The following is a 57,485-nucleotide window of genomic DNA, read 5'->3' on the forward strand; positions in this document are numbered from 1 at the left end:
GGACTATCAGCTGCTGCTGAAGGTCGTCGCACCCGCGCTGCGCGCACTCGAGGAGCAACGACCCGAGAGTCTCGACTTCGCCCTCGATCCCGAGGACACCCGGCAACTGCCCCAGGAGATCCGTGACGAAGCCGCCCTGGTCATCGCCACCGCGGTGACCGGCCGGCTCGACAACCAGCTGGTGGAGATAGACGTCGACGGCACCGGCCCGGTCCGGGTGGTGACCGACGCGGGCACCGCGTCCGACCCCACCCGCCTCGCCGAGATCGCCGGCTGCATCCGACAGCGCCACCAGGACACCGAAGAGCTGCGCGGTATCGCGGCGGCGAGCGACATGTCCACGGACTTCTGACCGTGGCAGGTCCCGCCGTCACTTCGGCGGAGCCACCGGCACGCCGAGCGGCCGGGCCAGGCCGACCACCGCTTCGTCCAGGCGCTGAAGGTGCCGCAGGACACGGTCGGTCACCCGGCCGTAGCGCGGCGTTCCCGGCCCGCCCGGCATCAGCAGCGAGGCGATGCTCGGCCCGGTCAGCACCTCGGCGGTGCTCCGCTCGCCCGCCACGCGCGCGGAGATCGCCCCGATGTTGTGCAGGATGCGCTGCCCGGCGCGCCGCAGCCCCGGGTCCGCCACGATCGATCGCTGCGTCGGCAGCAGCTCGGCCATGGCCGCCAGGGTCCGCGCGTGGTACGCACAGGTCTCCAGCAGCGCGACGACGTACCGGGCCGTGTCCCGCCGGGTCCGCAACGGCGTGACCGGGTGGGTCAGGGGCTGCGTGGCCGCCCGCAGATCGGCCAGCGCCTGGTCCAGCTCACGGGCCTGGTCCAGCAGCTCGGCCGGGAGACCGCCGCTCAGCTGCTCCACGGCCGCCTCGGTGACATCGTTCAGCCGGTCCAGCACGGTCGTCAGCAGCTCGTTCGTCCGCCGGTCGGTGTGCACCGGCAGCACCAGCGCCGCCGCGACGATTCCGCAGGCCGCCCCCAGCGCCGTCTCCTCCACCCGCAGCACCAGCACCGACATGCTGTAGGTGTGCAGCAGCGTGTACAGCACACCCAGCGCGGCCGTCACGAAGAACGACATCAGCGTGTACGACAGCGGCGCCGTGTAGAACATCGCGAACACGCACAGCAGCACCACCGCGAACGCGGTCCACGTGTGGTGACCGACCACCCCCGCCAGCAGGATGCCGGCGACCACCCCGAGCACGGTGCCCAGCAGCCGCCGGTAGCCCTTGACCAGGATCTCCCCGGTGGAGGCGGTGTTGATGAACACGATCCAGCAGGTCAGCACCGCCCAGTACCAGCGGTGCGAGGAGAGCAGCTCGCCGCCGACGATGGCAAGCGACGACCCGACGGCGACCTGCACGGCGGCCCGGGTGGTCGGCCGCCGCAGCCCCGTCTCCTTCCCGGCCGTGTCGGACTCCTCGTCCTCCTCGCCCGCACCGATCGCGGCGTCCTCCGCGTCCAGTTCCTCACGGGAGCGCGCCGTCTCGGGACTGTCCTCGGACTCGTCCTGCGGTCCGTCGAGCGCGATCCGCAGGCCCAGCACCGCGCGCGCCGACTCGCCGACGCCCCGGAAGACGTCCTGGACGGCGGGCGACGCCTTCGGCAGGTTCTCCTCGTCCCGGTAGCCGAGCAGCCGGTTGCGGACGTGCGCCGTGGCCGCGCCCTGCGCGACGGGAATCCGGACCAGTAGCCGCAGGGCACCCAGATCCCGGCGCAGGGCGGCGAGGGACTCGTCCCGGACGGGGAGATGGCCGCCCTCCGGCAGCGGCGCGCCCGGCAGGTGCAGGGTCAGGGTGTCGGCCCGTTCGGCGCTGCGGGCGGTCAGCAGCAGCAGGCCGAGCCGCTCGGCGGCGATCTCGGCGTCGGCGATCCGGCGCTGCACCAGCCGGGCCGTCGCCTGGTCCGGAGTGCCCTCGTCCAGCCGGCCCTGGATCAGCATCGCCGTCTCGTGCAGCCGGGCGGTGCCCTCGCGCACGTGGGCCAGTGCCTTCTCCACGTCGTCCGGACCGGCGTCCAGCAGATCGAGCTGGGCGGCCAGCAACTGCGCGAGCCGCGCCCGGAAGGCCCCGCGCAGCCGCTGGAGGATACCGGTCGGCGTCTGCGGCACCAGCACGAAGCGCGCCACCGCACTGCACCCGAAGGCGACGGCCAGCACCGCGTAGAACCCCGGCAGGCTCGAACCGGTGACCCCGACGAACAGGGACAGGAAGTAGACCTGGAAGCCGACCAGACCGAGCGCCGTGCCCCGGTCACCGAACCGGCGGCCGTAGACGGCGCAGAAGATCAGGGCCACGAAGAAGAGGTCACCGGCCACCGTCCGGGAGCTGAGCAGCGCCGCCAGCGACATCGACGCGAACGCCACCGGCAGGCCCAGCGCCAGCGTGACGGCCTGCCGGTCGCGCTGCTTCTCCCGGATCGCGAACGTGGCGACCATCGCGGCGATGGCCCCCGCCACCAGATGCGAGACGTCCGCGCCCAGCAGCGAGAGCACGGCCAGCGTGAGGGAGATCGCACCGACCGTGCGCAACCCGGCCGCCAGGCGCAGCAGCCCGGGGTCGGATGCCGCGATCCGATCCCGCCACCGTGCACCCGACGACCGTGCCGCCGCCCTCACGCCGCCGTACCCTCTTCCACCCTGCGACCTCAGGCGGTCTCCGACCCGGGCCCCTCGATCTGCGCCCGCACCTGCTCGGGTGTCAGATAGCTGTCCGTGTACTCGAAGTCCTTCAGCTTCGCCGCCCGGCGCGCCTGGAAGCCGGTGCGCACGAAGTCGTCGCCCGCGATCGCGTTGAGCGTCCAGTTCGTCAGCACCCGCGCCTTGGCCACCCCCGTGCGCAGCGCCCCCCAGTGGTAGCCGCGGGCCACCGCCTGCGCGGGCAGCCCGCGCAGCTCGATGCCGAGCGGCTTGGAGACGGCGTCGGTACCGCCGAGGTCGACGACCAGACCGAGGTCCTTGTGCACGTACGGCCGCATCGCCCGGCCCCGCAGCGTCGCGATGACGTTGTCGGCGACGACCTTGCCCTGCCGCATCGCGTGCTGCGCGGTCGGCGGGCAGATCGCGCCTTCCTCGCCCTTGGCCTCGTCGGGTACGGCGGCGGCGTCCCCGAGGGCGAACACCCCGTCGTTCCCGGGCAGGTTCATCTCCGCGGTGACGGCCAGCCGCCCGCGGACCGTCTCCGCGCCGAGGGTCGCGATGAGCGGGCTCGCGACGACGCCCGCCGTCCAGATCAGGGTCCGGGTCGGGACCACCCGCCCGTCGGTGAAGGTGACCTCCTCCGGGCCCGCCTTGGCGATCGACACGCCCAGCGAGATGTCGATGCCCCGCTTGCGCAGCACCTCCTGCGCGCTGCGGCCGAGCTTGTCGCCGAGCTCCGGCATCAGCTTCGGCGCGATGTCGATCAGATGCCACTTGATCAGGCTCGGGTCCAGGTTCGGATAGCGCTTGACCGCGTTGTGGGTGAGGAGCTGCAGACATGCGGCGGTCTCGGTGCCGGCATAGCCGCCGCCGACGACCACGAACTGGAGCCGCGAGGTGCGCTCGGCGGGGTCTTGGCTGGCGTCGGCGAGGTCGAGCTGGCTGATGACGTGGTCGCGGATGTACGCGGCCTCGGCGAGGGTCTTCATCCCGAAGGCGTGCTCGGTCAGCCCCGGGATGTCGAAGGTGCGGGTCACGCTGCCGGGAGCGAGCACGATGTAGTCGTAGGGCTCGTTGACGATCTCGTCGGTGATGGTCCGGATGACGCAGACCTTCGACTCGAGGTCCACGCCGATGGCGCCGCCCGGGATGATCCGGGTGCGGTACTTCTTGCTGCGGCGCAGCGAAACGGCGATCGACTGGGGCGTCAGCACCCCTGAGGCGACCTGTGGCAGCAGCGGCAGATAGAGCTGGTAGGCGAACGGCGTCACCAGAGTGACGTCGGCCTCCGCGGCGGAGAGCGCGCGTTCCAGACGCCGAACGCACCCCACTCCCGCGAAGCCCGCGCCCACCACCAGGATCCTGGGTCGTGTCACGATGTCCATCCCTTTCTGCGGCTCCAGGCGGTCTGCCCCGACGTCATGCGCGTGCCCCGCCCGCGGGCGTCCCGCACCTCATCGATCCCACCGCGCCCGGACTGGTTCCGCCAGCCGGGCGAGGCATGCAGACGAACGTTTCTCCTGAGGTCACCGACGTACCCCCCTCAGGGCCTGTGTACGCCCGTTGCCTTCGGGTAGGCCGTCGTACATGACGATCGCGGAGGCCGGAGGATAGTGGCGGTGTGGTGCGCGGACGGCTCCGACGACGGCCGGTGGGACAGTCGTCGGACACAGGCCGGGCAACTCGCCGAAGCGGTGGAGGGCCTGGTGGCCTGCTGGCTCATGGCCGCGGAGGAGACCAGACCCCGGCTGCCCGCTCGGCAGTTGCTGGCGCTGCGGACGGTGAAGAGCCGTCCGGAACTCAACATGACCGCCCTGGCCGAGCACCTGGGCGTCGGTCTGCCCACCGCGAGCCGCCTCTGCGACCGGCTGGAGGCCGCCGGGCTGCTGGAGCGGACCGTGCAGCCCAGTGACCGGCGCGAGGTACAGCTCGTGGTGACCGTCTACGGACAACGCCTGCTCGCCGATGTCGCCGAGCGCCGCGTACGGAGCCTCGCCTCCGTGTTCGAGGCGATGACCCCGGCCCAGCGCACCGCACTGGAGCACGGTCTCTCCGGCTTCCACCAGGCGCACATGTCGAGCAGGGGATCCGCGGACCCGGCCGACGGCCGACCGCGCTGACCGCTCCTCAGGACCCGGGCCGCGGGCGGCTGCCGAGATGGCCGCCCGCGGCACCGCCCGCGGGAGCGCCCGCGGGAGCGCCCACGTGACACAGCAGCAGGCAGACGTCGTCGTCCCGCTCGGAGTCGCTCAGCATCGGTTCCAGGATGCGCTCCGCCGAACCGTCCAGGTCCGCGTCCAGCTCCTCGGCACGGAACGAGCCGAGCGCCGCCGCCAGCCGCTCGATGCCCGGGTCTATGCCCTGGGCCCGCCGCTCGACCAGCCCGTCGGTGTACAGCGCCAGCGTGGACCCCGGCTCCAACGGCACCGTGTGGTCGGCGATCTCCTGGTGCAGCGGGATGCCGAGCATCGCCCCCGGCTTGGCGTCCAGCGTGCGCACCCGCCCGTCCGGGCCCCGCAGCACGGGCGGCGGATGACCCGCCGCCGCCCACGTCAGCACCGGCTCGCCGGGCTGGAAGCGGGCGATCACGGCCGTCGCGTACAGGTCGGGCTGGAGATGGTGCAGGAACGTGTGCAGCCGGGTCAGCAGCTCGCCCGGGCTGCCGCCGTCCACGGCGTAGGCGCGCAGCGCGGTCCGCAGCTGGCTCATCATCACCGCCGCGTGCAGCCCGTGCCCCGTCACGTCACCGATGACGGTGATCAGGCTGCCGTCGGGCTGCCGGAACGCGTCGTACCAGTCGCCGCCCACGTTCAGCCCGTAGGTGGCCGGCAGATAGCGGGCCGCGAGCCGCAGACCGGGAGTGGTCGGCAGGTCGGTGAGCAGGGCGCGCTGGAGGGTCTCGGCGATGTCGCGGTTGTGCTCGAAACGGCGGGCGTTGTCGAGCGCGCCGCCGGCCCGCCGGGTGAGTTCCACGAGCATGACCGCGTCGTCCGGGCTCCAGCGCTCGCCGGGCGCGGTCAGCGTCACCACGCCCAGGGGCGCGCCGCGGGTCGGCAGCGGCACGCACAGCAGGGACCGGCCGGGATGCAGCGCCGACGGCGGCTGGTCGTCCACCCCGGGCAGACCCCCGGGCTGCGCGGCCGCGTACTGCGGCCGCCCGGTGCGGGCCGCGATCACGGCGGCCGCGGCACGCGGAACGGACGACACCCGCTCGTCCTCGGCGTCGAAGAGCCAGACGTCGGCCGTGCGGGCGTACTCCGGCACCAGCAGCTCGGGCAGCAGACGGGCGATCTCCTCGTGGTTGAGGGAGGCCGTCAGCGTCGCGCTGGCGTCGGCGAGGAACGTCAGCCTGCGCCGGGCGTCCTCCGCCTCCCGGCGCGCCGCGTGCTCCGCCGCGAAGGCCTCGCGCTGCGCCCGTCCGGCGGCGTCCAGCTCGGCGTGCAGCGCCAGCACGCCCTGGTTGGTCTGGTGCAGCTCGTCCCGGTGGAAGGCGACGAGCTCCTCCTGCTCGGCCAGCCGCTCCAGCACCAGGGCGGTGTCCTCGTCGGCGCCCAGCAGGGCCTCCGCGAGGGCGTTCGCGTCACCCGCCGCGGCGTCGCAGACAGGGCCCGCGGCGGGCTCCGGGCAGGACGCCGTGACGCACCACGGCCGCTCGCCGTCGGCGGGGGAGGGGGAGAGCTCCACCCGCAGCGAGCCCCTCGCCACCGTCAGCACGAACCGCCAGCTGCCGCCCTTGGACAGACACTGGCGCAGCCGCGCGCCGAGGGCGGCGGCCATCCGGGTGCGTTCGAGCGGCGGCACACCGCACGCGGCGGCCACCCGCGCGGTGGTGATCCGCGCACGGGCCGCGTCGCTGACGGTGCTGATCGGCCAGGTGTGATTCATGGACCATCCGGCGGCGTCGGGGACAGGACGGCCACGGCGGTGTCGTCACGCACCGGGCGGGCGGAACTACCGGCGTCGCGGACCGTCACGGCGGCGGTGACGGCGGGGTCGCAGGACAGCAGGCGTGGGTCGACGGGCGGCGCCCAGCGGCTGGGCAGCCCGTCGCTGTGCAGGACGAGCAGACGGTCCTGGGCCCAGACCGCCTCGCTCTCGGGCAGGTTCGTGGGCCGATGCGCGCCGACTATCCCGGGCCGGGACAGCAGATGGCGCCAGGAGTCCCCCTCGCGCAGTCGCGCCCCCACATTGCCGACGCCGGCGAACAGCAGCCGTCCGGACCGCAGGTCGAGCTGGGCCACCGCGACCGCGGCGCCCCTCGTACCGCGCAGCGCGGTGTCGAGCCGGCGCAGCAGTTCGGCCGGCGGCAGGTGGGGCGAGCGCTGCACCTCGTGGACCGCCGTGGTCGAGGCGCGGGCCGCCTCGGGGCCGTGGCCCAGCCCGTCGGCCAGCATCAGGGTCAGCCGGTCCCCTTCACGGACGCAGGTCCAGGCGTCCCCGGAACACGCGGCGCCCCGGAAGGGGATGTTGACGCCGCCTACCCGCGCGGAGAACGGGGCGGACGCGGCCGAGGTGTCGCCCGGTGCGGCGGCCCCGGCCTGTCCGGGGGCCGGCTCACGGCGGCCGCGGGCGCGGGCCGGGCCGCCGATCCGGGCCAGCGCGACCGTCCCGCGGCCCGGGACACTGTGCAGGTCGAAGTCGTCGGCGAGCCGCCGGCAGGTGCCCAGGCCGGCGCCCAGCGAGCCCGCCGTGGAGAACCCGTCGCCCAGGGCGGTGCGGACGTCGGCCATGCCCGGCCCGTGGTCGACGGCGGCGACCTGCACGACGAGGCCCCCCGGCCGGCCGCCCGGCGGGGTGACCGGCGGGGTGACCGCCTCCACGAGGAGCTGTCCGCCGCGCGCGTGCTTGAGCAGGTTCGTCGCCAGCTCGGTCGCCACGAGGACGGCGTCGGCGGTGCGCGACGGGTCCAGGCCCGCCAGCGCCGCCGCGCCCTCCGCGGCCACCCGGGCGTCGCGCACCCGCGTCGAGTCGTGCACCGGGACGTCCCACACGTGCGTCATCGTGGCTCCTCACGCTGCCGCGGCGGGCGGGCCGCCCAGGAGGTCACCGTGACGGTGGTGCCGACGCCCGGCGTGCTGTCGAGGGAGAACTCGTGCACGAGACGGCGCGCCCCGCCGAGGCCCAGACCCAGCCCGCCGCCGGAGGTGTAGCCGTCGCTCAGCGCCCGCTCCGGGTCGGCGATGCCCGGCCCGTGGTCCCCGAACGTCAGCCGCAGCCCCTGGGTCCGCCCGTCGCACACGTGCTCCGCGGTCATCTCACCGCCACCGCCGTACACCAGGGTGTTGCGGGCCAGTTCGCTGGCCGCGGTGACCAGCTTGGTCTGGTCCACCAGGCCGAAGCCGAGCGCCGCGGCTGCCTGGCGCACGTGCTGCCGCACCCACACCAGGTCCAGGTCCGAGCGGATCGGCAGGCGGGCGTCGACGCCCGCGACCGTCCCGCTCACCGAGGCTCCCGGCGCGGGCCGCCCGGAGCCGTCATGGCGAGCAGTTCGAGGGCCGTCTCGGTGTTGAGCGCGGTCCGCAGGCCGGGAAGCGAGAGCCCCAGCTCCACCAGCGTGATAGCCACCGCGGGGCGCATGCCGGCCACCACGGTCCGCGCGGCCAGCAGCCGGGAGCTCGCCGCGATCTCGGCCAGGACACGCCCCAGGAACGAGTCGACGATCTCCACTCCGGAGATGTCGATGACCACGCCGGTCACCCGGTTGCGGACGATCTGCTCGGCGATGTCCTGCTGGAGCCGCTCCGCCGTACCGTCGTGCAGGTCGCCCTGGAGGGTGATCAGCAGGACGTCGCCGAGCCGGAGCACCGGCACGTGGGCCGAGCCCGAGAGGGAGAGGTCGTCGTTCACCGGGGACCCGCACCGCCGGGCGTCGCGAGCACGATGTCGGCACCCAGCCGGTTCAGGGCGTACCCGAGGGCGTCGGCGAGGCTCGACCTGGTCACCACCGTGCCCAGGTCGAGGCCGAGGTGCACGATGGTCTGCGCGATGGCGGGCCGGATGCCGGAGACGACGCACTCCGCGCCCATCAGCCGGACGGCCGCGACGGTCTTCATCAGGTGCTGCGCCACCAGCGAGTCGACCATCGGCACCCCGGTGATGTCCAGGATCGCGAAGCGGGCCTGCTGGTCGACGACCGACTCCAGCAGGGTCTCCATCACGACCTGGCTGCGGGCGCTGTCGAGCGTTCCGATGAGCGGCACGGCCACGATGCCGTCCCACAGCCGGATGACGGGGGTGGCGGCCTCGAGCAGTTCCAGGTGCTGCCGGTCGATGAGGGCCTGGCCCTCGCTCAGCGAGGTCTCCAGGACCACCAGCCGCAGGGTGCCCATGAGCACGGTCAGCAGGGTCGTGCACTCCCTGAGATGCTCGGCCGTCGCCTCGGGCAGATCGGCCACCAGCAGGTTCACCGCGGGCGGGCGGAGACCGTCGACCTCCGTGGACACCTGGCCGGAGGTGAGCCCGAAGCGGGCGCGGGAGGCCACCATCGCGGCCAGCTGCTCGCGGACCGGGGTGAATCCGGCCGCGTCCGTGTCGGCCACGCGGCCGGTGTCGGCGACCTGGGCGAGCGCGTCGACGACGACCCGACCCGCCTCCACCGCCTCGTCCCGCGAGACGGTGAACACCGTGCGGAACAGGGGTTCGTCGGCCCAGCGCTGGGCGATCTGCTCACGGCGGCGGTGCAGGAACTTCCCGACATCGCTCGCCGGCGTGGTGTGCTCTGCGGCCGTTTCGTGCTCCGGCACGTGGTTCTCTCCTCAAGTCTTGGTCGGCTTCTGTGTCGCCCCCGCGGGCCCGCCGGAGGCGGACGGTGGGCGGCGGGCTACGACGCGGGCCGTCTCCCGAACCAGTCGAGACACACGACCAGTGCGTCGTCGTCCGGCTCGGGCCTTCCCCGGTGTCCGGTCAGCCCGCGCAGCACCGCGGCCGGGACGTCCGCCGCCGGCAGCAGGGAGGCGTTGCCGAGCGCACGCGCCAGGGCCTGCTCGCCGTACGACTCGCCGCTCGGCGCCACGACCCCGTGGACGCCGTCGCTGACGAAGAGCAGCCGGTCGCCGGGCAGCAGGGTCAGCTCCTGGGCGACGTAGTCGGTCTCCTCGAACATGCCCAGCGGCAGTTGCGCGTCGAGGTCCACGAGGGACAGCTCCCGGTCGCGCAGGAGCAGCAGTTGCGGCGAGCCCGCGTCGACGATCCGCATCCGCCCCGTGGACAGCTCGATGTCCACCAGCAGGACCGACAGGTGCGCCTCGCCCCGGTAGTGGCCGTAGAGCGCCTGGTCGAGATGGCGTAGGCGGGCTCGAGCTGGGCACCCAGGGCGTACTCCTCCCGGGCGCACGAGCGGGCCGGGAGCAGCTGCCACTGCATCTCCGCCGCCAGCGTCAGCCGTTCCCTGCGGCGGGCCCGCGCGTACAGGTCGGTGTCGCGTTGGGCGACCACCAGCTCGTGCCCCAGGAGCTCGGCCAGCTCGGTGAGTTCGGCGAGCGACTCCCGGCCGTGCGCGGGCAGCGTCAGGGACAGCACGCCCAGCCGGTCGCCGCGCACGGTCACGGGCAGGTGCGCCCGCAGCCGGCCGTCGGCCGGCTCCTCGACGTACGGCTGCTGCGACCCGAAGGCCCGCCCCGGCGCACTGCCCTGCGCGGGCGCCGACTTCGTGCCGCTGGGCGCGGGCGGCACGGGCAGCAGTACCGTCAGCCCGTAGTCGGCCAGTCGCAGTTCCACGGCCTCCGCCGCGTACCGGGTGCGCAGCACCTGGCTCAGGGCGTCGGCAAGCTGGTGCGGGGCCGCGGAGCGCAGGGCGCGCCCGGCGGCGACGAGTCGGTTCACCTGGTCGGTCACGGCGCTCCCCGGAAGGTCGTGGCGGCGAGCCCGTGACGCCCCTGGAGGCGGGGGTGGGCTGACAGCGGTCGAGAAGCCTGCGAGAGTGTGACCGTGATGTCCCCCTCCTCGCGTCCGCAGCCGCTCCAGGTGGCGCGTGTGACCTCAGAGGCGGCGGAGCTGTTGGAAGTCCTCTGGGGCCGTGCCTCGACGGCACCGGTCTCCGCCTCCCAGTTGCGCGTGCTGTTCATCCTGGAGCACCACGAGGGCATCAACCTGCGCACGCTCGCCGAGTTCCTCGGGTCCACACCGCCGTCCACCAGCCGCCTGTGCGACCGCCTGCAGGCCGTCGGCTTCGTCGAGCGAAGGGTCGCCGCCGAGAGCCGCCGGGAGCTGGAGCTCTTCCTGAGCCGCCGGGGGAGTGCCTTCCTCGCCGACCTCAGATCACGCCGTGAGGCCGCGCTGGAAAGCGTGCTGGAACAGATGCCCGCCGCGCAGCGCGCCGCGTTGCTGAGAGGGCTGGAGGCCTTCTGTGCGGCCGCGGCCGAGCAGATCCACGACTCCGACGCCACTGACGCCCGTACCGCCTGACGGTTTCCCCGGGTGATCGGGTTCGCCCACAGGCACATCCGTCTTCCCCTCCGCATCGCTGTCCCGCTCACTCTGTTGCCTTACGTACACAGTTGTCAAATGACAAGTATTGGACCGTAGTCGGCCGTTCCTGCGCGTTTTCCGCGTCCGCCGGACGGCCGCTGCCAGGTCCCGGTCAGTCCTGCGGGCCGTCCGGGAGCCGCTGCCGGTCGACGAGCTCCAGAGCCTCGTCGACCTTCTCGGATATGGGCACCGTGAGGCTGACCCCGGTGAGGTCCAGGACCCGGCGCACGGCCGGGGTGGGAGCGATCACGTGCACGCTGCCCGGCAGCCCCCGGGCCTCCTGGTACACCCGCAGGATGATGTTCATGCCGGACGAGTCCATGAACGGAACCGCCGAGAGGTCGAGGAGGAAATGTCGTCGGCCGTGGTGCAGCTGATTGGCCAGATGGGCCTGCAGATCGGTCGCCGTGTCGAGGTCGAGATGGCCTTCGACCGTGACCAGGGCGACGTCCTCGCGAGGCAGGGTGACCTCGACGGACAGGGGGTTCTGGGCGATGGACACACGTACCTCCGAAAGCTGACGGTCGGGAGCGTCTACCCCGGTGGGCGACTTCGATGCACGGCGACGGCCGGCGAGGACGCGCGGGAGGCCGCACGGGACGGTCGTCATCTTCCGTGTGTCCCGCCCTTCCGTCTGCGCAACCCCGACCTGGTGTCGCGCACAGGCGAATACCCCCGAACCTCCCCACCATGCACACACGACGCAAGACCGTCACAGGGACGGCCGCCTGGGGCGCTTCCTTCGGATCAGCCCCGGTCCGCGGCACCCGGCACGGCACCTCGCGGCGTTGCCGCACGACCCGCGCACACCCCGTACGCGGATCATGCTCCGCCTCGCGATGCACCGCACCGGACACCGCTGCCACACCGCCCTCGGAGGCCGGCCACCGATCAGCCGAGTCGACGACCCTGCGGGTCAATACACCTAGCGCAGCCGGATGCCCACGATGCAGGTGTCGTCGTCCGTGTCGGACCTGCTGTAGGTGAGCAGCCGGTCCAGCTGCTGGTCCAGCGTCGGCGGCACCGTGCGGGCCTGCACCAGCAACTGGGTCAGCGACTCCTCCACGGACCGGTCGCGCCGCTCGATCAGGCCGTCGGTGTACATCAGCAGGGTGTCGTCGGCCGCCAGCTGGACCTCCTCCTCCTCGTACACCGTCTCCGGTACGGCGCCCAGCAGCATCCCCTGCAGCAGGGGCAGCGGCGCCGCCTGGGCGTCCCGCACCAGCACCGGCGGCAGATGGCCCGCCCTCGCCCAGCGCAGGGTGTGCCGGGAGGGGTCGTACAGGCCGCACACGGCCGTGGCCGTGATCGAACCGGTCAGATGGTGGGCGACGATGTTGAGCCAGGACAGCAGCTGACCGGGCCCCGCCCCGGTCACCGCCAGTCCGCGCAGCGCGTTGCGCAGCACCACCATGCTGGTCGCCGCCTCGATGCCGTGCCCGGCCACGTCGCCCACGCACAGCATCACGAGACCTGAGGGCAGCACGACGGCGTCGTACCAGTCGCCGCCCACCAGGTGCTCCTCCTCGGCAGGCCGGTAGCGGACCGCCACCTGGAGCCCGGGGGCCTCCAGAGGCGCGCGGGTGGGCGGCATGATGGCGTGCTGGAGCTGGAGGGCCAGCCGGCTGCGCTCGCTGGCGTGCTGCTCGCTCTGCGCGAGCTGGTCGCGGGTGGCGGCGAGCGCCACCTCCGTCCAGTGCTGCGAGGAGATGTCCTGGTACGCGCCGCGCACGGCGACCAGCCGTTCGTCGGTGTCGAGCACCGGCTCGGCGACGATCCGCATGTGCCGGGTCACCCCGTCCGGCCGCTGGAGCCGGAAGGCGGCGGAGGCCGGACGTCGGCGGTGCAGCAGTGTGCGCAGCAGCCGGCCGACGACGACCGCGTCATCGGGATGGGTGTGTGCGGCCAGGTCCTCCAGCGGCACCGGCGGGCTCGACTCGGGGCGCCCGTACAGGGTGAACAGCTGTCCGTTCCAGGTGGTCTCGCCGGTGAGCAGGTCCTCCTCGAAGCCGCCGATGCGGCCGAGGCGCTGGGCGTTCTGCAGGAGGCTGGCCAGGCGCGCCGTCTCGTCCTCGATCCGCCAGATCAGCAGCACGCTGTTGCCGTGCCGGCTGATGCTGACGTCCGCGACGGCGGCCAGCGGCACCTCGCCGACCAGCGCGGTCAGACTCATCCGGCGCGCGCGGAAAGGCTCGCCGGTGGCGTGCACGCGCTCGATCCGCTGGAAGAGGTCACCGCCTCCGGCGGCCATCGGATAGGCCTCGAGCAGCAGGGCTCCGTTGATCACGGCACGTGGCCGGCCCGCCGGGTCGAGAAACCGGTCGTTGACGTGCTGGATGCGGAAATCCGCCAGCTTTCCCGCCGAGTCGACGTGCGGCACCAGAACGAGGGCCGGGTCGTGCAGCCCGTCCGTGAGGTCCATCAGCTCCAGCGCGTCCGGCAGCACGAGGGGCTCCTGTCCGGGGCCCCGGACATGCGCGTACGCCTGGAGCGTGTGGGCGCACAGGTCGGCCAGGGCCTCCACCTGACGCACCACCGCGGGCGGCTGCCGTTCCAGCGGGGCGGGCCAGGCGATCTCCAGGATCCCGTCCACCCGTCCGGCGGTTCCGGCGGGCACGGCCGCCCGGCCCCCGTCCGGGTGCAGATGCCGCCCGATGGTGGGCAGCCCGGTCCCGGCCAGCGAGTCGATCCACTGGGTCGTCCCCTCGGTGTGGGCGCTGCGCGCCACCGTGGCCACCTCCGGCGGCACGTACCGCCAGCGCTCGGCCTCGCCGGAAGGGAACCCCGCGCTGCCGGCGAGGGTCAGCGAACCGTCCGAGCCCGCCGCCCAGATCGCCACGGCCACCGCGCCCAGCGGGCCCAGCGCGTGCTGGAGCAGCGAGTCGGCGACGGCCTGGGTGTCGTGCGCCGCCGCCAGCGCTCCGCTCTCGGCGGCCCGCAACCGCACGGCCGCCGACTGCTCCGCGGGATCGTCCGGCCGTCCGACGGCCGCCAGGAACGCCTCCGTCACCTCCGACACGCGGTCCTTGGCGGCCTGGTTGATGACGTCCACCGCGAACTCCAGCGGACTCAGGCCGGACTGCCCGGCCAGCACGGACAGCTGCTGTGCCGCCTCGCTCGGGCCGCAGCCGAGGCGCTCCACCAGGATGCCCTTGGCGAGTTCGACCAGGGCGCGCCCGTCGGCCTCCGCCTGGGCCTCCATGACCTCCCGGCGCAGCCGGTCCACGGTGGCGGCGAGCCGGCCCACGGGTGAGGGTGTGGCGGTGCCTTCCTGCTCCGGCGGGCTCACGCCCTCCTCGAGGGCGGACTGCTCTGCGGTGGGGACGGCCAGGGCCCGGCCCTCGCCGGGTTTGGTGGGCTGTGCGGGAATGCTCACGGTGTGCGGACTCCTCGGCTGGGACGCCTGGTGGCTCGGGCGGGGCGAACGTCGTCAGACGGTCAGCCAGCGTCGGACGCAGGTCATGAGGTCATGGGTGTCGACGGGCTTGGTGACGTAGTCGCTGGCCCCCGAGTCGAGGCTCTTCTCCCGGTCTCCGGGCATGGCCTTCGCGGTCACCGCCACGATGGGCAGGTCGGCGTACTCGGGCATGCGGCGGATCTCGGCCGTGGCGGTGTACCCGTCCATCTCGGGCATCATCACGTCCATCAGCACCAGCGCGATGTCCGGGTTCTTGCGCAGCGTGTCGATCCCCTCCCGCCCGTTCTCCGCGTGCAGGACGCGGATGCCGTGCAGTTCCAGGATCCCGCTGAGGGCGAACAGGTTGCGCGCGTCGTCGTCGACGACCAGGACCGTCCGGCCCACGACGGCGTCGTCCGGGAGGTGCGGCGCCACGTGCTGGGGCTCGTCCGGGCGGACCAGGGCGAGCACGTCGCCCGGCTGTTCGGCGGAGAGGTGCAAAGTGATGCGCTCGCGCAGCTCGTCCAGGCTGGACAGGAACTCCATCGGCTTGCCGGCCGCCCGGGACTGGAGGCTCTGCTCCTGGGCGAGGTCCGCGCGGTGCCCGCTGTGCACGAGCACCGGCACGCCCGTCAGCACCGAGTCGTCGTGGAGGGCCTCGAGGAACCGGGAGGCCTCCGCGTCGGGCATGCCCAGTTCCAGGACGACGCAGTGGCACGGCTCGGCGGCCAGCGCGCCCGCGGCCTCGTGCGCCCCGACGGCGGTGACGATGTCGACCGGCGCCGCCGACGTGCCGTCCTCCCGGCCGCGTGCCATGTCCGCCACGACGCTCTCGGCGACCAGGGTCAGCAGACCGCGGGGCCGCTCCTCCACCACCAGCAGCCGACGCGGCCGCCGGGCCGCTCCGGTGGCCGTGGGCGTACCGGGGGAGCCGAGGGGGATCGCCGCGGGCGGTCCGTCGAGGGCGCGCTCCACCGGCCGGACGCCTTCGACGACCTCCTGGAAGTCCCGCCGCGCGACCGGCAGATAGAGCGTGAAGATGCTGCCCCGGCCCGGTGTGCTGTCCACGGTGACCGCGCCGCCGAGCAGATGCGCGATCTCCCGGGTGATGGACAGCCCCAGGCCCGTGCCGCCGTACTTGCGGCTGGTGGTGCCGTCCGCCTGCTGGAAGGCGCCGAAGATGGTCTCCAGCTGCTGCTCCGGGATGCCGATGCCGGTGTCCTTCACCCGGAACGCCACCACGGTGCTGCCGCGGACCACGCTGCTCGGAACCTCCTCGTCGGAGGCCGGTTCGATGCGCAGCTCGACACTGCCCTGCTCCGTGAACTTCACCGCGTTGGACAGCAGGTTGCGCAGCACCTGGCGCAGCCGGGAGTCGTCGGTGAGCAGGTCGGCGGGGGCGCCGGTGGCCGTGCTCACGGTGAACTCGAGACTCTTCTGCGTCGTCATGGGACGGAAGGTCGCCTCGACGTACTCGATGAGCTGCCGCAGCGACACCTGCTCCGGCGACACGTCCATCTTGCCGGCCTCGACCTTCGACAGGTCCAGGATGTCGTTGATCAGCTGGAGCAGGTCCGAGCCGGCCGAGTGGATGATGCCCGCGTACTCGACCTGCTTCGGAGTGAGGTTGCGCGAGGGGTTCTGGGCCAGCAACTGGGCCAGGATGAGCAGGCTGTTGAGCGGGGTGCGCAGCTCGTGGCTCATGTTCGCCAGGAACTCCGACTTGTACTTCGACGCCAGGGACAGCTGCTGGGCCCGCGCCTCCAGCTCCTGCCGGGCCTGCTCGATCTGGAGGTTCTTCGCCTCGATGTCGCGGTTCTGCGCCACCAACAGGGAGGCCTTCTCCTCCAGTTCGGCGTTGGAGTGCTGGAGCTCCTCCTGCTGGGACTGCAACTCCGCCGACCGGGCCTGGAGTTCGGCGGTCAGTCGCTGGGACTCGTCGAGCAGCTCGTCCGTGCGGGCGTTCGCCACGATGGTGTTGACGTTGACGCCGATGGTCACCCTCAGCTGTTCCAGGAAGTCCCGGTGGATCTGCGTGAACGCGCCGACCGACGCCAGTTCGATGACGCCGAGCACCGAGCCCTCGAAGACGATGGGCAGCAGCACCAGGGCGCTGGGCTCCACCTGGCCGAGACCCGAGGAGATGGTGACGTAACCCGCCGGCAGTTCGTCGACGATGATCGTCCGGCGGCTGCGCGCGGCCTGGCCGACCAGCGAGCGGCCGAACGGGATACGGGTGGGACGGTCGTCGTCGGCGGGGTAGCCGTAGGCGCCCACCAGCCGCAGCTCCGGGCCGTGCTCGCCGTCCTCGGCGAGATGGAAGGCGCCGAACTGGGCCGACACCAGCGGCACCAGCTCGTCCATGATCAGCTCGGCGACCACGGGCAGGTCACGGTGGCCCTGCATGAGACCGGAGATACGTGCCAGGTTGGTCTTGAGCCAGTCCTGCTCCTGGTTGGCCCGGGTGGTCTCGCGCAGGGACTCCACCATCGAGTTGATGTTGTCCTTGAGCTCGGCGACCTCGCCGGAGGCGACCACGGTGATCGACCGGGTCAGATCACCTTCCGCGACGGCGCTCGTGACCCCCGCGATCGCGCGCACCTGCCGGGTCAGGTTCCCGGCCAGCTCGTTGACGTTCTCCGTGAGGCGCTTCCAGGTGCCCGAGACGCCCTCCACCTCGGCCTGGCCGCCGAGCCGGCCCTCGGTGCCGACCTCGCGGGCGACGCGGGTGACCTCGTCGGCGAAGGCGGAGAGCTGGTCGACCATCGTGTTGATCGTCGTCTTGAGCTCGAGGATCTCGCCCCGGGCGTCCACGTCGATCTTCTTCGACAGGTCGCCGCGGGCCACCGCCGTGGTCACCAGCGCGATGTTGCGGACCTGGCCGGTCAGGTTGTTGGCCATCGAGTTGACGTTGTCGGTGAGGTCCTTCCAGGTGCCGGCCACGTTCGGCACCTGCGCCTGGCCGCCGAGCCGGCCCTCGGTGCCGACCTCGCGGGCCACCCGGGTCACCTCGTCGGCGAACGCGGACAGGGTGTCCACCATCGTGTTGATGACGTCCGCCAGCGCGGCGACCTCGCCCTTGGCCTCCACGGTGATCTTCTGCGAGAGGTCGCCGCGGGCCACGGCCGTGGCGACCTGGGCGATGGAGCGCACCTGGCCCGTCAGGTTCGACGCCATGACGTTGACGTTGTCGGTGAGGTCCTTCCAGGTGCCCGACACCCCGCGGACCGTGGCCTGGCCGCCCAGGTTGCCCGCCGTGCCGACCTCGCGGGCGACGCGGGTGACCTCGTCGGCGAAGGCGGAGAGCTGGTCGACCATCGTGTTGATGGTGTTCTTGAGTTCGAGGATCTCGCCGCGGGCGTCGACGGTGATCTTCTGGGAGAGGTCGCCCTTGGCCACCGCGGTCGCCACCTGGGCGACGTTGCGGACCTGGTTGGTGAGGTTGCCGGCCATGAAGTTCACCGAATCGGTGAGGTCCCGCCACACCCCGGCGACCCCGGGCACCTGTGCCTGGCCGCCGAGCCGGCCCTCGGTGCCGACCTCGCGGGCGACGCGGGTGACCTCGTCGGCGAAGGCGGAGAGCTGGTCGACCATCGTGTTGACGGTCTCCTTCAGCTGAAGGATCTCGCCCCGGGCCGGCACGTCGATCTTCTGCGACAGGTCGCCCTTGGCGACCGCCGTCGCCACCTGGGCGATGTCCCGCACCTGGGTCGTCAGGTTGCCCGCCATGGCGTTCACGGAGTCCGTCAGGTCGGCCCAGGTCCCGGAGACCCCGGGCACCTCCGCCTGGCCGCCCAGGGTTCCCTCGGTGCCCACCTCCCGGGCCACCCGGGTGACCTCGGAGGTGAAGACGGACAGCTGGTCGACCATGCCGTTGAAAACGGTGGCGATGTCACCCAGCAGACCGTCCCCGTCGGTGGGCAGCCGGGTGCCGAAGTCCCCGTCCCGTACGGCCGTCAGGCCCGCCAGGAGCTGCCTGAGCTCGTGGTCGCCGGGAACCGCGTCCAAGGACTCGGTCGCGTTGCTGGTCATGCCTACCCTCGTTCCGCTCCCCAGGAGCCCCCGGGCGGGGACTCGGAACCGGGCCGCCCTGGTGGACGGCCCCGCTTGTCGTACGTGGATTTCCGCAGTTCACGGATGTGCGCGATGAGAGAAATCCGCCGCAGGCTAACCCACCGGAGCGCGGCGGAACAAAGCATCGCCCACTTTGCGCACACAGGAAATCCAGATGACGGGCACCGTGCATACACGAACGGAAGCGGGGTACTCGCACAGCTTTGCCCGGGACGGCTCGAAGCCGTCCCGGGCAATGTCATGACCAGGTTTTCGGGTCAGGCGATCTCGGTCCCGAGCAGGCCGGTCCGCAGCCGCTGCACCATGCGGCTGATCAGTCGCGACACATGCATCTGGGAGATGCCGAGCTCCCTGCCGATCTCCGCCTGCGTCCGCTCCTCGACGAACCGCATGTGGATGATCCGTCGCTCCCGCTCGCCGAGTTCGGCGATCAGCGGCGCCAGCGAGTGGAAGTCCTCCACCAGTTCCAGCGCCGGCTCCTCGGCGCCGAGGAAGTCGGCCAGCACGGACTCGCCGTCCGCGCCGCCGTCGGAGGTGAGGGCCGCGTCGAGGGAGGCGGAGGTGTAGCCGTTGGACGCCTTGCGCGCCTCGATGACCTCCTCCTCCGACAGTGACATCAGCTGCGAGAGCTCACGGGTGGTGGGCATCCGGCCGAGCCGCGTCTGGAGCTCCTCGGTGGCCTTGGCCAGTTCGACCCGTGCCTCCTGGAGCCTGCGCGGCACGTGCACGGCCCAGCTCGTGTCCCGGAAGAACCGCTTGATCTCGCCGACGATGTACGGAATGGCGAACGAGGTGAACTCGACCTCGCGGGTCAGCTCGAACCGGTCGATGGCCTTGATCAGCCCGATCGTGCCGACCTGGACGATGTCCTCCATGGAGTCGCCCCGGCCGCGGAAGCGGGAGGCCGCGTACCGCACCAGGGACAGGTTCATCTCGATCAGGGTGTTGCGCACGTACTGGTACTCGTGGGTGCCCTCCTCCACGACGGCCAGCCGGTCGAAGAAGCGGCGCGAGAGCTCCCGCGCGTCCTTCGGGCTCACCTGGGTGGGCATCTCGATGAGCGGAACCCCTCCCAGCGGGCTCTCCGTGCCTGCCCGCGCTGCCGTGGCCGTCGTTGCGTGTGCCGTCACGGCATTCATGCCGCTCACTCCGTTCGTCGCGCCGGTCGATGACGGAGTCCGTTTGCCCCGGGTTCCGGATCTCATGCTCGTGGTTGCGCACAAATTTTTTCAACGGGTGCTGATACCCCCTCTCTTCGGTCAGGAACGGACAGACATGCCCCGAATGCGGGCGCCACGGGCGGGTAAAGGCAGCTGTGGAGCGCGAGAAGGGAGCAGTGTGACCATCGACGGAATCTGGTCGTACACACCGGACAGTGGACATGCCGAAGGACAGGATCTGACCGAATACGCCGTCATGACGGCCGACGGCACCCTCGGCCATGTGGAACGCGAGGCCGACCCGCTCGGAATGCGGCATCTGGTCGTCGACACGGGCGTGTGGCTGTTCGGCAGGAGCGCCGTCGTCCCGGTGGGCGTCGTGACGGGCGTCGACCACACGGAACGCAAGGTGACCCTGGGCTGCACCGGGGACGAGGTCAAGGACGCGCCTCGCTTCCGCACCGACAGCGAGACGACGGACCCGGCGTACCTCACCGCCGTCGGTGACCACTATCGCCGGCTGACACCGCGGGGAACGCCATCGGTATGAGGGAAGAGGGACTCGCGCCCGCCCGCTCGGCGCCCGCCCGGGGAACGGCCGGGACATCGGTGAAGACCGCCGCCGCGGCCCGGGCCCACGCCCGCGCGGTGGTGGACACCCGGTGGAACCCGTCCACCCGGCCGGCGCGCGAGGAGGACGTCGTCGACCTGCTCCTGGTCGTGTCGGAGCTGGTCGCCAACGCCCTGCGGCACGGCGGCGGACTGGCCGGGTTCGAGATGACGCCGGTGCGGGACGGGGTCCGGCTGGCCGTGCGCGATCACAGCGACGCGGTGCCCGCCGCGGTGGGCGGACCGGGCTTCGGCGCGGCCGGCCACCGGGTGGGCGGGTACGGCTGGCCGCTGGTCGTCCGCCTGGCCCGGGACATCGTGATCGAAAAGCAGAACAACGGCGGCGGGAAGACGATCAGCGTGTTCGTGCCGGTCCGGACCGCCGAGGGGCCCTCCTGACCCGACGCGCGGCCTCTTCCCTCCTGAATATCCACTCCGACCCTGCCACTCCCGCCCTGCCGCGTTATTCACCACGGCAGGAAGACGTGCACGTCCTTCCCCTCGCCCTGGCCGGCCTCGTTCGGCACCACGCTGACCTGACTGCACAGCGTGTGCACCAGATACCAGCCGATACCCCCGCCCCCGCTGTCGGGATGGAACGGACGGGGGGACGGCGGAGCGCTGTTGGTGTCGCGCAGCGTCACGTGCACGCCGTCGAAGGTGGGGCGCAGGCACAGCTCGAAGGGGCCCGGCGCGTACTGGACGGCGTTCGCCGCCAGCTCCGTCACGATCAGCACGATGTCGTGCCAGCACTCCGGTGCCGCGGGCGGCACGGTGCCGGCCAGCTCATGGAGGAACTCCTCCGTGGCCAGCCGTGCACCCGTCACGTCCTGGGGTTCGCCCTCGAAGCGGGCTGTACGGCTGGGAATCGCCCAGGAGGACAGTGCGTCGTTTCCACGCGGCTCGGTTGCCATGTCGTCAGTGCGGTCCCTGAGTCTCCGGGACCGTCGTCCTTTCTCGTACGGCTCTCTGGCGTCGCCCCTACAGGGTTCCCGAGGGCTCCCAGGCTACGCGTCCGTCATCCGACGGCATATGGTCACGGCGGAACACGACCGTCCGCTCCCCGGCCACGCAGCGTGTGCGGACCAGGGCCCACCGGCGGTCCGGATCACCGGAACACGTCGTCGGCGTCGTCCCAGCCCAGCACCTCCTCCGGGGAGGTCTGCCGGGGCAGCCGCGCCCGTGCCTGGTACATCGCCTCGATCTCCGCCGCGTAGTGCGACACGATCGAGTCGCGGCGCAGCTTCATCGAGGGTGTCAGCAGGCCGTTGGTCTGGTCGAACGCCTGCGGCAGGATGCGGAAGGCGCGGATCGACTCCGAGCGGGACACCGTGCTGTTCGCGGCGGCCACCGCCCGCCCGACCTCCTCCCGCAGGGCGTTCTCCTCGCGCGCCTCCCGGCTCTGGGTGTCGCCGTGCAGCATCAGGTTCCCGCGCCAGTGCGCCAGGAAGTCGGGGTCCAGGGTGATCAGCGCGCCCACACAGGGCCGGTTGTCACCCACGACCACGGCCTGGTGGACGAGCGGATGCATCCGCAACCGCTGCTCCAGCGAGGCCGGCGCCACACTCTTGCCGCTGCTGGTGATGATGACGTCCTTCTTGCGGCCGGTGATCGTGAGGTAGCCGTCGGAGTCCAGGAACCCGAGGTCACCCGTGGCCAGCCAGCCACCCCACAGCGCGGCCCGCGTCGCGGCCTCGTCGTTGACATAGCCCTGGAACACCGACGGGCCGCGCACCAGGATCTCCCCGTCGTCGGCCACCCGGATGTCCACGCCCGGCAGGGCCTGTCCGACGGTGCCCGACTTCTCCCGGCCGAGCGGCTGCATCGTGATCCCGCCGCTCGTCTCGGTCAGACCGTACCCGTCGTGCACATAGATGCCGATGCCCTCGAAGAAGAGGGACAGATCGCGGTGGAGCGGGGAGCCGCCCGAGGTGGCGCGGTGGACGCGGCCGCCGAGCGCCGCCCGGAGTCTGCGGTACACCGTCCGTTCGAACAGGGCGTGCTGGAGCCGCAGGTCGAAACCGGGCCCCGAACCGCGGCCCAGCCGCTGCCGTTCGACGGCGGCCGCGAAGTCCCGGGCCGTCTCCGCCGCGCGCTCGAACAGGGCGCCACGGCCGGCCTCCTGGGCCGCCCGCAGGAAGTTCTTGTAGATCTTCTCGAACACCGACGGCACCGCGTACAGATACGTCGGACGGAAGGTGCGCAGCGACTCGGCGAGCGCTTCCGCGCCGATATCGGGTTCGTGGCCCATCAGGATGCCGCCGCGCAGGCACAGACCCTGGATCATCAGCCCGTACACGTGGGAGAACGGCAGGAAGGCGAGGACGCTCGGCTGCCGGCCGGCGGGCGCGGCCGTGTGCCCCCAGCCGGCCAGCAGCGTGTCGCAGGGGCTGGCCAGGCTTCGGTGGCTCAGCGCGCAGCCCAGGGGACGGCCCGAGGTCCCGGAGGTGTAGGCGATCACGGCGGTGGAGTCGGGCAGCACGATCCGGCGCAGCGAGTCCACGGTGGTGATCGGCACCAACTCGCCGCGCTGCGTGAGTTGTTCGAACGCTCCGGCGTCCAACTGCCAGACGTTGCGGAGCGAGGGCAGAGCCGCGCACACCGATCCCACGGTCATGACGCTCTGTTCGTCCTCGACGACGACGCCCACGCAGTTCGCGTCCCGCAGGATCCACTCGACCTGCTCGCGCGAGGACGTCGGATAGACGGGGACGACCTCGGCGCCCACCGCCCACAGCGCGTGACACAGGACCGTCCACTCGTACCGGGTACGCGCCATGATCGCGACGCGGTGGCCGGGCGAGATCCCGGACGCCACGAACCCCTTCGCCAGGTCGACCACCTCGTCGCGCAGCTCGACGGCCGTCACCTCCTCCCAGTCGGAGGCGCCGCCGTCCGGACGGCGGTAGAGCACGGGGAGGGTGGGAGTGCGGGCGGCTGTCTCGAAGACGGTGTCGGCGAGGCCTCCGGTCAGGGGCGTGGTGGCCGGGGGAGCGAGGGCGAAGTCGCGCATGCGCTGCTCCTGAGGTGTACGGGCTGTGACTCCGCCGACGGGAACTGTTATCGACGGTGCCCGAATCTAGCCCAGGTGGGACCGGTTGTGGCCTGGAACGAATAAGTAATCCGCGTTGATGATCTCGTCCTGCCGGGCCCCCGTCACTTCCGACGTCCCGCCGCCGGTGAAGTCGGCGGCCCCGGAGGACTCGGAGGGCATGAGCCACGTCGATCCAGGCCCCGAACCCGAACGCACCACCGGTCTGGAACCGGGCGGCGGCGTCCCCCGGGCGAGACCCCGCCCGAAGCCCTGACACCCTGACGGGGAACCGCGGCGGCAGACGGGAGGCGGCCTCAGGCCTGGGTGTGCTGCACGCAGGTGGTGACCACCTCGCGCAGACTGCCGGTGCGCTCCCACACCTCGCGCTGCGTCCGGGAGCCGTTGCCGTGCCGCAGCAGTTCGGCACAGGAGGTGCGGGCCCGCTCCAGGTCACCGCTGTCCGCCAGCGCGTCCTCGACATGCTCCAGCAGAGCCCGGACGACCGTCTCCGCGTGCGCCGGCCGCATGGACACCGGGTGCAGCAACGCCTCGGTGAGCCCCGAGCGGGCGGCCTGCCAGCCGGCCAGCCGGAGCAGGCTCACGCTGTGGTCCAGCGGCTCCCGGCCGGCCTCCCGGTCCCGCGCGGCGGTCTCGACGAGTCCCCGCACCAGCGTCGCGATCAGCACGGCGGTGTCCGCGTGCAGACAGACGTCCGCCACCCGCACCTCCACCGTCGGATAGCGCGCCGACAGCCGGGCGTCGAAGTAGACCATGCCCTCGTCGAGGATCGTGCCGGTCGCCACCATGTCCGCCACCCGCCGGTGGTACCGGTCCGCCGACCCGAACAGCTCGGTCGGCCCGGCCGACGGCCAGCGCTGCCACACCCGGCTGCGATAGCTGCTGTAGTCCGTCTCCCCACCCTGCCAGAACGGCGAGTTGGCACTCAGCGCCGTCAGCACCGGCAGCCAGGGCCGGATCCGGTCGATGACCCCGACGCCCTCCTCGTCCGAGTCGACGGACACATGGACATGGCAGCCGCACACCATCTGCTCACGCGTCGCGATGCCGTACTGCTGCGCCATCCACTGGTAGCGCCGGTTCATGCTGACGGACGGTCGCACCGGCAACGGCGACGTGGCGAGCGCGGCCACCGCGCAACCGGCCTCCCGCGCGTGCCGCGCCGCCTCCCCGCGTATGCGGACGATCTCCGCGCCGAGTTCGTCCATGCCCGCCTGCGGGTGGGTGTTGAATTCGAGCATCTGGCTGTGCAGTTCCTTCTCGAAGACGTCATCCTCGGCCCCGCGCCGGGAGGCGCGGGCGAGGACGGCGGCGGACAGCGCCTGGGGCTCCCCGCTCTCCGGGTCGACCAGGAGGAGTTCCTCCTCCACTCCGACGGTGCGCACGGGATGCGGCCTCTCTCTGGCGGGTGGTACGCACCCGAATGCCCCGCCCGGGGCGGTTCACACGGACGACGGCGCCAGCCACACCGTGGCCAGGGGCGGCAGGGTGAGGGCGATCCCCCCGTCCCGCGCCGCGACGGGGGTGGGGTGGACGAGGCCGCTGCCGCCGTAGCACTCGGCGTCGGTGTTGAGCAGCTCGCGCCAGGCCGGCGCCCCGTCCGGCACGGCGAGCCGGTAGTCGTGGCGCACGACCGGGGAGAAGTTGCTGACGGCGAGAAGCGGAGCCCCGTGGGCGTCGAGGCGGAGGAACGCGAAGACGTTGTCCTCCGCGGCGTCGCCGACCACCCACCGGAAACCGGCCGGATCGGTGTCCCGCTCCCACAGGGCCGGGGTGGCCCGGTAGACCGTGTTGAGATCACGCACCAGGTCCCGCACCCCCCGGTGATCGCCCGCAGAGGCGTACCCCGGGTCCAGCAGCCACCACTCGGGGCCGTGGGCCTCGGACCACTCCGCGCCCTGGGCGAACTCCTGTCCCATGAAGAGGAGCTGTTTGCCCGGGTGGGCCCACATGAACCCCAGGTACGCGCGGTGGTTGGCGCGCCGCTGCCACCAGTCGCCGGGCATCTTGGAGACCAGCGCCTGCTTGCCGTGGACGACCTCGTCGTGGGAGATGGGCAGCACGTAGTTCTCGCTGTAGGCGTACACCATCGAGAAGGTCATCTCGTTGTGGTGGTACTTGCGGTGCACCGGCTCCTTGGCGATGTACTCCAGCGAGTCGTGCATCCAGCCCATGTTCCACTTCAGCCCGAACCCCAGGCCCCCGCTGTCGGTGGGCCGGGTCACCCCTTCCCACGCGGTGGACTCCTCCGCGATCGTCACCACCCCCGGGTTGCGGCGGTAGACCGTCGCGTTCATCTCCTGGAGGAACGCCATGGCGTCCAGGTCCTCCCGGCCGCCGAACACGTTGGGCGACCACTGGCCGGAGTCCCGCGAGTAGTCGAGGTAGAGCATGGAGGCCACGGCGTCCACCCGCAGCCCGTCGACATGGAACTCCTCGCACCAGTAAGTGGCGTTCGCCACGAGGAAGTTGCGCACCTCGACGCGCCCGAAGTCGAACTCGTACGTCCCCCAGTCCGGATGCTCGGCCCGCCGGGAGTCACCGGGCTCGTACAGCGGTTCCCCGTCGAACCGGCCCAGTGCCCAGTCGTCCTTGGGGAAGTGCGCCGGCACCCAGTCCACGATCACGCCGATCCCGGCCCGGTGCAGGGCGTCCACCAGGTACTTGAAGTCGTCGGGCGTGCCCAGGCGCGAGGCCGGCGCGTAGAACCCGGTGACCTGGTAGCCCCAGGAACCCGAGAACGGATGCTGGGCGACCGGCATCAACTCCACATGCGTGAAGCCGAGGTCGCTGACGTACGGCGGGAGTTCCTCAGCAAGCTGACGAAACGTCAGCCCCGGTCGCCAGGAGGGCAGATGGACCTCGTACACGGAGAACGGCGCCACATGCACGGGAACATCGCCCCGGTGCGCCATCCACTCCCCGTCCGCCCACTCGTGGTGCGAGGCATGGACGATCGACGCGGTGTCCGGCGGCACCTCCGCCCGCCGGGCCATCGGGTCGGCCTTGAGGAAGCGGTGGCCGTGACGCGAGGTGATCTCGAACTTGTACCGGGCGCCCTCGCCGATCCCGGGCAGGAACAGCTCCCACACCCCGGACGAACCGAGGGACCGCATCGGGAAGGCGGTCCCGTCCCAGAAACAGAAGTCGCCGGCGACGTGCACCCCCTGGGCGTTCGGCGCCCACACGGTGAACCGGGTGCCGGTCACACCCTGGTGGGCCATCGGCTCGGCGCCGAGCGCCTTCCACAGCTCCTCGTGCCGCCCCTCCCGGATGAGATGCAGATCCAGATCGCCGAGGGCCGGCAGGAAGCGGTAGGGGTCGTCCACCTTGTGCTCGGCGCCCTCGTACGACACCAGCAGCGTGTACGCGGGCACCGCGTCCAGCGGCAGCACGACGGAGAAGAGACCGTCGCCCTCCGAGACCAGCGGGGTGGGGTCGCCGTCGATCACGACACTCACGGCGTCCGCGAAGGGCCGCAGCGCCCGGAAGACGATCCCGCCCGGCACCGGGTGCGCGCCCAGCAGGGCGTGCGGATCGTGGTGCGCGCCCGAGAGCAGGCGCCCACGGTCGGCCGGATCGAGCGCGGGCGCGGTGCGCGGGCGGGGACCGGCCGACTCGGGCGGAGAGGTGTCACGCAGGGCCACAGGGGTCAGCCTCCTCGGACGGCGAGTCGTTCGATCGCCGCCATGGGTACGGGCAGCCAGTCGGGACGGTTACGGGCCTCGTACAGCACTTCGTACACGGCTCGGTCCGTCTCGTAGGCACGCAGCAGGGCATGCTTCTTACGGGGATCCCAGCCCGCGCGGGCCGCGTAGCCGGCGCAGTAGGCCTCCCGGCAGCGGCGCGCCCACTCCGGCCGCCACGGACGGCGCTGGCGGGCGGCGTAGTCGAACGAGCGCAGCATCCCGGCGATGTCGCGGACCGGGGAGTGGGCGCTGCGGCGCTCGGCCAGGGGACGGGACGGTTCGCCCTCGAAGTCGATGACGAACCAGTCGCGTCCGGCGCGCAGGACCTGCCCGAGGTGCAGGTCTCCGTGGATGCGCTGGGCGGGCGGGCCGGCGTCGCACACGGAGAGCGCGCCGAAGGCGGTGGTGAGGCCCGGCACGAACGGGCGCAGCGCCGGCACATGGTGCGCGGCCGCCTCCAGCCGCTCGGTCATCGCCGCCGCCGTGCGCCCGTCCTCGGCGTCCGGACCGGCCGGCAGCGCCGCGGCCAGTGCGAGGTGGACGTCCGCGGTGGCCCGCCCCAGCTCCTCGGCCTCCGCCGTGAAGTCCTCCCCGCGGGCGAGGGCCCGCAGCGCCAGCGTCCAGCCGTCCGACGCGTCGGGCAGGAACGGCTGGAGCACGCCGAGCGTCGCCTCCTGCGGATGGGTCGTGCGGAACCAGGCCACGGGTGCGGGCACCCGCCCGCACCCCTGCCCGGCCAGCGCGACCGGTACCTCCAGATCGGGGTTCACCCCGGGCTGGATACGCCGGAAGATCTTCAGGATGAACGCGTCCCCGTACACCAGAGAGGTGTTGGACTGCTCGGCCTCCAGCAGCCGCGGCGCGAGCCCGGGGGGCAGCGACACGGACGGGTCGGACTCGAAACACAGCGGGCCCAGCGTGCCGGGGTGCCGCATCCGCTCCAGGAGCAGATGCGCCGACCGGGGGTCCTGCAGCGCGTCATGCACCGTCAGACCTGCCATCGGCCCGTCCTCGACCCTGCCGATCAGCGCCCGTCCCAGACGCGGCGACAGGTGCTCCTGGACGCCGAGCAGCAGCTGGTAGCAGTCGCCGGCCGGGGGAGTGCCCCCGGGAGTCGGGACGCCCGACTGATCTGCGTGCACGAGCAGATGCAGACAGCCCGGGTACAGCTCGGTCATCGACAGCATGCGCAGATCGGTGAGGGGCCGGTCCTTGCCGGCGAACCAGCGCTGCCGCGGCAGCCATTCGCACAGCAGCGCGGCGAGCGGCCCGACGGAGCGGACGCCGCTCGCACTGCTCGGTCGCAGGGGTGCGGTCTTCGTCACGGTGACCCATCCTTTCCCCGGCGCTCGCTCACAGGCGGCGGCCGATCCGGGACGCGGCTCTGGTGAGCCGGAACCAATAGAAGCCGTGTCCCGCGAGAGTGAGCAGGTAGGGCAGTTCCCCGATGGCGGGAAAGCGGACCCCGCCGAACAGCTCGACGGGATGGCGGCCTTCGAACCGGCGCAGGTCGAGTTCGGTGGGCTGCGCGGAGCGCGAGAAGTTGTGCACGCACAGCACCACGTCGTCCCCTCCGTCGGCCGACAGGGGGGCCTCGCGCAGGAAGGCGAGGACGGCCGGGTTGGAGGACTGGAGTTCGGTGTAGGTCCCGAGGCCGAAGGCGGGGTTCTGCTTGCGGATCTCGATCATGCGCCGGGTCCAGTGCAGCAGCGAGGAGGGCGACGACATCGACGCCTCGACGTTGGTGACCTGGTAGCCGTAGACGGGATCCATGATCACGGGAAGGGACAGCCGGCCCGGGTCACAGGACGAGAAGCCCGCGTTGCGGTCCGGTGTCCACTGCATGGGGGTGCGGACGGCGTCGCGGTCGCCGAGCCAGATGTTGTCGCCCATGCCGATCTCGTCGCCGTAGTAGAGGATCGGCGAGCCGGGCAGGGAGAGCAGCAGGGCGGTGAAGAGTTCGATCTGGTTGCGGTCGTTGTCGAGGAGGGGTGCGAGCCGGCGGCGGATGCCGATGTTGGCGCGCATACGCGGGTCTTTGGCGTATTCCGCGTACATGTAGTCGCGTTCCTCGTCGGTGACCATTTCGAGGGTGAGCTCGTCGTGGTTGCGCAGGAAGATGCCCCACTGGCAGCGGGAGGGGATCGCGGGGGTCTTGGCGAGGATTTCCGAGACCGGGTAGCGGGATTCCCTGCGGACGGCCATGAAGATGCGGGGCATGACGGGGAAGTGGAACGCCATGTGGCATTCGTCGCCGCCGGAGGCGTAGTCGCCGAAGTAGTCGACGACGTCCTCGGGCCACTGGTTGGCCTCGGCGAGGATCACCGTGTCCGGGTAGTGGATGTCGATGTCGCGGCGGACCCGTTTGAGGAACTCGTGCGTGGCCGGCAGGTTCTCGCAGTTCGTGCCCTCGGCCGCGTAGAGATAGGGCACCGCGTCCAGCCGGAAGCCGTCGATCCCGAGGTCGAGCCAGAACCGGAGGGCGGCCAGGATCTCCTCCTGCACGGCCGGGTTCTCGTAGTTGAGGTCCGGCTGGTGGGAGAAGAAGCGGTGGAAGAAGTACTGCTTGCGGACGGGGTCGAAGGTCCAGTTGGAGACTTCGGTGTCGACGAAGATGATGCGGGCGTCGCCGTACTGTTTGTCGTCGTCGGCCCACATGTAGTAGTCGCCGTAGGGGCCTTCGGGGTCTTTCCTCGATTCCTGGAACCACGGGTGCTGGTCGCTGGTGTGGTTCATCACGAAGTCGATGATGACGCGCATGCCGCGTTGGTGGGCGGCGTCGACGAATTCGACGAAGTCGGCGAGGTCGCCGAACTCGGGGAGGACGGCGGTGTAGTCGGACACGTCGTATCCGCCGTCGCGCAGGGGCGATTTGAAGAAGGGCGGCAGCCAGAGGCAGTCGACTCCCAGCCATTGCAGGTAGTCGAGTTTGGCGGTGATGCCTTTGAGGTCGCCGACGCCGTCGCCGTTGCTGTCCTGGAAGGAGCGGACGAGGACCTCGTAGAACACGGCGCGTTTGAACCACTCGGGGTCGCGGTCCTTGGCGGGAGTGTCCTCGAAGGTGTCCGGGACAGGGGAGTTGACGGTCATGGCGGGCTGGGGCCTCCGATCGGCGGTGCGGGTCACCGGACGTGGAACACGTGGGCAGGTGTCCGGCCGGGCTCCAGGCGCACGTAGTTCGTCCTGGCCCAGGCGTATGTCTCGCCGGTCAGTTCGTCGTGCACGGTCAGGGACGCGCCGTCGTCCAGGCCGAGTTGCGGCATGTCCAACGAGACCGTCGCCTCCTGGGTGTGGTGGGGGTCGAGGTTGACGACCACCAGAACCGTGTTCGAACCCGCGCTCTTGCTGTACGCGATGACGGAGGGGTTGTCCGTGCCGTGGAAACGGAGGTTCCGCAGCCAGTGCAGGGCCGGGTTCGCCCGCCGGATCTCGTTGAGCCGTGTGAGCAGCGGGGCGATACTGTGGCCCGCCCGCTCGGCGGCCGCCCAGTCACGGGGTTTGAGCTGGTATTTCTCCGAGTCGAGGTACTCCTCGCCGCCCTCGCGCAGAGGAGTGCTCTCGCAGAGTTCGTAGCCGCTGTAGACGCCCCAGGTCGGTGAGAGGGTGGCGGCGAGGACGGCGCGGATCTCGAAGGCGGGGCGGCCGCCGTGCTGAAGGTAGGCGGGCAGGATGTCGGGGGTGTTGGCGAAGAAGTTGGGCCGCATGTAGGAGGCGGCGTCCCCCGAGAGTTCGGTGAGGTACTCCGTCAGTTCCTGCTTGGTGTTGCGCCAGGTGAAGTAGGTGTACGACTGCTGGAAGCCGATCTGCGCGAGGGTGTGCATCATCGCGGGGCGGGTGAAGGCCTCGGCGAGGAAGATCACGTCGGGGTCGGTGCGGTTGATGTCCGCGATGACCCGCTCCCAGAACACGACCGGCTTGGTGTGCGGGTTGTCGACCCGGAAGATCCGCACCCCGTACGACATCCAGTGCCGCAGGACCCGCACCGTCTCGGCGACCAGGCCCTTCATGTCGGCGTCGAAAGCCAGGGGGTAGATGTCCTGGTACTTCTTCGGCGGGTTCTCGGCGTAGGCGATGGTGCCGTCCGGGCGGTGGTGGAACCACTCGCTGTGCTTGTGCACCCAGGGGTGGTCGGGGGAGCACTGGAGGGCGAAGTCGAGGGCGATCTCCAGGCCCAGCTCACCGGCCCGCTCCACGAACCGGGCGAAGTCCTCCGGCGTGCCCAGCTCCGGGTGGACGGCGTCGTGACCGCCCTCCGGCGAGCCGATCGCCCAGGGCACGCCGACGTCGTCCGGGCCGGGGTCGAGCGTGTTGTTGCGGCCCTTGCGGAAGGTCGTGCCGATGGGGTGGATCGGCGGGAGGTAGACGACGTCGAAGCCCATCGCGGCGATGGCGGGGAGCCTGCGCGCGGCGGTGCGGAAGGTGCCGTGCGGGCGCTCGGCGGTCCCCTCCGAGCGCGGGAAGAACTCGTACCAGGCGCCGTACAGGGCGCGTTCGCGCTCGACCAGCAGCGGCAACGGCTCGGACGCCGTGACCAGTTCCCGCAGCGGATACCGGCCGAGCACGGCGTCGACCTGCGGCGTCAGCGCCGCCGCGTAGCGTTCGGCGACCGGAGCCGAGTCGTCGAGCAGCTTCTTCGCCGCGTCCCGCAACAGGGTGCGCTCCGGTCCGCGCGGGGCCCGGGCGGCCGCCCGCTCGTAGAGCTGACCGCCCTCCTCCAGAACCAGACCCGGGTCGATCCCGGCCGGGATCTTGATCTCCGCGTGGTGGCGCCAGGTGGCGACCGGGTCGCTCCAGGCCTCCACGGTGTACGTCCAGCGGCCCATGGCCTCCAGGGTCACATCGGCTCCCCAGCGGTCGCTGCCGGGGACGAGCTCGCGCATCGGGGTCCAGGGCCCGCGGCCGCCGTCCGGGGTCTTGAGGACCACGTTGGCGCCGATGGCGTCGTGGCCCTCGCGAAACACCGTCGCGGAGATCCGCACCGTCTCCCCGGTCACGGCTTTCGCCGGCCGCCTGCCGCACTCCACGCGCGGTTCGACGTCCCGCACCGGGATACGGCCGATCGCCCTGGTGGACTTCACCCTTGCACCTCCGCTAGCTCGAAAATGGCTTCGTCCGCCCGGTGTTGGGCGAACGGACTGCACCTGCGCGCAGCGCTACGTCTCCGCGGGCAGGCGGGGGAGCGGCCGCGTCGCGGAGAGCCGCGCGACGCCGCTTCTGCGGCCCAGGCCCCAGCGCTCCCGGTGGAGGGCGTCCACGCCGACCCGCAGATACTGCTCGGCGGCGTCCGCGGCCTCCCGTGCGCAGCGCTTGCCCATCAGCACGCAGAGGGTGTAGCCGCAGTCCTCGAAAGCGGCCCGCGCCGTGCGGTCGTCGGGCCGCGCCAGCATGTCCCGCTCCCAGGCCCGGTAACTGCGCAAGGTCCTGGCGACTTCTGTCTTCGCTGGTTGCAGCATCGCGCTGTGCACCTTCCGGGAAGTCAAGCAAGGGGGAGGTCGCTCGAGGCGGCCGGGTCGGCCCGTTGCGCGGAGGCGCGAAGTGTCCGACCTTGTGAGGCCTTCACTTATGGTGCACGGCGCATCACCCAACGTCCTGTTGGATCTTGGTTGTGGTGTGCTCGTGTTGCACGAATGGCGTAGCAGCCCCACTGTGGTTGTGACTCTGGAGCGATTACCGCTCACGCTTCGTATTGGGGAACTCTGGCCCGTCGGGCCGAGCAGGAGTGGGAGCCTCGCCGGTGAGGAGCGAACGACGATGAAGACAGCAGTCCCCTGCTACTACCACCTCGATGTGGACGTCTGTCCGGAACGGGTCGGACAGGTCAGGCGCATCCTGGCCGCTCACCTGTCCTACTGGGAGCTCGAGACCCACGTCGAGACCGTCTGCCGCGGCGCCGAGATGCTGCTGACCGCGATCGACGAGCACGCCACGGACAAGCACACCTCGATCGAGATGTGGTGGAACGGACAACACCTGATCACGGCCATCGGCGGTCGCGACCGCCGGCTGCGTCCCGACCAGGACCTGCGAGCCTGTCTGCAGCGCATCGCCGTGATGAGCGACGGCTGGGGGTGCTGCGCCACCGGCACCGGAAGCCAGGTCATCTGGTTCTCCCAGCGGGCCCGCTCCGGCGAACGTGTCCCGCTGGTGCGGACCGGCCCCGCGCCGAGCCTGCGCGAGGTGCGTCAAGTGCCGCGCGAACTGCCGGTGGCGGCCCTGGCCGCCCCGGCCCCGACGGACGAGGCGCACGGCGCCTTGGAGGCCGCTCGGTGACCTCACGGCCGAACCGGAAGGACCGTAAGGACCGCAGGAACCCGACGGACCGGATGGACCGTAGTGCCGGGGTGCCCGCGTGGAGCGGGCACCCCTTCCCGCTGGGCGCCGACTTCGACGCACAGGGCACCAACTTCGCCCTGTTCAGCGAGGTCGCCGAACGTGTCGACCTCGTCCTCGTCGACGACGACGGCGCCACCCGCGGTGTCCCGCTGACCGAGGTCGACGGCTTCGTCTGGCACGGCTACCTGCCCGGGATCGGTCCCGGGCAGCGCTACGGCTTCCGCGTGCACGGGCCGTGGGATCCCGGCTCCGGGCACCGCTGCAACCCGGCGAAGCTGCTCCTCGACCCCTACGCGCGCGCCGTCGACGGCCAGATCGACAACCACGCCTCCCTCTTCGAGCGGGCCGGCGACCGCCCCGACCCGGCGGACAGCTCCGGGCACACCCTGCTCGGCGTGGTCACCGACGCCGCCTTCGACTGGGGTGACGACGAGCCGCTCCGGCGCCCCTACGCCGACACGGTGATCTACGAGGCCCATGTGCGCGGCCTGACCCGCACCCATCCCGAGGTTCCGCCCGCTCTGCGGGGCACCTACGCCGGCCTCGCGCACCCGGCCGTGACCGGGCACCTCACCTCGCTGGGCGTGACGGCGATCGAGCTGATGCCCGTGCATCAGTACGTGCAGGACGGTGTGCTGACGGACCGGGGCCTGTCCAACTACTGGGGCTACAACACCATCGGCTTCTTCGCCCCGCACAACGCCTACGCCGCCCACGGCACCCGCGGCGAGCAGGTCACCGAGTTCAAGTCCATGGTGAAGGCGCTGCACGCGGCCGGTCTGGAAGTGATCCTCGACGTCGTCTACAACCACACCGCCGAGGGCAACGAGAAGGGCCCCACCCTTTCCTTCCGCGGCATCGACAACGCCTCCTACTACCGGCTCGTGGACGGCGACTGGGCGCATTACTACGACACCACCGGCACCGGCAACAGCCTGCTCATGCGACACCCGTACGTCCTGCAGCTGATCATGGACTCGCTGCGGTACTGGGTGACGGAGATGCATGTCGACGGCTTCCGCTTCGACCTCGCGGCCACCCTCGCCCGCCAGTTCCACGAGGTGGACCGGCTCTCCGCGTTCTTCGACCTCATCCAGCAGGACCCCGTGATCAGCCGCGTCAAGCTCATCGCCGAACCCTGGGACCTCGGCGAGGGCGGCTACCAGGTGGGCAACTTCCCGCCACTGTGGTCGGAGTGGAACGGCCCCTACCGCGACGCCGTACGCGACTTCTGGCGCGCGGAACCCGGCTCGCTGGGCGAGTTCGCCTCCCGTCTGACCGGCTCCTCGGACCTGTACGCCCACAGCAGGCGCCATCCGCGCGCCGGCGTCAACTTCGTCACCGCGCACGACGGTTTCACGCTGCGTGACCTCGTCTCGTACAACGACAAGCACAACGAGGCCAACGGCGAGGGCAACCGGGACGGCGAGAGCGCCAACCGCTCCTGGAACTGCGGGACCGAGGGGCCCACCGACCACCCGGCGGTCCTGGAACTGCGGGCCAGGCAACAGCGCAACCTGCTCGCCACACTGCTGCTGTCGCAGGGCATCCCGATGATCGGCCACGGCGACGAACTCGGCCGCACCCAGGGCGGCAACAACAACGCCTACTGCCAGGACAGCGAAGTCTCCTGGGTCGACTGGCGGTTGACCGACGAGCAGCGGGGTCTGGCGGACTTCTGCCGGCGCCTCGTCGCCCTGCGCGCCGCCCACCCCGTGCTGCGCCGGCGCCGGTTCTTCCGGGGCGAGACCGCCAGACGCGCCCGGCGGCCGCTGCCCGACCTCGTCTGGCTGCTGCCGGACGCGCGCGAGATGAGGGACCGAGACTGGCAGCGCGCCGACGCGCACAGCGTCGGTGTCTTCCTCAACGGCGACGCCATCGCCGAACCCGACCCCCGTGGCCGGCCCGTCGTGGACGACTCGTTCCTGCTGCTGTTCAACAGCTATTGGGAACCGGTCGTCTTCCGGCTGCCCGACGCCGCCTACGGCGAGCGCTGGACGGTGTGCGCCGACACCACCGGGCCCGACGGCGGCCCGGACGAGACGGAGTACAAGGCGGGCGCGGGGGTGACGCTGGAGGCCCGCAGCCTGATCGTGCTGGCCCGGCCCCCGCGCCGTTGCGACTGAGACCCGCGCCGTCGCGACCGAGACCGGGGCGCTCAGCGCCCCCGGCTCGAGGTCACCGTGAACTGGGCGCCGTCCGGGTCGCGCAGCACGGCCTCATGGGCGGTCTCGACCAGCACGCTGCCACCGTGTTTCTCGGCCGCCCGGGCACAGGCCGTCACGTCCGCGACGGCGAAGTGGACCTGCCAGTGCGGACGGATCGTGGGGTCGGGCGCCGCCTCCAGCGCGCCCGACTCGATCCGGGCGACCACATCGCCCCGGCTGCGCAGCACGACCTCGCCGCGCTCGTAGTGGACCTCGACGCAGCCGGGGCGGTCCGTGGCCCAGTCGAGGATCTCGCCGTAGAAGATGGCGGAGTCGAAGGCGTCGCGGGTGTGCAGCCTGATGAAGGCGGGCGCGTCCTGCCGCCAGGCCTCCCAGTTGCCGATCAGCTCGCCCTCCCAGACGCCGAAGGTCGCGCCGTCCCGGTCGGCCAGCAGCGCCGCCCGGCCCGGCGGCAGCGAGATCGGGCCCACGGCCACGGTTCCGCCGCGCTCCCGGGTCCGGGACGCGGCGTCGTCCGCGCTGGGTACCGCGAAGTACGGCGTCCAGGCGACCGCCATCTGCCACATCGAGGCGACGGCGGCCACCCCGGCGACCGGCACGCTGCCGACCAGTGCCGTGCGGAAGTGGTCGCCGAGCACGCCCCGGCGCCACTCCCAGCCCAGGACGGCCGCGTAGAAGCCCTGCGTGGCGTCCAGATCGCGGCTGGTCAGACTCACCCAGCAGGGCGCACCGAACACGGAGTGCGTGGAGACGGATCCCCGCGTACCGCGGGCGGATGTCGGGCGACGGTTCATGGCACTCGCGTTCCTGGTCTCTCGGCCGGCGGGCTGGGCTACCGGGCTGGCTACCACCAGTGTCCGGCCGGAACCGTCCCGGGCGCCTGCCGAGCAAGCCGATGGCACGCGGGAGCGGTGGCGCGGTGGCACGAGTACCGCAGGGAACGGCCGACGAAACGGCCCGGATCCTCAGGCTGCAGGAGGAGTACGAGCGGCTGGAGGCGGCGGTCGCCCCGCACGCCGTGGTCGACCGGGCCATCGGAGTGATGCCTCGGGGCGGGAGATCAGTCCGCCTCGGCGGCGATCTCCTCGCGCAGCCGGGCGAAACAGCCGCTGAGCAGGCGTGAGACGTGCATCTGCGAGATGCCCAGCTGCTCGGCGATCCGGCTCTGCGTCATGCCCGCGAAGAACCGCATGTACAGGATCGTCCGTTCGCGCTCCGGCAGGGCCCGTAGACAGGGCGCCACGGCCACCCGGTCGACGACGGCGTCGTAACCGGGATCCGGGCCGCCGAGGGCGTCCTCGAGCGCGTAGCCGTCGGTACCGGGCAGCTCGGCCTCCAGCGACAGCGCGGAGAAGCACTCCAGCGCCTCGGCGCCGGTGCGCACCTCTTCCTCGGTGAGCTGCGCGTACGCGGCGATCTCGGCGACGGTGGGCGGGCGCCCCGGAATCGTCTGTGACAGCTCCTTCGCGGCGCTCCGTACCCGGTTGCGCAGGTCCTGGACCCGGCGAGGTACGTGCAGCGTCCACATGTGGTCGCGGAAGTGCCGCTTGATCTCACCGGTGATCGTCGGCACCGCGTACGCCTCGAAGGCGCGGCCGCGGTCCGGGTCGTAGTGGTCGACGGCCTTGACGAGCCCCAGGGCGGCGACCTGGTACAGGTCCTCGAGGTTCTCGCCGCGCCCCCGGAACCGGACGGCGATCCGTTCGGCCATGGGCAGCCAGAGGCGGACCAGCTCGTCCTTGAGCGCCTGGCGCTCCGGCCCGCCCGGCAGAGTGGTGAGCCGTACGAAGGACTCCCTGGTGTCGGGAGCGTCGTCGTGGGGGTGCTGCTTCGTTCTGACGGTGCTACGCATCACGCGCGCCTTCCCCAGAAGGATGCCGATGGGCGATCGGGCACCGTGGGAGCCGCGCGATCGGGCCGAAACGGGAGACCATCCGGGACCGGCCGCGCGACGGGGATCCCACGGACGTGCCTCCTGTCCGAAGCACTCTTGTCCGGATTCCCGTCATGGAGCTTCTTGAACCATTTTCTACCTAATTGTTCGATTTCGCCCCCTGATTCGTACCTTGGTTCGCCCCTCCTGCTGGCCGGCGGGTCGCCCGGCTGCTGCTCACGGAGGCGGCCGAGGCCCGGCTGCGGGCGTGGCGGGAGCGGCGCGCCGCGCTCGTCGGCCGGCAGGTCGACCGCCTCGACGCCGCAGACCGGGAAGCCCCGCGCGCGGCGCTCCCCGCCCTGCGCGCGCTCGCCGTCAACCTGCACGAGGAGGCCGAGGAGTCATGACGAACGACAGTGCCACGGACGCCGTCGCCCGCACCGGGATCGCCTACGCCTTCGGTGACACGAAGGCGGTCGACGGACTCGACCTGACCGTCCGCGAGGGCGAGGTCTTCGGCCTGCTCGGGCCCGACGGAGCCGGCAAGACCACCGCCATCCGCCGCGTCACGACCCTGCTGCCGGTGCCGTCCGGCATGGTGCGCGTCTTCGGTCACGACAGCGCCGGCGACCGCATGGCCGTAGGCAGGCTGATCGGCTACGTCCCGCAGCAGCTGTCCGCCGACTCGGGGCTCACCGGCCAGGCGATCACCATGCCGCTGTTCTTCGGCTCCAACGCGCTCCACCCGCTCGACATCATGCCGGGCTGGCTCCAGGCCGTCAGCAAGGTCAACCCCCTCAGCTACGAGGTGGACGCGCTGCGGGGGCTGCTCCTCGGCACGCCCGCGCATCTCGCGCTCGACTTCGGGGTGCTGATCGTGGCCGCCGCGCTCGGCATCGCCGCGGCCTCCTCGCTGCTGGGCCGGCCGGCCCGTTGACCCCGCCCGGGAACGTGATGTGCGGCACGCCCGCGACAGGCCCTTTCGCGGCCTGTCGGCGGATTCTTCCTGCGCACGGCTTGATCGGCGATCAAAAGGGATGAATTCCCTGGCCACAGCGCATTCTGCTCATTTGACAGTGCGATCGGCGCACGGATAGGAAGCAGCCGGTAGAAGTCGAGAGGTGGACTGTGTACGAGCCGAACGTGGTCGGGGACTGGCAGGAGTACGACGAGCATGCCGGTCTGCGGGTCCGCGTCCACCGCCTGGAGCAGAGCGAGCCGCCCAGGGGACGCGACGACGCCGCAGAGGGGCTGACGTACTTCTGCCTGCGGGTGACGGTCGAGAACCGGGGCGGCAAGAACTCCACGATCCACCTCGAGGACGGGCAGATCGACGTACGGCTCGGGCCCGACGGGGAGAGCGCGTTCGTCGACTGGCGCAACTCGCAGTTCATCGAGGGCTTCGACGTCTATCCGCTGCGCCGGGCCACCGCGGTGCTGTACGCGGCGGGACCCGAGGCGTCGCTCGCCCAGGTGGACGTCCAGGTCCAGCTGCGGGTCGACGACGACTGGGCCGACCGCCGGCTGTGGACGGGCGGCATCGGCCTGGCCGAGGGATCCGGCGGGGCCCCGGCCGGCGCGGGACGCGACAGCCTGGCCCGCCAGGTCAGCAACTTCCTGCGCGACCAGGCCGAAGAGGGCAGCGCCTGAGGGGTGCCGCGCCCTTCGCCGGGCCGGCGGACGGTCAGTGCGGGATGCCGTCGATGATCTCGCGCGCGCCCTGACGCAGCAGTGACACCGCCACCGACGTGCCGAGCGTCGCCGGGTCCAGCCTGCCCGCCCACTCGTGGGCGTTCAGCCTGGTCTTCCCGTCCGGGGTGAACACGCAGGCCCGCAGGGACAGTTCGCCGCTGCGGTCCACGCGCGCGAAGCCGGCGATCGGGCTGTTGCAGTGCCCCTGGAGCACATGCAGGAACATGCGCTCCGCCGTGGCCTCCCGATGGGTGGCCGGATCGCCGAGCGCGCTGACGACGTCGATGACGTCGGTGTCGCCCTCGCGGCACTGCAGGGCGAGGATGCCCGCGCCGATCGGCGGCATCATCGTCTCCGGCGACAACACCTCGCTGATCACGTCCTGCCGCCCGATGCGCTCCAGGCCGGACACGGCGAGCAGCAGCGCGTCCGCCTCGCCCGCCGCCAGCTTCTCCAGCCGCCGGTTGGCGTTGCCCCGGAACGGCACACACTCCAGGTGGGGATGGGTGGCGGCGAGCTGGGCGACCCGGCGCACCGACGAGGTGCCGATACGGGTTCCGGCCGCAAGCTCGTCCAGGGTGCGGCCACCCGGGTGCACGAGGGCGTCGCGGATGTCGTCGCGCCGCAGGAACGCGGCGAACACCGTGCCCGCGGGCAGCGGCCGGTCCGCCGGCACGTCCTTGACACAGTGCACCGCGAGATCCGCCGCACCGGCCAGCAGTGCCGCGTCGACCTCCTTGGTGAAGGCGCCCTTGCCGTCGACCTTCGACAGGTCGCCCATCCACTTGTCGCCGGTCGTCTTCACGGGCACGACCTCGGTGCGCACACCGGGATGCAGGACGGCCAACTCCGAGCGCACGCGCTCCACTTGGGCCAGCGCCATGGGCGAGTCACGGGAGACGATACGGATCATTTCCGGAACGGACATGCGGGACACGATAGACCCTCGCGGGCCGTGCCCCGTGCCGGTGACCGGTTTCGGTCGCGCGTGAGCGGGCCGTCGCCGACGGTTCCACGGGCACGCGGACGAGCGGCGGGCGCATGGTTCTGCGCCGTCAGGAGGACACGTCGAGAACGAAGCGCCGCTTGTCGGTGCCGAGGGCGCCGAGCCGGGCGTAGAAGCGGATCGCCCCGTCGTTCCAGGCCGGGGTCTGCCACTGCACCTCGCTCATGCCCAGGCTCCGGGCCCGGGCCGCCACGGCCGCCACCAACAGGGCGCCGAGCCCCAGGCCGCGATGGCCGGGGAGAAGGAACAGACAGTCCATGTGGAGGTACTCGCGGCCCTCCCAGGTGGAGAGTTCGGGCGCGCAGGTCGCGTAGCCGACTACCTCGCCGTCGGGCAGTTCGGCGACCAGGCAGTACAGCCGGGGCGTCGGGGCGTCGAAGAGGAGCCCGGCCAGCCGCTTCGCGAGGTCGGGCACGGGCGACGCGGCGCGCTCGTACTCCGCGTGCTGGGCGGCGAGTTCGGCGACCCGCGGCAGATCGGACCGTTCGGCGTGCCGGACCCGTGCTGCGGCGCTCACCTGACGTTCCCCTCGACCGTGTCCGCGCCCCAGGCGGCGAGCCGCTCCCCGAGGGGGCCCGCGCCGCCCAGGACCTGCCGTGCGAAGGCGTCGCGCTCACGGGCCGGGTGCCCGGCGACCTCTCGGGTGCCAGGCGGCCGGACGGTGCGGGCGTGATGATCCTCGGCGAGGGCGAGCAGCTCCATCGCCGGCCCGGCCGGCGGCAGTTCGTCGTGAAGATCCATCCGGACATCATGGGGGCGTGCGTGCGCCGCCGTCCACGGTCGGGGAGCTCGCACCCCGGCCCGCGGACGGCGGCCGAGGCTCACGCGGCGGGATCGAAGGCGATCCCGGACGGCTTCGCCGAGGAGAGGTGGTTGTTGAAGTTGGCGTCCTTCAGGCCGAAGTTGGCGCTGCCGAAGTCGTACGCGCTCAGCTTGTCCCGCAGGCCCGCCGGGTAGCCGTTCCAGCCGACCAGCGGCGGGTACTGCCAGGTGCCCTTGTGGTTCTCCGGCGGCTCGTCATTGGAGTTCGCGAGCCGGAAGCAGTGCGTGCTGATGCCGTCCTTGTGGTAGACGATCTTCGCGTGCGAGCCGTCGAAGCGGACGCCGGAGGCCGCGGTCACGGTGAACGAGCCGTGGTTGGACGTCGAGACGTACTGGACCTGGCCGTTCTGCACCCAGATCACGACGTGCTCCCAGTCGTGCCGGTGCCCGCCGATGCTGCTGCCCGCTATGGCCTGGTCCTTCTCGAAGTAGAGGCCGTACAGGTACGCGCACCAGCCGTTGTTGCACTTGTAGCGCGAGTAGCTGTTGGTGTTGTCCAGGTCGGAGGCGTCCCGGCAGCTGCCGTTGAGGGCGCCGGTCGGGTTCAGCCCGCCGTTGATCGTGCCGTCGGGGCCGATGGCGGGGGTCGAGTAGCAGCCGTCCGTGTCGTAGTCGAACGCGGGCTGATACGTCAGTTCGGCGGCTTCGGCGTTGGACGGCAGGGCCGTCGGCGGGGCGGCGAAGGCGGCCGACGGGAGGGCGACGACGAGTGCGGCGGCACCGGCGAACCCGGTGAGCCACCTCCTGCCGTGGACCTTGAGCTTCGTTGACGACACCGCGTCCTCCTGGGGGTTTCGGGCGCAGCCGAACGGCTGTGTGGGGAGAGGGAGTTGAAAAGCAGCTCAGCTTCCCCGGTTTTCCCTTCCACGCCAAGAGGTCGCAGGGGTATCGGTGGTGAAGCACAGCCCAATACTTGACTGCTGAGGTGAGGTCAGGCGGAAATGTCCGGCAGGTCCGCCGCCGACTCCTCGGGGGTCAGGTCCGGCCGCAGCCGCAGCCAGGACGGCTGGCGCAGCAGCCCCGCCCGGGTCCGCGTGCTGTACCGGACCTCACCGACCAGCCGGGGCACGACCCATCGCGCGCCCGGCGCCTGCGGTACGGCGTCGAAGGGGCACCCGTCGGTCGCGGCGGCCCGCAGGAGGGCCGCGAGTTCGACCCGCTCGGCCTCGCTCCAGCCGGTGCCCACCCCGCCGACGTACCGCAGTCCCGTCGCTGCCCGCTGCCCCACCAGGACGGCGCCGGGCAGCCCGGTCAGCCGTCCCTTGCCCGGCAGCCAGCCGCCGACCAGGACGTCCGCGACGCGCATGTTCCGGATCTTGATCCAGGCGCGGGAGCGCACCCCCGGCTCGTACGCCGAGTCCAGACGCTTGCAGACCAGGCCCTCCAGGCCGTGGGCGCGGGTCGCCTCCAGGGCCTCCCGCCCGTGTCCGACCAGGGCGCTCGGCGTCGACCAGAACGGCCCCTCCAGCGCCAGCGCCTCCAGCCGGGCCCTGCGCCGTGTGTACGACAGCGGGAGGAGGGACTGCCCGCCGAGATGCAGCACGTCGAACAGCACGAGGTGCACGGGTGTCGTCGCCGCCAGCCGTGCGGCCTTGCCCGGGGCCTGGACCAGGCCCATCCGGGACTGGAGCAACTGGAAGTCGGCCCGGCCCCGTCCGTCCAGGGCGAGGACCTCGCCGTCCAGCACGGCCGGCGTGCCGCCGAGAGCCGCGCCCAGCGGCCGCAGCTCGGGATAGGCGCGGGTGATGTCCTCCCCCGAACGGGCGCGCAGGGTGATGCTCCCGTCTCCGGCGAGGTACACCACGGCCCGCTGCCCGTCCTGCTTGGTCTCGTAGGCCCAGCGCGCGTCCTGGGCGACGGGCGGCAGCCGGCCCGGGGTGGCGAGCATGGGGGCGATGAGAGGGAGGGTCACGGGTGAGTTGTGGACGCGGCCGGGCCGAAGCACGCGGAACAGGCCGCGGTTTCGCCTGAACGGCGGCGCTGGGCCGGGCGCGGACTCAGTGGTCGCGGGGCAGCGGCTCGGGCGCCCGGACCAGCCCCGACTGGTAGGCGATGACGACCAGCTGGGCGCGGTCCCGGGCGCCGAGTTTCGTCATGGCGCGGTGCACATGGGTGCGGACCGTCAGCGGGCTGACGAAGAGCTCGTCGGCGATCTCCTCGTTGGAGCGGCCCTCGGCGACCCGGGCCGTCACCTCGCGCTCGCGGGCGGTGAGCCCGGCGAGGTCGCCGGGGAAGCCGAGCCGGGCGCTCTCCGCGGGGGAGGCGAGGAAGCGGGCGATCAGGGAGCGGGTGGCGAGCGGGGAGAGGAGCGACTCGCCGGAGGCGACGGTGCGGATCCCGTCGAGGAGGGCGTCAGCGGTGACGTCCTTGCCGAGGAAGCCGCTGGCGCCGGCCCGCAGCGCCCGGGCGACGTACTCGTCGATCTCGAAGGTCGTCAGGATCAGCACCCGGGTGTCGGACAGGCCCGGGTCGGCGCAGACGTCGGCGGTGGCGGCGAGGCCGTCGGTGCCGGGCATGCGGATGTCCATCAGGACCACGTCGGGGCGGTGCAGCCGCGCGAGGCCGACCGCCTGGGCGCCGTCGCTCGCCTCGCCCACCACCTCCATGTCGTCGCAGGTGTCGATGAGGATCCGGAAGGTCGCCCGGAGCAGGGCCTGGTCGTCGGCGAGCAGCACGCGGATGGTCATGGCGTCCGTTCTGTGGGTGCGGGAGTGTCGGGGTACAGGGGCAGCCGGGCGGTGACCCGGAAGCCGCCCTCGGGGCGGTGCCCGGCCCGGAGGGCGCCGCCCACGGACTCGGCGCGCTCGCGCATACCGATCAGGCCGAACCCGCGGCCGTCCTTGACCGGGACGGGCCCGCCGGGCGCACCGGTTCCGGCGGGCGCACCGGTTCCGGCGGGCCCGGCGGAGTCGGCGGTTCCGTCGTCGGTCACGGTGATCGTCAACCGGTCGTGGTCGAAGCACAGCCGCACCCGGGCCGTCCGCGCGCCCGCGTGCCGGGCGACGTTGGTCAGCGCCTCCTGCACGATGCGGTACGCCGTCAGGTCCACGCCCGGCGTGAGCGGCCGCGCCGTGCCCTCGGTCGCGACCCGCACCTCCAGGCCCGTGCCCGCGCACGTCCGGGTCAGCTCGGCCAGCTGCCCCAGACCGGGACTCGGGGCGAGCGGCGGGTCGCCCTCGTCCGCCCTGCGCAGCAGATTCACCGTGGCCTTGAGCTCGCGCAGCGCCGAGGAGGTCGTGCCGGCCAGGTCGTCGAGGATGCCGTGGGCGCGGTCGGGATGGGTGCGTGCCAGGTGCGCCGCGGTACCCGCCTGGGCGTTGGCGAGAGCCAGGTGATGGGCCACGACGTCGTGCAGCTCACGGGCGATGCGCACGCGTTCCTCCACGACACGGCGGTGCGCCTCCTCCTCGCGGCCCTGCTCGGCGTACTCGGCGCGGGCCTGCACGGCGTCGACGTAGGCCCGTTGGAGACGGACCAGGTTGCCGGTGATGACCGGGAACAGCAGCCAGACCGCGGGACTGAGCGTCCTCATCGGCCAGGGGTGGTGCGCCACGGGGTCCACCAGCAGGGCGGTCGGCACGATCACCGCGAGCGCGGCGCAGTAGTGGCGGCGCGCCGAACGCCGCCCGGCGCGCACGGTCAGCCGGTACAGGGCGAGCATGAGCGGGCCGAGCAGCAGCGGGGTGATGAGGTGGCCGAGCGCGATCGCGGCGGCCGCGCCGCCGGTCGTCACGGCGACGACCGCGCCGGGTCGGGTGCGCTGCCACCGCAGCAGCGAGCCGCAGGAGAGCAGCCCGAGGGCGATCGTCGCGCCCACCGTGTCCGGCCGGTCGGCGCCGGGAACGGTGAACTCGCCGCCGAAGAGGAAGGCCGCGAAGAGCAGGACGGCCGTCATGGTGTCGACGGTGCGGGTGTGGTCGTCCGCGAAGCGCTGCCAGGGAATGCACATCGGCTGTCTCCGGTGGGGGCGTGGACCCGGTGCGGACGGCGTGCGCCGTGCGCGAGGGGCGCGAGCCGCTCCGGCGCGCCCTTCCGGGCGGCCTTCCTCCGGGGAGGCGGGAGGGCGGTCGCCCGCCGTCGTGGGCCTGCGCGTGGCGCGGTACGGGCCGGCGCGACGGCCGTACGGCGGCTCGGCCTTCTCGGCGTTCACCACACGCACGGCAGCTCCACCTCGATCACCGTCGGCCCGCCCGTCGGGCTGCTCACCCGCACGGTCCCGTCGAGCGCGGCGACCCGGCGCCGCATGCCCAGCAGCCCCGAGCCGGCGCTCTCGTCGACGCCGCCGCACCCCTCGTCGCGCACCCGCACGCTCAGCCCGGTCCGGGAGCGGGCCAGCAGGACCTCGGCCCGGTCCGACCCGCTGTGCTTCGCGGCGTTGGTCAGCGCCTCGGCGATCACGAAGTAGGCGGCCGCCTCGACCGCGGCCGGTGCCCGGGGCCCGTCCGGGAGCCGTTCGGTCCGCACCGTCACCCCGAGTCCGCTGCTGCCCGCCAGCGCCCGTACGGCCCCCTCGAGTCCCCGGTCGGTGAGGATCGGCGGATGGATGCCGCGTACCACGTGCCGCAGTTCGGTCAGAGCCTCCTCGGCCTGGTCCTGCGCGTCGGAGAGCAGCTTCCGCGCGGTGTCGGGATCGGCCCCGTACGCCCGCTGGGCCAGTCCGATCCGCATCGACAGTGCGACCAGCCGCGCCTGGGCGCCGTCGTGCAGGTCCCTTTCGATCCGGCGCAGTTCGGCGCCGTGCGCGGCGACCGCGTCCGCCCGGGTCGCGGTGAGCTGCTCGACCCGACTGGCCAGCAGCGCCTTGGGGGAGGGGCTGAGCAGGGCGGCCGACCAGCCCGCCTCGAGGTCGGCGAGCCGGACGAGCAACGGCAGGACCAGCGCCTCGCGGCCCAGCAGCCCACGCCGCACACCGTCGACGAGGAGGCCCGCCGGCCACAGCGGCAGCATGAGCACCGTCAGCCAGCCGTAGGCGTAGTACGCCCCCATCCAGCGCAGATCGGTGAGCGTGCCGGGATCCCCGACGGCCGTCCGCAGCCGCTCGCGCAGCGGGCCGGTGACCGTTCGGTACGCCTCCGGTATCTCCCGGCCGGTCCAGGACGCCGTCAGGCGCCGCTTGGCCCCGGCGATCCGGCGGATCAGCAGCACGGTCTCGGGCAGCAGCCAGATCCCGGCCCCCGTGACCGCGCCGGTGCCGGCGATCAGCAGGACCGTGATGAAGATGTACGACCCGAAGGCCATGGCGGCGGCCAGGAAGAGGTGGACCGTGGCCCGCGCAGCCTGTCGCAGGGTCGCGCGCATGGAGAGCCGTTCCTCTCGTGAAGAGAAGAGAAGAGAAGAGGGGAGGGGGACGTGAGGGGAGGAGGCGTGGGGAGAGAGGCCCGCGCGCGAAGTTCCTAGTCGTCCAGCGTGACGACGACCTTCTCCGCCGCGCCCGGCGTCAGGGCCAGTTCGAAGGCGCGGGCGGCCTCGGAGAACGGGACGCGGTGGCTGATCAGTTTGGCGAACCGCTCCTGGTGCTCGACCAGTTCCGGGGTCACCTCGAAGATCTCGGTCGGGTAGCCCTGGGAGGCGATGAGGGTGAGCTCGCTGCGGAGCATGCCGCCGAGGTCGATCTCGCCCTTCTTCTGCACGGCCACCATGACCAGCTTCGCGTGCCACTTCGCCGACTGCACCACGGTGTTGAAGACGACCGGGGCGCCGGCCGCGTCGATGAAGATGTCGGTGCCCGGCCGGGGCTGGCCGAGGGCGTTGGCGCTCTGCCCGTGCAGCTCGGTCAGCCGCGCGGCCACGTCCTCCTCGGCCGAGTCGATGACGGCGTCCGCCCCGACGGCCAGCGCCTTCTCCAGCCGGGAGGGGATGACGTCGGCGACCACCACGTGTTCCACACCGCGCAGCTTCAGCCAGATCGCCGCGCCCAGACCGATCGGCCCGGCGCCGAACACGACGACCTTGTCGCCCGGCCCCGCCCCGGAGCGGTTGACGGCGTGCCGGGACACGGCCATCGGCTCGTTGAGCGAGGCCACGTCGAACGGCACGGTGTCGGGGAAGACCGCGACGCTCCTTCCGACCTCGGCGTTCTCGATCAGCAGGTACTCGCTCATCCCGCCGAACTTCCCGCCGCAGCCGATGATGCCGGTGGGCGCGTCCTGCGGGTTGACGACCACCCGGTCGCCCGCTTTCAGGCCGTCCACCTCGGCGCCGACCTCCACGACCTCACCGGCCGGCTCGTGGCCGAGCGCCACGGGGATCAGCTCGCCGCCCAGATGGGCACGGGCGGGGATGCCGCCCATGTGCAGGAAGGTGACGTCGGTGCCGCAGATGCCGCAGGCGCGGATCCGTACGAGCGCGTCCCTGGGGCCGGGCACCGGGCGCTCGACGTCCACGACGTCGATCTTGCCGGCGCCGCCGGTCCGGACGGACTTCATCGTGCTCATGAGGGAGCCTTTCTCGCTGGAGTAACTCGGTTGCCGGAGACAGGTGTTGCCGGGCTCGGGGGAGCCCTGACGGAGATCCGGGGGACCGCGGCCGCTCGCGGGGCCGAGGCCGGGAGGCCGCGCAGGTCAGACGCCGAGAGTCTTGAGCACGGCGTCCGCCATGCCCCGCTCGCCGCGCTCGTTGGGGTGGACGGAGGCGGCCGGGGCCCGCGGCACGAGCGGTTCGACCCAGCGCACCTGACGGTCGGCGCAGGCGTCGCGCCCCACCGAGGGCGTGTACGTGTCGACATAGCCTGCCCCCGCCTTGGCGGCCCGCTCGCGCAGCATGCCGTTCAGTTGCTGCTCCTTGTCGTGCAGGTAGGTGATGTCGCCGGCGGCGAGGCCCATCTCGGTGCCGCAGCCGGTGGTGCGCGGCGGCAGGATCGCGGGATAGCCGACGACGTACACGCGGGCCTTCGGCGCGCGCTGCCCGACCTCGGCCAGGGCCGCGGCCAGCACTCGGCCGGCCGCCTCTGTACGCCGCTGCACCTCGTCGGTGCCGCCGGAGACGTACCGGGCGCGGCAGGGCGCGTCCCCGGTGGCGTCCTTCCCGTCCGTCAGGCCGCTCAGCGCGAAGTGCAGCACTGCGGACTTCACGCAGCTCTTCACCAGCGAGGCGAAGCCGATGTCGTTGCCGCCGATGCCGAGGGTGACCAGCCGGGTCCGGTCCGACAGGGCGGCCAGTTGCGCCGGGTTGGTGCCCCGGCCCGTGGCCTGGGCCGAGGTCAGGTCCGCGACCGTCGCGCCGGTGCAGCTGACGTCACGGAAGTCGGTGGCGGGCAGGGCCAGCCGCCGGGCGACGAGTGCCGGGTAGTTGCGGTCGGAGCGGTCACATCCGGCGGGGCTGCCGCCCTGGTCCGGGATCTGGGGACCCGCGGTGTAGGAGTCGCCCAGTGCCACGTACGGGCCGCCGGGCGGGGCGGACCCGGGAGAGCCGTCGTGCCCGCTGATCACGATCGCGGTGGTGAGCACGCCGCAGGCGAGCGCGCCGGCCAGCGCGGCTCGTACGGAGGTCTTCATGGCAGGGGTCCTGTCTGTCGTCCCGGATGATCCACGCCGTACAGCTGTGGTCGTGGAGCTGGCTCGGCCGGGGGAGAAGCGGCCGGGGCGGCCGAGCGTGCATGGAGGGTGGGAGGCGTCCCGGGGCCCGGCGCCGGGCGGGGTGTGCCGGCTGCCGGGCCCGGGGACCGCGCCGATCCCCGTCCCCACGGGTTCGGCGGCCGGGGGCCTCCTCCGCTCAAGGCGGCTCCCGGATTGCTTGAGTTAGGCAAACACATCTGGATTACTTGAGTCAAGCAAACGAAGCGATTTGCTTGAGTTAGGCAATCAGAACGGTAGGGTTGAGATCATGTCCCACGCGCGGCCGGTGACCCCGCCCGCCTCGCCCGCCTCGCCCGCCTCGCCCGCGGCGGTCGAGAGGGGGCCGGCCTCCGCCCGGGTCGCCGATCCCGGCGACAGACAGCCGCGCCCGTCGCATCCGCCTGACACCGCTCGGCGAGGACGTCGCCGCGCGGCTGGGGCGAGGCGGGTACACGCGGTATGCGGCTGCTCCTGGCGGACCGGTCACCGGGCGCACTGCGTCGGCTCGACGATCTGGTCCGCCGGCTGGTGGGCGCTTTCCTGCCTCATCCCGCTGACGAAAGGGCACGCCTTTGATGCCGGTACGACGACACCCGCGCGGTGACGACGGTCGGGGCGCTCTCGCGGCCCCCCGGGGCGCCACTGCCCTCGCCGAGCCGTCGCCCGGTCCGGTCTTCGCCCCGAGGGGCGCACCGTCAGCGGCCCGTGGCGCCGGCCGGTCGGTCCTGGTCATCGCCGGTGAGCCGGACCTCGCCGAACTGCTCGTCTCCAGCCTGGAGCCGGCCGGCTACCGGGTGGGCCTCACGGGTACGGCGGCCGAAGCGCTGGTCCGGCTAGGCGCCCACCGGTTCGACCTCCTGGTCGTCGACACCGCCCGGCCGGACCTGACCGGGGTCGACACGGTGGGCCGCCCGGTGATCGCGCACCGGCCTCCGGTCCTCTACCTCGCCTCGTACGACTTTCTCGACCGGTTGCTGCCCGAGATCGCCCCGGGGCGGAAGGACTACGTGACCAAGCCCCTGCGGGTGCCCGAGGTGATGGCCCGTATATGGACGCTGGTGCGGGGCGCGGCCCCGGGCTATGGCGACCTGGTCCTCGACGACACCTTCTGCCGGGCCCGGCGCGGCACCCGCGACCTCGACCTCACGCCCGCCGAGTACCGCCTGCTGCGTCACCTCCTGGACAACGCGGACCGGGTGCTGTCGAAGGAGCAGATCGGCCGGTACGTCTGGGGCGACCGCCGGGGCGGCAACGCGATCGAGCAACTCGTCTCCCGGCTCAGACGCAAGGTGGACCGTGAGGCGACCGTGCTGATCCACACCCGGCGGGGCTTCGGCTACTGGCTGGGAGCGGAGCACGGCGCGGGCTGAACTCTCCGCGTGGGCCATGCCGTGTCGGCGGACCGGCGTCACGTCGTTCGCCGGCTGCCTGTGGTTCGCACCGGCCGGCGCCGCCCTCGGTGAGGGGGCGCGGCGGCCGGTGCGAACCCGTGCGCGGCGACGGCCGCCCCGCAGCTCCCGGCTCGCGCGCCGGGTCACGCGCCGCGGGGCCCGACCTCATGCCCGCCGCGTGGATCGGCGCCCCTGCCGGCTTCCCCGGCCGACCTCGCCACCCTGCGCCTGACCGGCTCGGCGCTGCTGCCGGTCGGCGTGGTGACGGGCCTGGCGGACGGCGCGTACCTGGCGTGGCTGCTCGGAGGGGAGTGCGGCGCGGGCCGCAGGGGCCGGGGCATACCGCCGGGTATGGGTGGCCGCGTACCATTCGGATACGGCAGGGGTGTCGTACGCGTGTCGTTCCTCCGCGGTAGGTGCGGTACACGTACGCAGTAACTTACTTGAGTTACGCAACAAGATGGTAAAGTGGGTCGCATGTCCACCGAACCGTTGCCGTTGCCCTCCACCGCGACTCCGGAAGTGATCGAGATCGAGCGCGCGCTCACTCGCATCACCTACCTGAGCACCCGCGCCCGCCAGCACGACCGGCTGATGACGCTGGCCGGCGTCCCCCTGGACCGTGCCGCCGTGGCGCTGCTGCGGCAGGTCGCCGACTCCGAGCCGCTGCGGCCGGGGGAGCTGGCGCAGCGGCTGGGCGTGGAGGCCTCCCACGTGACCCGCACGGTGCAGCAGCTGCAGAAGTCCGGGTACGTCACGCGGGTTCCCGACCCCGACGACGGCCGCGCCCAGCGGATCCAGCTCACCGAGGCCGGCCGCGCGGCCGTCGGCCGCGTCCGGGACGCGGGGGCCCGGGGAATGCAGCTGGCGCTGGCCGACTGGTCCCCGGACGAGCTCGGGCAGCTCGCCACGCTCTTCCACCGCATGGTCGACGACTTCCTCTCCCACTCCATCGAGGACGAGACCGAGCAGCCGGCCGTGGCCCCACGCGCCTGACCCCTCAGGACGCGCCTGACGAAACAGCCCGGCTCGTCGGCGAAGCCCGGCAGCAGCCGGGCGCGGCGCCTGCGCTCCGCCGCCTTCTCGGCCGTGGAGTACACGCCGGGCAGCTTGGCGTCGTCGCCGTCCTCCTCGTCGACGTGCACCGTCTCCCCGTCGGGGTGCAGGGTCGACCCGCCTTCACCGGCTTCGTTCCGGTGGGTGCCCGATGTGCCACAGCGGCCGGACGGTCATCCCGGCAGGCTGTCGCCGACCGCCGCCAACCACGATGCACCCCGGCCGAGTTGGGGAGCCCCGCCCCCGGGTCCCCCCTCGCCACCCCGCCTCCGGCGCTCCGCCTACCCTCCAGTAATGTCGGGCGCCAGGTCATCAGAGGAGGAACCGTGTCCCGGTCCGAACGCTCACCCCTGCTCCTGGCGGGCCTGCTGGCCGGCATGGGCGTGGCCCATTTCGCCGTTCCGCGCCCGTTCGACGCGATCATCCCGCGCACGCTCCCGGGTTCGCCCAGGGCCTGGACCTACGCCAGCGGTGCGGCCGAGCTGGCGCTGGCGGCGGGAGTGGCCCTGCCGCGGACCCGCAGGACGGCCGCGCTGGCCGCGGCCGGGCTCTTCGTCGGCGTCTTCCCCGCCAACGTCAAGATGGCGTGGGACTGGCGGCACCGCCCCACCCCGCTCAAGGCCGCGGCCGTGGCCCGGCTTCCCTTCCAGGTGCCCCTCGTGCTGTGGGCCCGCAACGTCGCCGACGGCGCCGGCGCCGCGAAGATCACGGAGGTACGGTCATGACCAAGGCCCTGGAGACCGGCGACCTCGTCGACGACTTCGCGCTGCCGGACGAGACCGGCACGGTGCGCAGCCTGACCGACCTGCTCGCCGAGGGGCCGGTGGTCCTCTTCTTCTATCCCGCCGCCCTCACCGCGGGCTGCACCGCCGAGGCCTGTCACTTCCGTGATCTGGCGGCCGAGTTCGCCGCCGTGGGCGCCCGGCCGGTCGGAATCAGCGGGGACACCGTCGACCGCCAGCAGGAGTTCGCCGGCAAGCACGCGCTCGGCATGCCGCTGCTCTCCGACGCCGACGGGGCCGTGCGGGAACGGTTCGGCGTGAAGCGCGGCTTCTCCCTCGCCCCGACCAAGCGGGTCACCTTCGTCATAGCGCAGGACCGCACCGTCCTGGAGGTCGTCCGCAGCGAACTGCGGATGAACACCCACGCCGACCGCGCCCTCGACGCACTGCGCGCCCACCGCACCTGAGTCGGAGGGGGAAGTGGGCCCGGGAGGCCGGGGAGGCCGGGAGCGCCGTGCGCCCGGCCTCCCGTCGTGGCCGACCCGTCGCGGTTGATGCGTCGGGACAAAGGGACCATTCTTGACGATATGGAGCATGTCGTCGCTGCGGCGGTCATCGATGCTCACGGCATCGTGACGGGCTGGAGCGAGGGTGCCCGTCTGCTGACGGGGCATACGGCCGAGGAGGCCGTCGGCCGGGCAGCGGCCGACCTGCTCGCCGAGGACCTGGCGCCGCTTCCGGCGCGGGCGTGGAGCCGGCCCGCTCTCGTACGCCACCGCGACGGCCGGCACGTCACCCTGACCGTCACCGCCTGCCCGGTGCTCGGCCCCGACGGGGAGCCCGCCGGCTGGGCCCTCACCGCCGAACGGCCCTCGGGCCCGGAACCGGCCCTCGCGGAGCGGGCCTTCCAGCAGGCGTCCATGTCCATGTCCGTCTTCGACCCGCACCAGCGCTATCTGCGGCTGAACGAGGTCGCCTGCAAGGTGATGGGCGTCTCCGAGGACGTCCTGCTCGGCCGCCACTTCCCGGACACCGTCCAGGAGGCCGAGAACAGCCGCGGCTTCGACCGGCACCTCCGCCATGTCGCCGAGACCGGTCGTCCGATCCGCTACGAGAGCTGGGCCGGCGCCCCCTCCCTCAACCGGGAGCACGCGTGGACCACCGAGATGTGGCCCGTACGGGAGCCGTCGGGCGAGGTCGTCGGTGTCGCCCTGGCCGCCTTCGACAGCACCGAGCAGTACTTGGCCCGCCAGCGGCTGGCCCTGCTGAACGAGGCCGCGGCCTCGATCGGTACGACCCTCGACATCGTGCGCACCACCGAGGAAGTGGTCGATCTGCTGGTTCCCCGGTTCGCCGACTTCGTCAGCGTCGACCTGCTGGACTGGGTCCTCGGCGCCGACGAGCCGCCGCCCGTCCCGGACGGCGAGATCGTGCTGCGCCGGGTCGCCCACGGCTCCGCCCACGAGGGCACCCCTGAGGCGGCGGTCCGCCTCGGCGAGACCGACGTCCATCCGCCCTTCAGTCCGCCCGCGCGCGCCCTGCGGGACGGGCATGCCGTCCGTATCCAGGCGGGCGAGCCCGATTTCATGAGCTGGCTCGCCGAACGCAACGCGCTCGCTCCCGAGGGCCGTCGCTTCCGCGGCGGGGTCCATTCGGTGATCGCGGTGCCGCTGCGGGCCCGGGGCACCACCCTGGGCGTGCTGGTCGGCGTCCGTATCGCCCATCCCGACGACTACGAGGCCGACGACGCCGTGTTCGCCGAGGAACTCGCCAGCCGGGCCGCCGTCTGCATCGACAACGCCCGCCGTTTCGCCCGCGAACGCACCACCGCCCTCGCCCTCCAGCACAGCCTGCTGCCCCGCGGCCTGCCCGGACAGGCCGCCGTCGAGGTCGCCCACCGCTATCTGCCCAGCGGCTCGACGGCCGGCATCGGCGGTGACTGGTTCGACGTCATCCCGCTCTCCGGCAGCCGGGTCGCCCTCGTCGTCGGCGACGTCGTCGGACACGGCATCCCGTCCACGGCGACCATGGGCCGGCTCTGTATGGCCGTACGCACCCTCGCCGACGTGGATCTGCCGCCCGACGAACTGCTCACCCACCTCGACGACCTCGTCACCCACCTCGCCGGCTACCAGGAGAGTGGCGACGACGAGGTCGCGGAACTGGGTGCCACCTGTCTGTACGCCGTCTACGACCCGGTCAGCCGCCGTCTCGCCCTCGCCGCCGCCGGCCATCCCGCGCCGGCCCTGCTGCTGCCCGACGGCCGTGCGGAGCTGGTCCGGATGACGACGGGCCCCCCGCTCGGGGTCGGCGGGCTGCCCTTCGAGGCGGTGGAACTGGAGCTGCCCGAGGGCGCGGTCGTCGCCCTCTACACCGACGGCCTGATCGAGGACCGCGACCGCGACGTCGACCGTGCCACCGGCGAGCTGTGCAGCGCCCTGACCGCGCCCGCCGCCACGCTCGACGCCCTCTGCGACACCGTGCTCAAGGCGGTCCTGCCGGAAGAGCCCGGCGACGACGTCGCGCTGCTGCTCGCCCGTACCCGGGCGCTCGGCGCGGACCAGGTCGCCGCCTGGGACGTGCAGCCGGACCCGGCCCAGGTCGCCGGCACCCGCCAGGCGGCGACCGAGCAACTGACCGCGTGGGGCCTGGAGGAGGCCGCCTTCGTCACCGAACTCGTCGTCAGCGAACTCGTCACCAACGCCATCCGCTACGGCGCACCTCCCATCCGGCTCCGCCTGATCCGCGACCGCAGCCTCATCTGCGAGGTGTCCGACGGCAGTTCCACTTCCCCGCACCTGCGCCGCGCCCACGCCTTCGACGAGGGCGGGCGCGGCCTGCTGCTGGTCGCGCAGCTCACCCAGCGCTGGGGCAGCCGGCAGACCGACCGGGGCAAGACGATCTGGGCGGAGCAGTCGCTGGAGCCCGAGTGATCACCGGTGGACCGTGCTGCCCCGGGGAGCGGCACCGACGGGCCGGCCCTGCCGTCACCGCTCAGAACTCCTCGTGCACCTCGGGGTCGCCGCCCAGCCGCCGGTGCGGCCGTTGCGCGATCGCCGCCAGCTGGGCCGGCCCGAGTTCGAAGCCGAAGACGTCGAGGTTGGCGCGCTGCCGCTCGGGACTGGACGACTTCGGGATGGGGACCGCGCCGAGCTGGAGGTGCCAGCGCAGGACGACCTGGCCGGGCGTCACGCCCAGCGACTCGGCGACGGAGACGACGACCGGGTCCTCCAGGAGCGCCGAACCGCGGCCCAGCGGGCTCCGGCTCTCCGTACGCACGCCCTTGGCCTCGTGGAAGGCGCGCAGCTCGTCCTGGGGGAAGAGCGGGTGCAGCTCGATCTGGTTGACGGACGGCAGCACGCCGGTCTCCTTCTCCAGCCGCTCGATGTGCCCGGCGGTGAAGTTGGAGACTCCGATGGACCGCACCAGGCCGTCCTCACGGAGCTTGATCATGGCCCGCCAGGAGTCGACGAACCTGTCGACCCGGGGAAGCGGCCAGTGGATCAGGTACAGGTCCACGTAGTCGAGGCCGAGCCGCTGCCGGGACTCCTCGAAGGAGGCGAGGGTCTCCTCGTAGCCGTGGTGGCGGCCGGGCAGTTTCGTGGCCACCACGATCTCCTCGCGCGGCACCCCGCCGCGGGCCACGCCCCGCCCGACCCCGCTCTCGTTGCGATAGTTCGTCGCCGTGTCGACGAGCCGGTAGCCGAGGCCGAGCGCCTCGGCCACCGACCGCTCCGCCTCCGCGTCGTCCATCGGCCAGGTGCCCAGACCCAGGGCCGGGAGCTTCGTACCGTCGTTGAGCGTGTGCTCCGGGATGCTGCTCACCAGGGGACCTTTCCTCGGCTGTGTCGTCCGTGTCGTCCCACCAGCCTCACCGATGACACGGGGATCGATCAACCGGAGTCCGCGGGGGCGGGCCCTCCGACTCCGCCGCGGGTGTCCGAGGCCCTGTCGCCAGGCCGTCGATTCGCTGTCACGATCTTCCCCGAGCCGTGACGGACGACGAGTGACGACGAGCGGAGCACGCATGACGACGGACAGCCGGGCCACCCCGTTCGACGACCCGACGGCCGAGGAGGCCGCGCGGGCGGCGGGAGTGGAGGTGAAGCCGGTCGCCGGACACATCGGCGCCGAGATCGAGGGCGTCGACCTGGCCGCGGGACTCGACGACGCCCAGGTCGCCGTGGTCAGGGCGGCGGTGCTGCGCTGGAAGGTGGTGTTCTTCCGCGGGCAGCGCCTCGACCACGCGGGGCATGTGGCCTTCGCGCGACGGTTCGGCGAACCCGTCGTCCTGCGCAGGCGCGGCGGCGCGTCACCGGCGGACTTCCCGGAGATCGAGACGACCGCCGACCGCCTCGAACTGGGCGGGAAGTTCGGCATGGAGCACGAGGAGTGGCTCCGGCGCCGCCGGCACACCCTCCTGCGCGGCTGGCACTGCGACCACGGCGCCCGAGTCGACCCGCCGGCCGCGACGATCCTGCGCGCCGAGACGGTACCGCCCTACGGCGGTGACACGACCTGGTCCAACCTGGCGGCCGCCCACGCCGGACTCTCCGCGCCCCTGCGGGAGTTCCTGGCCGGGCTGCGCGCCGAGCACCGGCTCGGCGTCGGCTACCAGCCCCGCCCCGGCGACGACGCGTACGTCCGCCACCTGCTCGATCACCAGGTCGCCTCGGTGCACCCCCTGGTACGCGTCCACCCCGAGACGGGGGAGCGCGTGCTGTACGTCAACGGCTACTACGTCGAGCAGATCACCGGCCTCTCCCGCGCGGAGAGCCGGGCGATCCTGGACATGCTGCTGGAGGAGGCGACCCGCCCCGAGTACACGGTCCGCTTCCGCTGGGAACCGGGCAGCGTGGCGTTCTGGGACAACCGCGCCACCATCCACCTCGCGCCGAGCGACAACGCGCATCTGCGCTTCCCCCGCACGATGCACCGGGTGATGCTCACCGGCGAGATCCCGGTCGGCGTGGACGGCAAGCCGTCCGAGCCGGTGACGGGCACCGAGCCGGGCCGCTGGTGAGGCTCCTCACGCCCCGGCGCCGGGCCGCCATCCCAGCGCCGGACCCAGCTTCGTCGCCATGTCGGTGAGGATCTGTACGTAGTCCTCGTGCCCGAAGGTGAACGGCAGGGCGAAGGCGACCTCGTCGATCTCACGGAACGCGGCGTGGGCGTGCAGGCGTTCGGCGATCTCGTCCGAGGTGCCGACCAGGTCCGGTGCGAACAGCAGCCGGGCCGGGCCCTGCGGCGAGGTCGTACGGGGGAGCCGCTTCGCCGCGAACTCCTCGTACCTCGCGCGCTGTTCGGGTGAGGCGGAGTCGGTGGGGATGACCACGAGACCCTGCGAGACACGGGCCGCCTCGCCGTCGGGGTGGGCGGCGCGGAAGGCCTGGACGTGGGAGAGCTGGATCTCGGCGAAGTCCCTGGTGTCGTCCGGGCCTTCGGCCTTGACCACGCTGCTGGTGAGGAAGTTCATGCCGTGTTCCCCGGCCCACCGCGCCGAACCCAGGCTGCCCCCGCCGTACCACAGGCGGCGGCCGAGACCGGGGGAGTGCGGCTGCACCACGTCCGAGAACACCTCGAATCCCTCGACCCCGCTGAAGTCGGTGGCGGACTTGCCGCGCACCAGGTCCAGCAGCCGTCGCACCCGCTCGTAGCCGAAGTCCTCCGCGTCGGCGGTGTCCGGGTAGAGGGCCTCCTTGACCTGCTCGTAGTGCATCGGCGGGCCGACGCTCACCCCCGGGTTGAGCCGGCCCCCGGCGAGGATGTCCACGGTGGCCAGGT

The 57,485-nt window shown here is 72.3% G+C and carries 48 protein-coding genes and 3 pseudogenes (2 of these 51 only partly in view); 17 read left to right on the forward strand and 34 right to left on the reverse strand.

The annotated features are described in order from the left end of the window. A protein-coding gene (locus QQM72_RS10430) for a hypothetical protein (protein ID WP_314220541.1) crosses the window boundary here: on the forward strand, positions 1–352 show its 3' portion. 80 nt of this gene lie to the left of the window's left edge; only the last 352 of its 432 coding nucleotides appear in the window; its start codon lies off the left edge, out of view; its stop codon occupies positions 350–352. 18 nt (positions 353–370) lie between these two features. Here the strand turns inward: QQM72_RS10430 and QQM72_RS10435 are convergent, their stop codons facing one another. Next, positions 371–2,617 carry an FUSC family protein gene (locus tag QQM72_RS10435; RefSeq protein WP_314220542.1) on the reverse strand — a complete coding sequence of 749 codons (2,247 nt, stop codon included), beginning with the start codon at positions 2,615–2,617 and terminating at the stop codon, positions 371–373. A gap of 29 nt (positions 2,618–2,646) precedes the next feature. After that, positions 2,647–4,023 (reverse strand): NAD(P)/FAD-dependent oxidoreductase, encoded by a 1,377-nt coding sequence (locus tag QQM72_RS10440; protein ID WP_314220543.1) that lies wholly within the window; start codon positions 4,021–4,023, stop codon positions 2,647–2,649. Positions 4,024–4,251: 228 nt separating this feature from the next. On the opposite strand from QQM72_RS10440, the gene QQM72_RS10445 reads away from it, so the two are divergent. After that, positions 4,252–4,758: a MarR family winged helix-turn-helix transcriptional regulator gene (locus QQM72_RS10445; RefSeq protein ID WP_314220544.1), complete on the forward strand. Its 507-nt coding sequence runs from the start codon at positions 4,252–4,254 to the stop codon at positions 4,756–4,758. Positions 4,759–4,765: 7 nt separating this feature from the next. Here QQM72_RS10445 and QQM72_RS10450 read toward each other — a convergent pair whose 3' ends face one another. The 6 genes and pseudogenes from QQM72_RS10450 to QQM72_RS10475 form a co-directional block, all read right to left on the reverse strand. Then, a complete protein-coding gene (locus QQM72_RS10450) occupies positions 4,766–6,523 on the reverse strand; it encodes a PP2C family protein-serine/threonine phosphatase (protein ID WP_314220545.1) in 1,758 nt (585 codons plus the stop codon). After that, positions 6,520–7,638, reverse strand: a complete 1,119-nt coding sequence (locus QQM72_RS10455; protein WP_314220546.1) for an ATP-binding SpoIIE family protein phosphatase — start codon at positions 7,636–7,638, stop codon at positions 6,520–6,522. The genes QQM72_RS10450 and QQM72_RS10455 overlap by 4 nt, the downstream gene beginning before the upstream one ends. After that, positions 7,635–8,081 carry an anti-sigma regulatory factor gene (locus QQM72_RS10460; RefSeq protein ID WP_314220547.1) on the reverse strand — a complete coding sequence of 149 codons (447 nt, stop codon included), beginning with the start codon at positions 8,079–8,081 and terminating at the stop codon, positions 7,635–7,637. Before QQM72_RS10460 ends, QQM72_RS10455 begins: the two co-directional genes overlap by 4 nt. Continuing rightward, positions 8,078–8,485 (reverse strand): STAS domain-containing protein, encoded by a 408-nt coding sequence (locus QQM72_RS10465; protein ID WP_314220548.1) that lies wholly within the window; start codon positions 8,483–8,485, stop codon positions 8,078–8,080. Before QQM72_RS10465 ends, QQM72_RS10460 begins: the two co-directional genes overlap by 4 nt. Continuing rightward, positions 8,482–9,381, reverse strand: coding sequence for an STAS domain-containing protein (locus QQM72_RS10470; protein WP_314220549.1), 900 nt, complete (start codon positions 9,379–9,381; stop codon positions 8,482–8,484). Before QQM72_RS10470 ends, QQM72_RS10465 begins: the two co-directional genes overlap by 4 nt. Before the next feature lie 77 nt (positions 9,382–9,458). Beyond that, a pseudogene (locus tag QQM72_RS10475) lies at positions 9,459–10,459 on the reverse strand (PP2C family protein-serine/threonine phosphatase). A gap of 108 nt (positions 10,460–10,567) precedes the next feature. Here QQM72_RS10475 and QQM72_RS10480 point away from each other — a divergent pair. Then, positions 10,568–11,041: a MarR family winged helix-turn-helix transcriptional regulator gene (locus tag QQM72_RS10480; RefSeq protein WP_314220550.1), complete on the forward strand. Its 474-nt coding sequence runs from the start codon at positions 10,568–10,570 to the stop codon at positions 11,039–11,041. 175 nt (positions 11,042–11,216) lie between these two features. Here the strand turns inward: QQM72_RS10480 and QQM72_RS10485 are convergent, their stop codons facing one another. The 4 genes from QQM72_RS10485 to QQM72_RS10500 form a co-directional block, all read right to left on the reverse strand. Next, positions 11,217–11,606 (reverse strand): STAS domain-containing protein, encoded by a 390-nt coding sequence (locus tag QQM72_RS10485; protein ID WP_314220551.1) that lies wholly within the window; start codon positions 11,604–11,606, stop codon positions 11,217–11,219. Positions 11,607–12,029: 423 nt separating this feature from the next. Next, positions 12,030–14,480, reverse strand: coding sequence for a SpoIIE family protein phosphatase (locus tag QQM72_RS10490; protein WP_399076702.1), 2,451 nt, complete (start codon positions 14,478–14,480; stop codon positions 12,030–12,032). Positions 14,481–14,534: 54 nt separating this feature from the next. Further along, complete coding sequence (locus tag QQM72_RS10495; RefSeq protein WP_314220552.1) at positions 14,535–18,533, reverse strand: HAMP domain-containing protein; 3,999 nt, start codon at positions 18,531–18,533, stop codon at positions 14,535–14,537. Positions 18,534–18,832: 299 nt separating this feature from the next. Further along, the gene (locus tag QQM72_RS10500; RefSeq protein ID WP_399076706.1) at positions 18,833–19,714 is read right to left on the reverse strand and encodes an RNA polymerase sigma factor SigF; all 882 of its coding nucleotides are present in this window, start codon (positions 19,712–19,714) and stop codon (positions 18,833–18,835) included. 199 nt (positions 19,715–19,913) lie between these two features. Between QQM72_RS10500 and QQM72_RS10505 the strand changes: the two genes are divergently transcribed. Beyond that, positions 19,914–20,285 carry a PRC-barrel domain containing protein gene (locus tag QQM72_RS10505; protein ID WP_314220554.1) on the forward strand — a complete coding sequence of 124 codons (372 nt, stop codon included), beginning with the start codon at positions 19,914–19,916 and terminating at the stop codon, positions 20,283–20,285. Continuing rightward, on the forward strand, positions 20,282–20,743 hold the full coding sequence (locus tag QQM72_RS10510) for an ATP-binding protein (protein ID WP_314220555.1): 462 nt from the start codon (positions 20,282–20,284) through the stop codon (positions 20,741–20,743). The genes QQM72_RS10505 and QQM72_RS10510 overlap by 4 nt, the downstream gene beginning before the upstream one ends. A 68-nt stretch (positions 20,744–20,811) precedes the next feature. Here QQM72_RS10510 and QQM72_RS10515 read toward each other — a convergent pair whose 3' ends face one another. Together QQM72_RS10515 and QQM72_RS10520 are read right to left on the reverse strand one after the other, a co-directional pair. Further along, on the reverse strand, positions 20,812–21,258 hold the full coding sequence (locus tag QQM72_RS10515; RefSeq protein WP_314220556.1) for an ATP-binding protein: 447 nt from the start codon (positions 21,256–21,258) through the stop codon (positions 20,812–20,814). Positions 21,259–21,452: 194 nt separating this feature from the next. Next, positions 21,453–23,357 (reverse strand): AMP-dependent synthetase/ligase, encoded by a 1,905-nt coding sequence (locus QQM72_RS10520; RefSeq protein ID WP_314220557.1) that lies wholly within the window; start codon positions 23,355–23,357, stop codon positions 21,453–21,455. 199 nt (positions 23,358–23,556) lie between these two features. On the opposite strand from QQM72_RS10520, the pseudogene QQM72_RS10525 reads away from it, so the two are divergent. Further along, a pseudogene (locus tag QQM72_RS10525) lies at positions 23,557–23,642 on the forward strand (DUF6480 family protein); the annotation flags it as partial. 50 nt (positions 23,643–23,692) lie between these two features. Here QQM72_RS10525 and QQM72_RS10530 read toward each other — a convergent pair. From QQM72_RS10530 to QQM72_RS10555, 6 genes are all read right to left on the reverse strand, one after another. After that, complete coding sequence (locus tag QQM72_RS10530) at positions 23,693–24,781, reverse strand: glutamate--cysteine ligase 2 (protein ID WP_314220558.1); 1,089 nt, start codon at positions 24,779–24,781, stop codon at positions 23,693–23,695. 57 nt (positions 24,782–24,838) lie between these two features. After that, positions 24,839–27,043, reverse strand: a complete 2,205-nt coding sequence (gene glgB / locus QQM72_RS10535; RefSeq protein ID WP_314220559.1) for a 1,4-alpha-glucan branching enzyme — start codon at positions 27,041–27,043, stop codon at positions 24,839–24,841. A gap of 5 nt (positions 27,044–27,048) precedes the next feature. Beyond that, positions 27,049–28,410, reverse strand: a complete 1,362-nt coding sequence (locus QQM72_RS10540) for a maltokinase N-terminal cap-like domain-containing protein (protein ID WP_020126273.1) — start codon at positions 28,408–28,410, stop codon at positions 27,049–27,051. Positions 28,411–28,438: 28 nt separating this feature from the next. Continuing rightward, a complete protein-coding gene (gene treS, locus QQM72_RS10545) occupies positions 28,439–30,175 on the reverse strand; it encodes a maltose alpha-D-glucosyltransferase (RefSeq protein ID WP_314220560.1) in 1,737 nt (578 codons plus the stop codon). Positions 30,176–30,207: 32 nt separating this feature from the next. Then, positions 30,208–32,163, reverse strand: a complete 1,956-nt coding sequence (locus QQM72_RS10550) for an alpha-1,4-glucan--maltose-1-phosphate maltosyltransferase (RefSeq protein WP_314220561.1) — start codon at positions 32,161–32,163, stop codon at positions 30,208–30,210. 75 nt (positions 32,164–32,238) lie between these two features. After that, a complete protein-coding gene (locus tag QQM72_RS10555) occupies positions 32,239–32,538 on the reverse strand; it encodes a DUF5133 domain-containing protein (RefSeq protein ID WP_314220562.1) in 300 nt (99 codons plus the stop codon). 298 nt (positions 32,539–32,836) lie between these two features. Here QQM72_RS10555 and QQM72_RS10560 point away from each other — a divergent pair, with 298 nt between their 5' ends. Continuing rightward, the gene (locus QQM72_RS10560) at positions 32,837–33,355 is read left to right on the forward strand and encodes a pep a2 (RefSeq protein ID WP_314220563.1); all 519 of its coding nucleotides are present in this window, start codon (positions 32,837–32,839) and stop codon (positions 33,353–33,355) included. 53 nt (positions 33,356–33,408) lie between these two features. Further along, a complete protein-coding gene (gene glgX, locus QQM72_RS10565; protein WP_314220564.1) occupies positions 33,409–35,544 on the forward strand; it encodes a glycogen debranching protein GlgX in 2,136 nt (711 codons plus the stop codon). Positions 35,545–35,576: 32 nt separating this feature from the next. Here glgX and QQM72_RS10570 read toward each other — a convergent pair whose 3' ends face one another. Together QQM72_RS10570 and QQM72_RS10575 are read right to left on the reverse strand one after the other, a co-directional pair. After that, positions 35,577–36,380 carry a VOC family protein gene (locus tag QQM72_RS10570; RefSeq protein WP_314220565.1) on the reverse strand — a complete coding sequence of 268 codons (804 nt, stop codon included), beginning with the start codon at positions 36,378–36,380 and terminating at the stop codon, positions 35,577–35,579. Between the two features lie 266 nt (positions 36,381–36,646). Further along, positions 36,647–37,438 carry a SigB/SigF/SigG family RNA polymerase sigma factor gene (locus QQM72_RS10575; RefSeq protein ID WP_314220566.1) on the reverse strand — a complete coding sequence of 264 codons (792 nt, stop codon included), beginning with the start codon at positions 37,436–37,438 and terminating at the stop codon, positions 36,647–36,649. Positions 37,439–37,665: 227 nt separating this feature from the next. Between QQM72_RS10575 and QQM72_RS10580 the strand changes: the two are divergent. The 3 genes and pseudogenes from QQM72_RS10580 to QQM72_RS10590 all read left to right on the forward strand — a co-directional run. After that, a pseudogene (locus QQM72_RS10580) lies at positions 37,666–37,866 on the forward strand (MarR family transcriptional regulator); the annotation flags it as partial. Then, positions 37,863–38,396: an ATP-binding cassette domain-containing protein gene (locus QQM72_RS10585; protein WP_314220567.1), complete on the forward strand. Its 534-nt coding sequence runs from the start codon at positions 37,863–37,865 to the stop codon at positions 38,394–38,396. The pseudogene QQM72_RS10580 and the gene QQM72_RS10585, both read left to right, overlap by 4 nt. A gap of 191 nt (positions 38,397–38,587) precedes the next feature. Beyond that, positions 38,588–39,109: a hypothetical protein gene (locus QQM72_RS10590; protein ID WP_314220568.1), complete on the forward strand. Its 522-nt coding sequence runs from the start codon at positions 38,588–38,590 to the stop codon at positions 39,107–39,109. 34 nt (positions 39,110–39,143) lie between these two features. Here QQM72_RS10590 and hemC read toward each other — a convergent pair whose 3' ends face one another. From hemC to QQM72_RS10640, 10 genes are all read right to left on the reverse strand, one after another. After that, a complete protein-coding gene (gene hemC, locus QQM72_RS10595; protein ID WP_314220569.1) occupies positions 39,144–40,079 on the reverse strand; it encodes a hydroxymethylbilane synthase in 936 nt (311 codons plus the stop codon). 127 nt (positions 40,080–40,206) lie between these two features. After that, on the reverse strand, positions 40,207–40,674 hold the full coding sequence (locus tag QQM72_RS10600) for a GNAT family N-acetyltransferase (RefSeq protein WP_314220570.1): 468 nt from the start codon (positions 40,672–40,674) through the stop codon (positions 40,207–40,209). Further along, on the reverse strand, positions 40,671–40,898 hold the full coding sequence (locus tag QQM72_RS10605; RefSeq protein WP_314220571.1) for a hypothetical protein: 228 nt from the start codon (positions 40,896–40,898) through the stop codon (positions 40,671–40,673). The genes QQM72_RS10600 and QQM72_RS10605 overlap by 4 nt, the downstream gene beginning before the upstream one ends. Positions 40,899–40,978: 80 nt before the next feature. Then, positions 40,979–41,755: an NPP1 family protein gene (locus tag QQM72_RS10610; protein WP_314220572.1), complete on the reverse strand. Its 777-nt coding sequence runs from the start codon at positions 41,753–41,755 to the stop codon at positions 40,979–40,981. A 155-nt stretch (positions 41,756–41,910) separates the two neighbouring features. Further along, positions 41,911–42,891 carry an ATP-dependent DNA ligase gene (locus QQM72_RS10615; protein WP_314220573.1) on the reverse strand — a complete coding sequence of 327 codons (981 nt, stop codon included), beginning with the start codon at positions 42,889–42,891 and terminating at the stop codon, positions 41,911–41,913. Positions 42,892–42,976: 85 nt separating this feature from the next. Continuing rightward, positions 42,977–43,666, reverse strand: coding sequence for a response regulator transcription factor (locus QQM72_RS10620; RefSeq protein ID WP_314220574.1), 690 nt, complete (start codon positions 43,664–43,666; stop codon positions 42,977–42,979). Next, entirely contained in the window at positions 43,663–44,928 is a 1,266-nt protein-coding gene (locus tag QQM72_RS10625) for a sensor histidine kinase (RefSeq protein ID WP_314220575.1), read from the reverse strand. The genes QQM72_RS10620 and QQM72_RS10625 overlap by 4 nt, the downstream gene beginning before the upstream one ends. A gap of 197 nt (positions 44,929–45,125) precedes the next feature. Next, a complete protein-coding gene (locus QQM72_RS10630; protein ID WP_314220576.1) occupies positions 45,126–46,277 on the reverse strand; it encodes a sensor histidine kinase in 1,152 nt (383 codons plus the stop codon). Positions 46,278–46,372: 95 nt separating this feature from the next. Further along, complete coding sequence (locus tag QQM72_RS10635) at positions 46,373–47,413, reverse strand: zinc-dependent alcohol dehydrogenase (RefSeq protein ID WP_314220577.1); 1,041 nt, start codon at positions 47,411–47,413, stop codon at positions 46,373–46,375. A 126-nt stretch (positions 47,414–47,539) separates the two neighbouring features. Beyond that, on the reverse strand, positions 47,540–48,472 hold the full coding sequence (locus QQM72_RS10640; protein ID WP_314220578.1) for an SGNH/GDSL hydrolase family protein: 933 nt from the start codon (positions 48,470–48,472) through the stop codon (positions 47,540–47,542). Between the two features lie 635 nt (positions 48,473–49,107). Between QQM72_RS10640 and QQM72_RS10645 the strand changes: the two genes are divergently transcribed. The 5 genes from QQM72_RS10645 to QQM72_RS10665 all read left to right on the forward strand — a co-directional run bounded on the left by QQM72_RS10645 (position 49,108) and on the right by QQM72_RS10665 (position 54,634). Continuing rightward, positions 49,108–49,902 carry a response regulator transcription factor gene (locus QQM72_RS10645; protein ID WP_314220579.1) on the forward strand — a complete coding sequence of 265 codons (795 nt, stop codon included), beginning with the start codon at positions 49,108–49,110 and terminating at the stop codon, positions 49,900–49,902. Between the two features lie 498 nt (positions 49,903–50,400). Continuing rightward, entirely contained in the window at positions 50,401–50,919 is a 519-nt protein-coding gene (locus QQM72_RS10650; RefSeq protein WP_314220580.1) for a MarR family winged helix-turn-helix transcriptional regulator, read from the forward strand. Positions 50,920–51,305: 386 nt separating this feature from the next. Continuing rightward, a complete protein-coding gene (locus tag QQM72_RS10655; RefSeq protein WP_314220581.1) occupies positions 51,306–51,704 on the forward strand; it encodes a DoxX family protein in 399 nt (132 codons plus the stop codon). Next, positions 51,701–52,168 carry a peroxiredoxin gene (locus QQM72_RS10660; RefSeq protein ID WP_314220582.1) on the forward strand — a complete coding sequence of 156 codons (468 nt, stop codon included), beginning with the start codon at positions 51,701–51,703 and terminating at the stop codon, positions 52,166–52,168. The genes QQM72_RS10655 and QQM72_RS10660 overlap by 4 nt, the downstream gene beginning before the upstream one ends. A 120-nt stretch (positions 52,169–52,288) precedes the next feature. Continuing rightward, the gene (locus tag QQM72_RS10665) at positions 52,289–54,634 is read left to right on the forward strand and encodes a SpoIIE family protein phosphatase (protein ID WP_314220583.1); all 2,346 of its coding nucleotides are present in this window, start codon (positions 52,289–52,291) and stop codon (positions 54,632–54,634) included. A gap of 61 nt (positions 54,635–54,695) precedes the next feature. Here QQM72_RS10665 and QQM72_RS10670 read toward each other — a convergent pair whose 3' ends face one another. After that, on the reverse strand, positions 54,696–55,526 hold the full coding sequence (locus QQM72_RS10670) for an aldo/keto reductase (protein ID WP_314220584.1): 831 nt from the start codon (positions 55,524–55,526) through the stop codon (positions 54,696–54,698). A 202-nt stretch (positions 55,527–55,728) separates the two neighbouring features. Here QQM72_RS10670 and QQM72_RS10675 point away from each other — a divergent pair, with 202 nt between their 5' ends. Further along, the gene (locus QQM72_RS10675) at positions 55,729–56,724 is read left to right on the forward strand and encodes a TauD/TfdA dioxygenase family protein (RefSeq protein WP_314220585.1); all 996 of its coding nucleotides are present in this window, start codon (positions 55,729–55,731) and stop codon (positions 56,722–56,724) included. Between the two features lie 6 nt (positions 56,725–56,730). Here QQM72_RS10675 and QQM72_RS10680 read toward each other — a convergent pair whose 3' ends face one another. Next, a protein-coding gene (locus QQM72_RS10680) for an LLM class flavin-dependent oxidoreductase (RefSeq protein WP_314220586.1) crosses the window boundary here: on the reverse strand, positions 56,731–57,485 show its 3' portion. Its footprint extends 280 nt past the window's final position; only the last 755 of its 1,035 coding nucleotides appear in the window; the start codon falls outside the window, past its right edge; the stop codon is at positions 56,731–56,733.

The organism is Streptomyces zaehneri (assembly GCF_032248645.1).
Lineage (GTDB): Bacteria > Actinomycetota > Actinomycetes > Streptomycetales > Streptomycetaceae > Streptomyces > Streptomyces coriariae.

Bases quoted from the DNA above. Each gene is read 5' to 3' on its own strand.
- QQM72_RS10440 (WP_314220543.1), bottom strand. From the start codon at position 4,023: ATGGACATCGTGACACGACCCAGGATCCTGGTGGTGGGCGCGGGCTTC.
- QQM72_RS10450 (WP_314220545.1), bottom strand. From the start codon at position 6,523: ATGAATCACACCTGGCCGATCAGCACCGTCAGCGACGCGGCCCGTGCG.
- QQM72_RS10455 (WP_314220546.1), bottom strand. From the start codon at position 7,638: ATGACGCACGTGTGGGACGTCCCGGTGCACGACTCGACGCGGGTGCGC.
- QQM72_RS10480 (WP_314220550.1), top strand. From the start codon at position 10,568: ATGTCCCCCTCCTCGCGTCCGCAGCCGCTCCAGGTGGCGCGTGTGACC.
- QQM72_RS10495 (WP_314220552.1), bottom strand. From the start codon at position 18,533: ATGACCAGCAACGCGACCGAGTCCTTGGACGCGGTTCCCGGCGACCAC.
- QQM72_RS10500 (WP_399076706.1), bottom strand. From the start codon at position 19,714: ATGAATGCCGTGACGGCACACGCAACGACGGCCACGGCAGCGCGGGCA.
- QQM72_RS10510 (WP_314220555.1), top strand. From the start codon at position 20,282: ATGAGGGAAGAGGGACTCGCGCCCGCCCGCTCGGCGCCCGCCCGGGGA.
- QQM72_RS10515 (WP_314220556.1), bottom strand. From the start codon at position 21,258: ATGGCAACCGAGCCGCGTGGAAACGACGCACTGTCCTCCTGGGCGATT.
- QQM72_RS10520 (WP_314220557.1), bottom strand. From the start codon at position 23,357: ATGCGCGACTTCGCCCTCGCTCCCCCGGCCACCACGCCCCTGACCGGA.
- treS (WP_314220560.1), bottom strand. From the start codon at position 30,175: ATGACCGTCAACTCCCCTGTCCCGGACACCTTCGAGGACACTCCCGCC.
- QQM72_RS10555 (WP_314220562.1), bottom strand. From the start codon at position 32,538: ATGCTGCAACCAGCGAAGACAGAAGTCGCCAGGACCTTGCGCAGTTAC.
- QQM72_RS10560 (WP_314220563.1), top strand. From the start codon at position 32,837: ATGAAGACAGCAGTCCCCTGCTACTACCACCTCGATGTGGACGTCTGT.
- glgX (WP_314220564.1), top strand. From the start codon at position 33,409: ATGGACCGTAGTGCCGGGGTGCCCGCGTGGAGCGGGCACCCCTTCCCG.
- QQM72_RS10570 (WP_314220565.1), bottom strand. From the start codon at position 36,380: ATGAACCGTCGCCCGACATCCGCCCGCGGTACGCGGGGATCCGTCTCC.
- QQM72_RS10575 (WP_314220566.1), bottom strand. From the start codon at position 37,438: ATGCGTAGCACCGTCAGAACGAAGCAGCACCCCCACGACGACGCTCCC.
- QQM72_RS10585 (WP_314220567.1), top strand. From the start codon at position 37,863: ATGACGAACGACAGTGCCACGGACGCCGTCGCCCGCACCGGGATCGCC.
- hemC (WP_314220569.1), bottom strand. From the start codon at position 40,079: ATGTCCGTTCCGGAAATGATCCGTATCGTCTCCCGTGACTCGCCCATG.
- QQM72_RS10605 (WP_314220571.1), bottom strand. From the start codon at position 40,898: ATGGATCTTCACGACGAACTGCCGCCGGCCGGGCCGGCGATGGAGCTG.
- QQM72_RS10620 (WP_314220574.1), bottom strand. From the start codon at position 43,666: ATGACCATCCGCGTGCTGCTCGCCGACGACCAGGCCCTGCTCCGGGCG.
- QQM72_RS10625 (WP_314220575.1), bottom strand. From the start codon at position 44,928: ATGTGCATTCCCTGGCAGCGCTTCGCGGACGACCACACCCGCACCGTC.
- QQM72_RS10630 (WP_314220576.1), bottom strand. From the start codon at position 46,277: ATGCGCGCGACCCTGCGACAGGCTGCGCGGGCCACGGTCCACCTCTTC.
- QQM72_RS10635 (WP_314220577.1), bottom strand. From the start codon at position 47,413: ATGAGCACGATGAAGTCCGTCCGGACCGGCGGCGCCGGCAAGATCGAC.
- QQM72_RS10640 (WP_314220578.1), bottom strand. From the start codon at position 48,472: ATGAAGACCTCCGTACGAGCCGCGCTGGCCGGCGCGCTCGCCTGCGGC.
- QQM72_RS10645 (WP_314220579.1), top strand. From the start codon at position 49,108: ATGCCGGTACGACGACACCCGCGCGGTGACGACGGTCGGGGCGCTCTC.
- QQM72_RS10650 (WP_314220580.1), top strand. From the start codon at position 50,401: ATGTCCACCGAACCGTTGCCGTTGCCCTCCACCGCGACTCCGGAAGTG.
- QQM72_RS10660 (WP_314220582.1), top strand. From the start codon at position 51,701: ATGACCAAGGCCCTGGAGACCGGCGACCTCGTCGACGACTTCGCGCTG.
- QQM72_RS10665 (WP_314220583.1), top strand. From the start codon at position 52,289: ATGGAGCATGTCGTCGCTGCGGCGGTCATCGATGCTCACGGCATCGTG.
- QQM72_RS10675 (WP_314220585.1), top strand. From the start codon at position 55,729: ATGACGACGGACAGCCGGGCCACCCCGTTCGACGACCCGACGGCCGAG.